The 57671-nt window shown below is 40.2% G+C and carries 64 protein-coding genes and 2 pseudogenes (1 of these 66 only partly in view); 5 read left to right on the top strand and 61 right to left on the bottom strand.

Annotation, left to right across the window (positions count from 1 at the left end):
• A protein-coding gene (locus tag ACFFGV_RS06200; protein ID WP_377345733.1) for a DUF2515 family protein crosses the window boundary here: on the bottom strand, window positions 1-699 show its 5' portion. 261 nt of this gene lie to the left of the window's left edge; the window shows 699 of its 960 coding nt (coding positions 1-699); its start codon is at window positions 697-699; its stop codon lies off the left edge, out of view.
• Between the two features lie 122 nt (window positions 700-821).
• Between ACFFGV_RS06200 and recU the strand changes: the two genes are divergently transcribed.
• Complete coding sequence (gene recU / locus ACFFGV_RS06195) at window positions 822-1412, top strand: Holliday junction resolvase RecU (protein WP_377345732.1); 591 nt, start codon at window positions 822-824, stop codon at window positions 1410-1412.
• An 18-nt stretch (window positions 1413-1430) separates the two neighbouring features.
• Window positions 1431-4118 carry a PBP1A family penicillin-binding protein gene (locus tag ACFFGV_RS06190; RefSeq protein WP_377345731.1) on the top strand — a complete coding sequence of 896 codons (2688 nt, stop codon included), beginning with the start codon at window positions 1431-1433 and terminating at the stop codon, window positions 4116-4118.
• 37 nt (window positions 4119-4155) lie between these two features.
• On the opposite strand, the gene ACFFGV_RS06185 is transcribed toward ACFFGV_RS06190, so the two are convergent.
• From ACFFGV_RS06185 to ACFFGV_RS06100, 18 genes are all read right to left on the bottom strand, one after another.
• On the bottom strand, window positions 4156-4509 hold the full coding sequence (locus tag ACFFGV_RS06185; protein ID WP_377345730.1) for a YpoC family protein: 354 nt from the start codon (window positions 4507-4509) through the stop codon (window positions 4156-4158).
• Entirely contained in the window at window positions 4502-5161 is a 660-nt protein-coding gene (gene nth, locus ACFFGV_RS06180) for an endonuclease III (protein WP_377345729.1), read from the bottom strand. The genes ACFFGV_RS06185 and nth overlap by 8 nt, the downstream gene beginning before the upstream one ends.
• A 13-nt stretch (window positions 5162-5174) precedes the next feature.
• Window positions 5175-5873 (bottom strand): DnaD domain-containing protein, encoded by a 699-nt coding sequence (locus tag ACFFGV_RS06175; RefSeq protein WP_377345728.1) that lies wholly within the window; start codon window positions 5871-5873, stop codon window positions 5175-5177.
• Window positions 5874-6001: 128 nt separating this feature from the next.
• Window positions 6002-7294, bottom strand: a complete 1293-nt coding sequence (gene asnS, locus ACFFGV_RS06170) for an asparagine--tRNA ligase (RefSeq protein WP_377345727.1) — start codon at window positions 7292-7294, stop codon at window positions 6002-6004.
• 24 nt (window positions 7295-7318) lie between these two features.
• Complete coding sequence (locus ACFFGV_RS06165; protein WP_377345726.1) at window positions 7319-8503, bottom strand: pyridoxal phosphate-dependent aminotransferase; 1185 nt, start codon at window positions 8501-8503, stop codon at window positions 7319-7321.
• A gap of 23 nt (window positions 8504-8526) precedes the next feature.
• A complete protein-coding gene (locus ACFFGV_RS06160; RefSeq protein ID WP_377345725.1) occupies window positions 8527-9051 on the bottom strand; it encodes a cell wall elongation regulator TseB-like domain-containing protein in 525 nt (174 codons plus the stop codon).
• Window positions 9014-9184, bottom strand: coding sequence for a YpmA family protein (locus tag ACFFGV_RS06155; RefSeq protein WP_377345724.1), 171 nt, complete (start codon window positions 9182-9184; stop codon window positions 9014-9016). The genes ACFFGV_RS06160 and ACFFGV_RS06155 overlap by 38 nt, the downstream gene beginning before the upstream one ends.
• A gap of 288 nt (window positions 9185-9472) precedes the next feature.
• A complete protein-coding gene (locus ACFFGV_RS06150) occupies window positions 9473-10276 on the bottom strand; it encodes a ComEC/Rec2 family competence protein (RefSeq protein ID WP_377345723.1) in 804 nt (267 codons plus the stop codon).
• Window positions 10277-10343: 67 nt separating this feature from the next.
• Window positions 10344-13151, bottom strand: coding sequence for an ATP-dependent DNA helicase DinG, 3'-5' exoribonuclease type (locus tag ACFFGV_RS06145; RefSeq protein WP_377345722.1), 2808 nt, complete (start codon window positions 13149-13151; stop codon window positions 10344-10346).
• A 67-nt stretch (window positions 13152-13218) separates the two neighbouring features.
• Window positions 13219-13602 (bottom strand): aspartate 1-decarboxylase, encoded by a 384-nt coding sequence (gene panD / locus ACFFGV_RS06140; protein ID WP_377345721.1) that lies wholly within the window; start codon window positions 13600-13602, stop codon window positions 13219-13221.
• A gap of 33 nt (window positions 13603-13635) precedes the next feature.
• On the bottom strand, window positions 13636-14487 hold the full coding sequence (panC, locus tag ACFFGV_RS06135; protein WP_377345720.1) for a pantoate--beta-alanine ligase: 852 nt from the start codon (window positions 14485-14487) through the stop codon (window positions 13636-13638).
• Window positions 14474-15322, bottom strand: coding sequence for a 3-methyl-2-oxobutanoate hydroxymethyltransferase (gene panB / locus ACFFGV_RS06130; RefSeq protein ID WP_377345719.1), 849 nt, complete (start codon window positions 15320-15322; stop codon window positions 14474-14476). The genes panC and panB overlap by 14 nt, the downstream gene beginning before the upstream one ends.
• On the bottom strand, window positions 15319-16311 hold the full coding sequence (locus ACFFGV_RS06125) for a biotin--[acetyl-CoA-carboxylase] ligase (protein WP_377345718.1): 993 nt from the start codon (window positions 16309-16311) through the stop codon (window positions 15319-15321). Before ACFFGV_RS06125 ends, panB begins: the two co-directional genes overlap by 4 nt.
• Window positions 16287-17492 (bottom strand): CCA tRNA nucleotidyltransferase, encoded by a 1206-nt coding sequence (locus ACFFGV_RS06120; RefSeq protein ID WP_377345717.1) that lies wholly within the window; start codon window positions 17490-17492, stop codon window positions 16287-16289. The genes ACFFGV_RS06125 and ACFFGV_RS06120 overlap by 25 nt, the downstream gene beginning before the upstream one ends.
• A complete protein-coding gene (gene bshA, locus ACFFGV_RS06115) occupies window positions 17485-18636 on the bottom strand; it encodes an N-acetyl-alpha-D-glucosaminyl L-malate synthase BshA (RefSeq protein ID WP_377345715.1) in 1152 nt (383 codons plus the stop codon). Before bshA ends, ACFFGV_RS06120 begins: the two co-directional genes overlap by 8 nt.
• The gene (gene mgsA, locus ACFFGV_RS06110) at window positions 18629-19054 is read right to left on the bottom strand and encodes a methylglyoxal synthase (protein ID WP_377345714.1); all 426 of its coding nucleotides are present in this window, start codon (window positions 19052-19054) and stop codon (window positions 18629-18631) included. Before mgsA ends, bshA begins: the two co-directional genes overlap by 8 nt.
• A 13-nt stretch (window positions 19055-19067) precedes the next feature.
• Window positions 19068-19868: a 4-hydroxy-tetrahydrodipicolinate reductase gene (dapB, locus tag ACFFGV_RS06105; RefSeq protein ID WP_377345713.1), complete on the bottom strand. Its 801-nt coding sequence runs from the start codon at window positions 19866-19868 to the stop codon at window positions 19068-19070.
• Window positions 19861-20178, bottom strand: coding sequence for a nucleotide pyrophosphohydrolase (locus tag ACFFGV_RS06100; RefSeq protein ID WP_377345879.1), 318 nt, complete (start codon window positions 20176-20178; stop codon window positions 19861-19863). Before ACFFGV_RS06100 ends, dapB begins: the two co-directional genes overlap by 8 nt.
• Before the next feature lie 215 nt (window positions 20179-20393).
• On the opposite strand from ACFFGV_RS06100, the gene ACFFGV_RS06095 reads away from it, so the two are divergent.
• Entirely contained in the window at window positions 20394-21260 is an 867-nt protein-coding gene (locus ACFFGV_RS06095) for a YitT family protein (RefSeq protein ID WP_377345712.1), read from the top strand.
• A 130-nt stretch (window positions 21261-21390) separates the two neighbouring features.
• On the top strand, window positions 21391-21990 hold the full coding sequence (locus tag ACFFGV_RS06090) for a hypothetical protein (RefSeq protein ID WP_377345711.1): 600 nt from the start codon (window positions 21391-21393) through the stop codon (window positions 21988-21990).
• A 65-nt stretch (window positions 21991-22055) separates the two neighbouring features.
• Here ACFFGV_RS06090 and ACFFGV_RS06085 read toward each other — a convergent pair whose 3' ends face one another.
• The 34 genes and pseudogenes from ACFFGV_RS06085 to ACFFGV_RS05920 form a co-directional block, all read right to left on the bottom strand.
• Complete coding sequence (locus tag ACFFGV_RS06085) at window positions 22056-22283, bottom strand: hypothetical protein (protein WP_377345710.1); 228 nt, start codon at window positions 22281-22283, stop codon at window positions 22056-22058.
• A 157-nt stretch (window positions 22284-22440) separates the two neighbouring features.
• The gene (locus ACFFGV_RS06080) at window positions 22441-23127 is read right to left on the bottom strand and encodes a zinc metallopeptidase (protein ID WP_377345709.1); all 687 of its coding nucleotides are present in this window, start codon (window positions 23125-23127) and stop codon (window positions 22441-22443) included.
• 73 nt (window positions 23128-23200) lie between these two features.
• Window positions 23201-23998, bottom strand: coding sequence for a sporulation protein YpjB (locus ACFFGV_RS06075; RefSeq protein ID WP_377345708.1), 798 nt, complete (start codon window positions 23996-23998; stop codon window positions 23201-23203).
• A gap of 69 nt (window positions 23999-24067) precedes the next feature.
• On the bottom strand, window positions 24068-24661 hold the full coding sequence (gene lhaT / locus ACFFGV_RS06070) for a lipoprotein heptaprenylglyceryl N-acetyltransferase LhaT (protein WP_377345707.1): 594 nt from the start codon (window positions 24659-24661) through the stop codon (window positions 24068-24070).
• An 89-nt stretch (window positions 24662-24750) separates the two neighbouring features.
• Window positions 24751-24969, bottom strand: a pseudogene (locus ACFFGV_RS06065) (c-type cytochrome); the annotation flags it as partial.
• A 183-nt stretch (window positions 24970-25152) separates the two neighbouring features.
• A pseudogene (locus ACFFGV_RS06060) lies at window positions 25153-25893 on the bottom strand (menaquinol-cytochrome c reductase cytochrome b/c subunit); the annotation flags it as partial.
• A gap of 55 nt (window positions 25894-25948) precedes the next feature.
• The gene (qcrB, locus tag ACFFGV_RS06055; RefSeq protein WP_377345706.1) at window positions 25949-26623 is read right to left on the bottom strand and encodes a menaquinol-cytochrome c reductase cytochrome b subunit; all 675 of its coding nucleotides are present in this window, start codon (window positions 26621-26623) and stop codon (window positions 25949-25951) included.
• A 3-nt stretch (window positions 26624-26626) separates the two neighbouring features.
• A complete protein-coding gene (locus ACFFGV_RS06050; protein ID WP_377345705.1) occupies window positions 26627-27133 on the bottom strand; it encodes a Rieske (2Fe-2S) protein in 507 nt (168 codons plus the stop codon).
• A 138-nt stretch (window positions 27134-27271) separates the two neighbouring features.
• Window positions 27272-27739: a DUF2487 family protein gene (locus ACFFGV_RS06045; protein WP_377345704.1), complete on the bottom strand. Its 468-nt coding sequence runs from the start codon at window positions 27737-27739 to the stop codon at window positions 27272-27274.
• Between the two features lie 314 nt (window positions 27740-28053).
• Window positions 28054-28614, bottom strand: a complete 561-nt coding sequence (locus ACFFGV_RS06040; RefSeq protein WP_377345703.1) for a ReoY family proteolytic degradation factor — start codon at window positions 28612-28614, stop codon at window positions 28054-28056.
• A 33-nt stretch (window positions 28615-28647) separates the two neighbouring features.
• On the bottom strand, window positions 28648-29910 hold the full coding sequence (locus ACFFGV_RS06035) for a tetratricopeptide repeat protein (protein WP_377345702.1): 1263 nt from the start codon (window positions 29908-29910) through the stop codon (window positions 28648-28650).
• A 16-nt stretch (window positions 29911-29926) separates the two neighbouring features.
• The gene (locus ACFFGV_RS06030) at window positions 29927-30808 is read right to left on the bottom strand and encodes a hypothetical protein (RefSeq protein WP_377345700.1); all 882 of its coding nucleotides are present in this window, start codon (window positions 30806-30808) and stop codon (window positions 29927-29929) included.
• A 70-nt stretch (window positions 30809-30878) separates the two neighbouring features.
• On the bottom strand, window positions 30879-32165 hold the full coding sequence (gene aroA / locus ACFFGV_RS06025; protein ID WP_377345878.1) for a 3-phosphoshikimate 1-carboxyvinyltransferase: 1287 nt from the start codon (window positions 32163-32165) through the stop codon (window positions 30879-30881).
• A gap of 31 nt (window positions 32166-32196) precedes the next feature.
• A complete protein-coding gene (locus ACFFGV_RS06020; RefSeq protein ID WP_377345699.1) occupies window positions 32197-33300 on the bottom strand; it encodes a prephenate dehydrogenase in 1104 nt (367 codons plus the stop codon).
• A gap of 1 nt (window position 33301) precedes the next feature.
• On the bottom strand, window positions 33302-34399 hold the full coding sequence (gene hisC, locus ACFFGV_RS06015) for a histidinol-phosphate transaminase (RefSeq protein WP_377345698.1): 1098 nt from the start codon (window positions 34397-34399) through the stop codon (window positions 33302-33304).
• A gap of 2 nt (window positions 34400-34401) precedes the next feature.
• A complete protein-coding gene (aroH, locus tag ACFFGV_RS06010; protein ID WP_377345697.1) occupies window positions 34402-34779 on the bottom strand; it encodes a chorismate mutase in 378 nt (125 codons plus the stop codon).
• Window positions 34776-35861, bottom strand: a complete 1086-nt coding sequence (gene aroB / locus ACFFGV_RS06005) for a 3-dehydroquinate synthase (RefSeq protein WP_377345696.1) — start codon at window positions 35859-35861, stop codon at window positions 34776-34778. The genes aroH and aroB overlap by 4 nt, the downstream gene beginning before the upstream one ends.
• Window positions 35861-37027 (bottom strand): chorismate synthase, encoded by a 1167-nt coding sequence (gene aroC / locus ACFFGV_RS06000; protein WP_377345695.1) that lies wholly within the window; start codon window positions 37025-37027, stop codon window positions 35861-35863. The genes aroB and aroC overlap by 1 nt, the downstream gene beginning before the upstream one ends.
• A 140-nt stretch (window positions 37028-37167) precedes the next feature.
• Window positions 37168-37947, bottom strand: coding sequence for a CheR family methyltransferase (locus tag ACFFGV_RS05995; RefSeq protein ID WP_377345694.1), 780 nt, complete (start codon window positions 37945-37947; stop codon window positions 37168-37170).
• 157 nt (window positions 37948-38104) lie between these two features.
• Complete coding sequence (gene ndk, locus ACFFGV_RS05990; protein WP_377345693.1) at window positions 38105-38551, bottom strand: nucleoside-diphosphate kinase; 447 nt, start codon at window positions 38549-38551, stop codon at window positions 38105-38107.
• Between the two features lie 93 nt (window positions 38552-38644).
• The gene (gene hepT / locus ACFFGV_RS05985) at window positions 38645-39616 is read right to left on the bottom strand and encodes a heptaprenyl diphosphate synthase component II (RefSeq protein ID WP_377345692.1); all 972 of its coding nucleotides are present in this window, start codon (window positions 39614-39616) and stop codon (window positions 38645-38647) included.
• 31 nt (window positions 39617-39647) lie between these two features.
• The gene (locus ACFFGV_RS05980; protein ID WP_377345691.1) at window positions 39648-40361 is read right to left on the bottom strand and encodes a demethylmenaquinone methyltransferase; all 714 of its coding nucleotides are present in this window, start codon (window positions 40359-40361) and stop codon (window positions 39648-39650) included.
• Window positions 40362-40363: 2 nt separating this feature from the next.
• Complete coding sequence (locus tag ACFFGV_RS05975) at window positions 40364-41170, bottom strand: heptaprenyl diphosphate synthase component 1 (RefSeq protein ID WP_377345877.1); 807 nt, start codon at window positions 41168-41170, stop codon at window positions 40364-40366.
• 168 nt (window positions 41171-41338) lie between these two features.
• On the bottom strand, window positions 41339-41569 hold the full coding sequence (gene mtrB, locus ACFFGV_RS05970; protein ID WP_377345690.1) for a trp RNA-binding attenuation protein MtrB: 231 nt from the start codon (window positions 41567-41569) through the stop codon (window positions 41339-41341).
• 201 nt (window positions 41570-41770) lie between these two features.
• Window positions 41771-42043: a non-specific DNA-binding protein Hbs gene (hbs, locus tag ACFFGV_RS05965; protein WP_377345689.1), complete on the bottom strand. Its 273-nt coding sequence runs from the start codon at window positions 42041-42043 to the stop codon at window positions 41771-41773.
• 473 nt (window positions 42044-42516) lie between these two features.
• Window positions 42517-43995, bottom strand: a complete 1479-nt coding sequence (gene spoIVA / locus ACFFGV_RS05960; protein WP_377345688.1) for a stage IV sporulation protein A — start codon at window positions 43993-43995, stop codon at window positions 42517-42519.
• Between the two features lie 450 nt (window positions 43996-44445).
• Window positions 44446-45183 carry a YphF family lipoprotein gene (locus ACFFGV_RS05955; protein WP_377345687.1) on the bottom strand — a complete coding sequence of 246 codons (738 nt, stop codon included), beginning with the start codon at window positions 45181-45183 and terminating at the stop codon, window positions 44446-44448.
• Between the two features lie 20 nt (window positions 45184-45203).
• Window positions 45204-45401, bottom strand: a complete 198-nt coding sequence (locus ACFFGV_RS05950) for a DUF2768 domain-containing protein (protein WP_377345686.1) — start codon at window positions 45399-45401, stop codon at window positions 45204-45206.
• Between the two features lie 410 nt (window positions 45402-45811).
• On the bottom strand, window positions 45812-46066 hold the full coding sequence (locus ACFFGV_RS05945; RefSeq protein WP_377345685.1) for a stage VI sporulation protein F: 255 nt from the start codon (window positions 46064-46066) through the stop codon (window positions 45812-45814).
• Between the two features lie 74 nt (window positions 46067-46140).
• The gene (locus tag ACFFGV_RS05940) at window positions 46141-47181 is read right to left on the bottom strand and encodes an NAD(P)H-dependent glycerol-3-phosphate dehydrogenase (protein ID WP_377345684.1); all 1041 of its coding nucleotides are present in this window, start codon (window positions 47179-47181) and stop codon (window positions 46141-46143) included.
• Between the two features lie 12 nt (window positions 47182-47193).
• Window positions 47194-48504, bottom strand: coding sequence for a ribosome biogenesis GTPase Der (gene der / locus ACFFGV_RS05935; protein ID WP_377345682.1), 1311 nt, complete (start codon window positions 48502-48504; stop codon window positions 47194-47196).
• 179 nt (window positions 48505-48683) lie between these two features.
• A complete protein-coding gene (locus tag ACFFGV_RS05930) occupies window positions 48684-48869 on the bottom strand; it encodes a capping complex subunit for YIEGIA (RefSeq protein WP_377345681.1) in 186 nt (61 codons plus the stop codon).
• Window positions 48866-49762: a YIEGIA family protein gene (locus ACFFGV_RS05925; RefSeq protein WP_377345679.1), complete on the bottom strand. Its 897-nt coding sequence runs from the start codon at window positions 49760-49762 to the stop codon at window positions 48866-48868. The genes ACFFGV_RS05930 and ACFFGV_RS05925 overlap by 4 nt, the downstream gene beginning before the upstream one ends.
• Complete coding sequence (locus ACFFGV_RS05920; protein ID WP_377345678.1) at window positions 49759-50361, bottom strand: YphA family membrane protein; 603 nt, start codon at window positions 50359-50361, stop codon at window positions 49759-49761. The genes ACFFGV_RS05925 and ACFFGV_RS05920 overlap by 4 nt, the downstream gene beginning before the upstream one ends.
• 106 nt (window positions 50362-50467) lie before the next feature.
• On the opposite strand from ACFFGV_RS05920, the gene ACFFGV_RS05915 reads away from it, so the two are divergent.
• Window positions 50468-50602 (top strand): YpzI family protein, encoded by a 135-nt coding sequence (locus ACFFGV_RS05915; protein WP_377345676.1) that lies wholly within the window; start codon window positions 50468-50470, stop codon window positions 50600-50602.
• Between the two features lie 105 nt (window positions 50603-50707).
• Here ACFFGV_RS05915 and fni read toward each other — a convergent pair whose 3' ends face one another.
• The 8 genes from fni to sleB all read right to left on the bottom strand — a co-directional run bounded on the left by fni (window position 50708) and on the right by sleB (window position 57655).
• The gene (fni, locus tag ACFFGV_RS05910) at window positions 50708-51748 is read right to left on the bottom strand and encodes a type 2 isopentenyl-diphosphate Delta-isomerase (RefSeq protein ID WP_377345675.1); all 1041 of its coding nucleotides are present in this window, start codon (window positions 51746-51748) and stop codon (window positions 50708-50710) included.
• Between the two features lie 9 nt (window positions 51749-51757).
• On the bottom strand, window positions 51758-52900 hold the full coding sequence (gene rpsA / locus ACFFGV_RS05905; protein WP_377345674.1) for a 30S ribosomal protein S1: 1143 nt from the start codon (window positions 52898-52900) through the stop codon (window positions 51758-51760).
• Between the two features lie 101 nt (window positions 52901-53001).
• Window positions 53002-53583 (bottom strand): lysophospholipid acyltransferase family protein, encoded by a 582-nt coding sequence (locus tag ACFFGV_RS05900; RefSeq protein ID WP_377345673.1) that lies wholly within the window; start codon window positions 53581-53583, stop codon window positions 53002-53004.
• A gap of 10 nt (window positions 53584-53593) precedes the next feature.
• Entirely contained in the window at window positions 53594-54268 is a 675-nt protein-coding gene (gene cmk / locus ACFFGV_RS05895; RefSeq protein WP_377345672.1) for a (d)CMP kinase, read from the bottom strand.
• A 168-nt stretch (window positions 54269-54436) separates the two neighbouring features.
• A complete protein-coding gene (locus tag ACFFGV_RS05890; RefSeq protein ID WP_377345876.1) occupies window positions 54437-54628 on the bottom strand; it encodes a DUF5359 family protein in 192 nt (63 codons plus the stop codon).
• Window positions 54629-54689: 61 nt separating this feature from the next.
• Entirely contained in the window at window positions 54690-55361 is a 672-nt protein-coding gene (locus tag ACFFGV_RS05885; protein WP_377345670.1) for a flagellar brake protein, read from the bottom strand.
• Window positions 55362-55444: 83 nt separating this feature from the next.
• Entirely contained in the window at window positions 55445-56782 is a 1338-nt protein-coding gene (ypeB, locus tag ACFFGV_RS05880; RefSeq protein WP_377345669.1) for a germination protein YpeB, read from the bottom strand.
• An 18-nt stretch (window positions 56783-56800) separates the two neighbouring features.
• Window positions 56801-57655: a spore cortex-lytic enzyme gene (gene sleB, locus ACFFGV_RS05875; RefSeq protein ID WP_377345668.1), complete on the bottom strand. Its 855-nt coding sequence runs from the start codon at window positions 57653-57655 to the stop codon at window positions 56801-56803.
• Window positions 57656-57671: the final 16 nt, after the last annotated feature.

Below are 57671 nucleotides of genomic sequence, written 5' to 3'. Positions count from 1 at the left end.
CTCTGTCCAAAGGGCAAAATCTAAAAATCGTCCACTATATTCAGGATGAAACAGTAAGGCCGACAATTGCTTGCCAAGCTTAATTCGCTTGGACACATTCGAAAAATCGTGGACATAAGCTCCATAGACTTCTCCCGTCAAGGTAGGGAACAATACAGCACTCATGTTGAAAAAATCCTGAACAAGATAAGGAGCCTTGTGAAAAACAGTCTTTGAGTAAAACGACTGACGTATGACCGGTTTTTGGATAACATTTTGTTCATTAATAATTAATGCCGTAACAAGTCTTCTATAGTCAGAGTGATACCAAAAGTTTTCCCACTCCTTGATCATAAAGCTCGATACAGAAAAATGTCGTAACAAATGAAACATCGGTTGGTTTTCTGCTTTACAAAATGCATAAAGCAATAGTTGAGGATACGCATCAGAAAAAATTAACCAGTTGGCTCGCTCATATGTCATAAAAATGTTCTTTTTAGCAGCGTCATTTAAGAGAGTACAAAGGGGCGGAGTCTGTAAATCTGTCATATTCCAGCCTGCATTACGAGAGACCATACTGGCTAGGAAGGACCAATGAATTTCTTTATTATGCATATAAAAGGTTTGATAGGCTTTCGTTCGAGATATATTATCTTTGTTGTTATGCTTTGTTTGTAGAGCAATATCTTCCAGCATAGCATCCATCGTATTTTGGTTCATTATCATTCACCTCCCTAGTAGCATGTTCTGAAATAAGACAAATAAGTGGATTTTTTTATTTTTCTTCTCATAATTAATAAATTTTTGATATGATACTTACATGCGTAGGGAGGCTTGTCTATATGAAATATCCAAACGGACAAAGGAAAACGCATGCTCCTATTCAGCGGAGCAGACAAAAGAAAGCGGACTTTTCCAATAGAGGAATGACACTGGAGGAGGACATAAATCAAACCAATCAGGCTTATCTAAGAGAAGGGAAAGCAGTAATTCATAAAAAGCCAACACCTGTACAAATTGTTGATGTCGATTTCCCGAAAAGAAGTGCAGCCGTTATTAGGGAGGCATACTTTAAACAAGCTTCTACTACCGACTATAATGGAATTTATAAAGGAAGCTATATTGATTTTGAAGCGAAGGAAACAAAGAATAAAACCTCCTTCCCCCTATCTAATATTCATGATCACCAAGTACAGCATATGAAGCAGATAGTGGAACATGGTGGTATTTGCTTCATACTAATTCGTTTCTCTTTGTTGGAAGAAACTTTTTTCTTCGCAGCTGAGAAACTTTTTCCTTACTGGGAACGTCAAACTAAAGGCGGAAGAAAATCTATCCCCTATAAGGATATACAACAAGAAGGACATTTTATCCCCTTTAAGTTTCACATAAGAGTAGATTACTTATCCGTAATTGATGAAATGTACCTTTAGAATGGAGGACGATGAGACATGGCAGATGAAAGCCAATCTCGTGCTGCTAGAAGAAAACAGCAGAAAAGCTCAAAAAAACAAAAAAACACGTCCGTTATGAGACGGATTCTAATGACGATTTTTATTATTGGTATTATTGGTGCTATTGGAGCAGGTGGCGTATTCGCCTATTACGTATCTGGAGCACCGGCATTAAAGGAAGCGAAATTATCTGATCCCTTATCTGCAAAAATATATGACATGGATGACAATTTGTTTGCGGACTTAGGCTCCGAAAAGCGAACGAAAATTGCTTATGAGGATGTTCCTGCTCTGCTAGAGGATGCTGTCATCGCTACAGAGGACGCAAGATTTCGTGATCACATGGGCATTGATTTCCAGCGAATAATGGCTGCATTATGGGCTAATGTTACGCAAGGTTTTGGAGCTCAAGGTGCTAGTACCATTACCCAGCAGGTAGTGAAGAACGCGTTTTTAAGTCCTGAAAAATCCTTAGAACGTAAAGTACAAGAGCAATGGCTTGCCTTGCGTCTAGAACAGCAATATTCGAAAGATCAAATCTTAACTATGTATTTAAACAAGATTTACTATGGGAATGGCGCCTATGGTGTTGCAAAAGCAGCAGAAGTGTATTTCAATAAAGATCTTAAGGATTTAACACTAGCTGAGGCTGCCCTATTAGCTGGTTTACCACAGCGCCCATCTGGCTATGACCCTTTTGAGCACCCTGATTTAGCACAGGAACGAAAAAATACAGTGCTCGACCTCATGGTACAGCATGAAAAAATCAGTGAAGAGGAAGCAAAAGAAGCTAGACAAGTTTCGGTTGAATCCATGCTTGAAAAAGCTGATCGTGACTCTGACATACCATACGATGCCTTCTTGGAACAGGTTATAGATGAGGTTCAGGAAAAGATGGATGGCGCAGATATCTATAAAGATGGACTCAAAGTCTATACGACGCTCGATCCAAATGCTCAACAAAAAGTAGAATCACTGCTTGGATCTGAAAGTTCCATTAACTTCCCTGACGATCAATTCCAGACAGGCTTGACCGTCCTTGATACTCAATCAGGTGCTATTCGCGCTATCGGCGGCGGTCGTAACAAGGAGAACATTAGCGACTCCTTTAACTATGCTATTCAAGGAGATGGATTTCAGCCAGGGTCTACATTTAAACCAGTTACAGCATATGGCCCAGCGATTGAGAACATGCAGTGGTCCACCTATCATCAATTGGATGATGAACCATATAACTATCAAACAGATCCAAATAACCAAGAGGTAACTAACTTTGATAACAATTATTTAGGGCAAATGTCGATAAGAGAAGCTCTCGTGCGATCTAGAAACGTACCTGCAGTAAAAACAATAAATGAAGTAGGCATTGGAAACGCACAGTCCTTTGCAGAAGGTTTAGGTATTGACTTTGAACAGAAGACAATGGTTGAATCCAATGCCATCGGCGGCGGAGAATATGTTACGCCCCTAGAGCTTGCAGGTGCTTATAGTGCATTCGGTAACGGTGGTGTATTCAATGAACCATATGCAGTGCGTAAAGTGGAGTTCCAAGGGGATAAAGCTCCAGTGGAATTTAAAGCAAAATCCAATGCTGCAATGAACGAATACACAGCTTATATGATAACTGATATGCTGAAGGGTGTTGTAAGCTCTAACATAGGTACAGGACGAGCAGCTAATGTGTCTGGCCTTCCTCTAGCTGGTAAAACTGGTACAACCAATAAGGATGACGGTCGAACTACAGATTCCTGGTTTACTGGATATACAACAAACTATACGATTTCCGTATGGTCTGGCTATTCTGGTGTAGAAGGTGCAGATATTACAACGCAACAAGCGAAGCAAATACCACAAGTAATATTCAGTCAGGTGATGGGACATATCTCCCAAGGGAAGAATACAGCAGATTTCCAAAAGCCTTCGTCCGTAGTGGAAGTTTCCATTGAAGAAGGAACAACTCCTGCTAAGCTGCCAAGCGAATATACACCATCATCCAAAATCATAACGGAACTGTTTGTAAAGGGCACAGAACCTTCTAAAACGTCACAGGCATTCGATAAACTGGATCCAGTTCAGAACCTTTCTAGTGAATATGATGAGGAGAAAGGTGCATTAACGCTTAGCTGGGATTATAAAGAAGGCGAGAAGGTTGTCTTTACTGTAAATGGTGGTATCCAAGGACAGGAAAAGCAGACACTGCTTCCTAATACGAAAGACAAAAAGGTACAGATTACTGATTTAAAACCAGGAAATACCTATACCTTTGACGTTATTGCTATCAGTGAGAACAGTAGTGAAAACAGGTCCGATCCTGCAAGTGTGCAAGTAAATATTCCAGAAGAAGAAAACCCGGATGATATTCTGGATGGTGTGGGAGAAGACGAAGAAGGAAATGACGAAGAAAATCAAGAGGATGGTGATCAAGAAGATAATCCATCAGAGGATGAGAGTGATGGAGATAACGGCGAGGAAAACAACGGTAACGGCTCAAACGATAATGGGCAATCCGGCAATGGGAATGATGGAGGTCAAAACCAAGGGAATGGAGATTCCGATCAAGAATCTGGTGACTCAAACTCTGATGGTGACTCTAATCAACAGCCTCCTTCCGACAATGGCAACAACCAAGGAGGAAATGGCAGCGATAATGAATCCGAGAATGAACAAGAGGATGAGGCTGCCTGATTCTCCATAACTGAACGATCAAAAAGGATCAATCCATTCATTTGGATTGATCCTTTTGCTTTACTATACCTGCACGAGCATATATTTTTTCAAGCTCCTTATATAGTTGATCTAGTTGAATAAAAGCTTGATAATGAGCAGGGTATTGCTCTATAAATTCCAGTCTATCTTGCACATTCCAAGGTACAAAGGTAAAGCTGTCCTTATCAGAATAAAAACGCTTTTGTTCATAGCTTACATCGTTCACCAAACATATTGCTTCCTTAGCATATTCAACTTGTAGTAACATTTCCTGCTGTATGCCACTTTTATCTTTGTCCTTCCTTTTTACGTGAAGACCTTCTTTGACTTGTTTCCAATTTTGGATGATTTCCTTTCCCTTTTCATGCATGGGCTGTCTTTCTCTTCATCCGTTTTTGCCCTTCTCGACATAAATAAAGCAAGGGACATTCCTCACAATTTGGAATCTGGGCCTTACAATGATACCTTCCAAAGAAAATCATTCTATGGTGAGTTGCGCTCCACTCTTCTCTTGGTACTCTTTTCATGAGTGTTTTTTCCACTTCTAAGACGGAATCCTTCCATCGGCAAATACCAAGCCTTTTCGAGACTCTCTCAACATGGGTATCTACCGCTATGGCAGGCTCACCAAATGCTACTGCACTGACGACATTGGCGGTTTTTCGCCCCACCCCAGCTAATTTTTGAAGTTCCTCTTTTGTGGATGGAACAACTCCGTCATATTCATCTATTAGCATTTGACTTAGCTTACGGATATTTTTAGATTTGTTACGATATAAGCCAATGGACTTGATGTCCTGCTGTAATTCTTCAATAGGAACATTAACATAATCCTCAGGTGTTTTATATTTTTGAAACAATTGTCTCGTTACTTTGTTCACTAAGACATCCGTACATTGAGCAGATAATACTACAGCCACGAGTAATTCAAATGCATTTTTATGCTCTAGCTCACAATCCGCATCAGGAAACATCTCCTGAAATGTATTTAATACCTCCCGCATTTGCGTGCTATTTAACATCCCATTCTCTCCCTTACTCTTCTTCATCCAACCAATTATAATAAATAGACGACTGACTAGCATGATGCGTTTGATCTGTCGATGTGTTTGTACCGTTTCCTTGCTTGCTTCGAAAGGATTTACTGATCTCTCTTGCCTGCTGGACTGTTTGTATGCCCTTCTTTTTCCACTCTCTTAAGATTCGGTCGATATACTTGAAATTCATCTTCCCCATTAAGACCGCTTCTCGTAAAGCTGCCTTGATTAGAGCTGGTTCTTGGTGATCTTCATCGATCCAAAGATTAATGGTTTCAATTTCAAAAGGAGATAATGGCCTTCCAAACTCCTGTTCAAAAAGGACAAACATATTCGGCTGCTCCTCTTTCTCTTCCTTGGAGGAGGCATATTCCGTATCCTCAGACATGAGAGCTTCCCATAAACCTTCAAGGGTATATAATTCGTTGATTACATTTTGATCAGATGTCTCTTGTTCAATAGAAAGATATCCTTTCTGGATAAGCTTTCTTAGCACTTGAGAGCACTGTTGTTCTGAGATGGATAAGTAATGGGTTAATTCTCCTGGCGTTGGGAAATCATTTCCTTCCGTTTGAAAACGGTGAAGATGGAGAATGACCATCACATCAACTTCCGTTAACGATAAAGACTGATAACGTAACAATAGTGATTTAGGGAACGTCATCTGATCCTTCATTAATTGACTAATTTTATTCATGGAGTAATACACCAACCTTTACTGTCTTAACACGAGCATTCATCCCATGATTATAACATGAGATACCATACCCAAAACGATAAAATAGAATGAAAAAGCCCCCAATTTTTGGGAGCTTTTCTAGTTTATTAAGGGTACAGACGGTTTAATAAACGAGGGAATGGGATGGTCTCACGGACATGCTCTACTCCAGCTATCCATGCCACCGTTCTTTCTAAGCCTAAACCAAATCCAGAGTGAGGAACAGTACCATATTGACGCAGCTCTAAGTACCATTTATAGGCATCGTCTGTTAAATCATGCTCTTCGTACCGTTGTTTCATTAGGTCAAGATCATTAATACGCTCCGAACCACCGATAATTTCTCCATAGCCTTCCGGTGCAATTAAATCAGCACATAAAGCAACATCAGGATTGTTCGGATCAGGCTTCATGTAAAACGCCTTAATATCCAGTGGATAGTGAGTAATGAACACAGGTTTATCATAGCTTTCCGCGATAGCAGTTTCGTGAGGAGCTCCGAAGTCCTCCCCCCACTCGATATCATCAAAACCTTTTTCCTTTAACAAAGTAACAGCATCATCATACGTAATACGCGGGAATGGTGCAGTTATATTCTCCAATTTACTTACATCACGCTCGAGTGTTTGCAGTTCAATAGCACAATTCTTAAGAACAGACTGAACAACATGAGATACATACTGCTCCTGTACCTCTAAGCTATCTTCATGGTCCATAAATGCCATTTCCGGCTCAATCATCCAAAATTCGATTAAATGACGGCGTGTTTTGGACTTTTCTGCACGGAAGGTAGGACCAAAGGAAAATACTTTACCAAATGCCATCGCAGCTGCTTCCATGTACAGCTGGCCGCTTTGGGAAAGGTAAGCATCCTCTTCAAAATATTTTGTATGGAAAAGCTCTGTCGATCCTTCTGCAGAAGATCCCGTTAAAATAGGGGGATCTATTTTTGTATAGCCATTTGTGTTAAAGAATTCGTAAGTGGATCGAATTATTTCATTACGAACCTTCATAATAGCATGCTGCTTCTTAGAACGAAGCCATAAATGACGGTGATCCATCAGGAATTCGGTACCATGCTCCTTAGGAGTAATGGGATAATCTTCAGCTTGTTGAATGACCTCTAGCGAAGAAACCTGCAACTCATATCCTAGAGGTGATCTGGAATCCTCCACGATTTTGCCTGACACATATAAAGAGGACTCTTGCGTAATATTTTTAGCCAGGTTAAATGTCTCTTCATCCACATCGGACTTAACGACAACTCCCTGGATAAATCCTGTACCATCTCTTAGCTGTAGGAAAGCAATTTTTCCACTGGAGCGTTTATTAGCCAGCCATGCTCCAATAGTTACTTCCTCCTCAAGGTGCTTGTGTACTTGTGATATTGTTGTTTTCATAAAAAATTCCCTCCAACTTCGATGTTACGATTGATGCTTCTGTACAAATCTGTTTATTCTTGTTGCGGCTTCTTCTAATTGATCTAAAGAGGTGGCATAGGACAGACGGACATTATCAGGCGAACCAAAACCAGAACCTGGTACTAAGGCCACTTTTTCCTCTTCCAATATTGCTTTCACCCAATCATCAACAGAATCAAAGCCATTAGCCTGAACCGCTTCCCGTACGTTAGGAAACAGATAAAACGCACCTTTCGGCTTTTCACAATACACACCTGGAATAGCAGTAATCCATTCGTATAATCTTTCCAGACGTTCTGCAAATGCTTCCTTCATCTCTTCTACTTTTTCTTGAGAGGACGTATAAGCTGCTAATGCTGCATATTGTGATATGGTTGTAGGATTCGATGTAGAATGAGAAGCAAGGTTTGTCATCGCTTTGATAACTTTCTCATTCCCGAGCGCATAACCGATTCTCCAGCCGGTCATAGCATGGGATTTCGATACCCCGTTAATAACAATTGTAATATTTTTTAACTCATTAGAAATTTGAGCAATAGATGTGTGCTGCTCGTCACCATAAATGAGCTGTTCATATATCTCATCAGAGACAATCATTACATTATGACGTAAGCAAACCGCTCCAATGGCAGCTAATTCCTCCTTAGAATACAGCATGCCAGTAGGATTAGATGGAGAATTAATAATGATCGCCTTCGTCCGGTCTGTAATACTTGCTTCCAGCTGATCGGGAGTTAGTTTGAAATTCGTTTCTTCATTCGTTGTAATGAATACTGGTGTTCCCTCTGCAAGCTTAATTTGTTCAGGATAACTAACCCAATACGGAGCAGGTACAATCACTTCTTCACCAGGGTCTAGAAGTGTTTGGAATAAGGTATATAATGCATGCTTCGCCCCAGTGGTAACGATAACCTGGTTCGTTTCGTATGTTAGATCGTTATCCTGTTTATATTTATGTACTATCGCCTCTTTAAGAGCTGGAACGCCCCCAGACGGAGTATATTTGGTGTAGCCTTTATCCATTGCTTCTTTTGCAGCCTCTAGAATGTGTGCTGGTGTATTAAAATCAGGTTCGCCAGCACCCAGGCCGATTACATCATGTCCTTCTGCCTTTAAAGCATTGGCCATGGCTGTAATAGCTAATGTGCTTGAAGGGGTAAGTGTTTGTACTCGTTTTGCTAGCTCCATCGTTTAAATCCTCCCAAAATGTATTACCGCCTAAAGTAAAATGTGTCCACCTTAGAGCCACTTTTCATATTAAATGTTTGAATTGCATACCGTTCATTGCTATCTGTAAATGTTACTTCCCATAGAGGTATGCTGCCATCATGAGCGGGAATAATATCTATCAGCTCACATGCATTACACGTAGATTGCCATTGCTGCTTCATGGAATCCTCTGTCAGAACGTCACTTAACGCTACATAAGAAATGTTCGCTTGCTCTGTATCTTTTGGTATAAACGCATAGCCTTTCTTACCCTCTTTGGTCACACCTGCTACTATATCATATCGAATTGGTCCGTGATAACGGGAAACATGATGTACACTACTAAGTTCAGTCTGATTCAAAGCCTGTTGTTCAGACTGATTATAAGTATCTGTTTTTTCGCCCATGATTTGAATATACATACCTGAAAAGAAAAGAACTGCAATAAAAGCAATTATACCCAATCCCCAAAGTGCATACGTTATTTTACTACGTTCTGTAGATGGTGAATACCGCTGTGTTTTCATCATTCTCATCCAATGCTAGACCAAACATAAGGTCATCCTGTTTTAGTGTACGGTTTAAGGAGTCGACTATTTTGTATAAATCGTTCGATTTCTCTATCCGTACCGTTGATACTACTTCCATTTTTTGTTTCATTGTGAACCCTCCTGCTTTCACCACGTTCTTTCCAATATTGCCTAACATATTTCTTTCAAGAGTACACAAAATAACAGTACACCAAAGAGAAATACCTCTTTATTATAACAGTTATCACACGACAATTTGATGGTTATACATCAAATTTCAAAAATTCTTCCTAACCCATCCTTTACCTACGTGAATTGTTCATGTAGGTTTTTTTTGTGCTACCACAGTACCAATCCGCTACTATTTGGAAATATGGAAAGAAATATATACAAGACCGTAAAAGCCTTGTATATATTTCTATTTAGGATAAAGCTCATAATCAGCATTAGAAAAATGAACAGAGGTTGTGCCGACTTTTCTTAATACATATACGTCAATCCATGATTCCTCTAGCCTCTCGAGCAGCCCTTCGTTGGGCAATACTCCGTGTAATGGATATATAAACGCAATATGAGGATCGATTTTTTCTAAGAAGCTTGTCGTAGGAGACTTCGTTTTGGCATAGCCCCCTATTTTTAAAATCTCTGCATGAAGTGCACTATCCTTCATTAGTTGCCGTTCTAGAGAAAGGTCCCCGCTCCCTAAAAATAGCAACGAGGTGTCTTCGTAAGTAAAGTACAAGGATAAGGAACCGTCTGAGGTAGCAGCAACTGGTTTTACCGTTACTTTTTTGGAAAGGGCGTGTGTTTCGTTAATTTTCCATTCCTTTGCTTTAGTTCGGTAAGATTGTTTAATACACTCTTGTTTAGATGTAGCACCATAATATATTTCCTCCACATGATATCGTTTTACTATTCGGTTTATGTTTCCACATTCGGTTCTATTGTGACTAGTAATCATAAGGTGATCTATCTGATTAACGCCGAAATGATGAAGTTGTGTCATTAAATCCTGCTGACTTTTTGGGGACGCTGTATTTACCAAATACGTCTTTCCTTCCCCTGTTTGTATTAACATTGCTTCACCGTCTGGCAGCGAAAAAAAAGTAAATAATGCATCGTGATGATCAAGCTTCAGTGCGGATGGGGAATCAGCGTGGATATAGTCCGCATGAGCGTAGAATAACATACATAGTGCACAATACAATACGAGTCGCTTCAAAACCATCACATCCTAACCAGCATGAAATAAGCGTCCGTTATTAGGATGTGTAGTTATTGAAAACTTATCATAGCCATCGCTCTGCTTTTTTCATAAGCTGATGGGTGGAATCATAATGAATGTCGATTTCTGGAATCGATTGGGTGAAATACTTGCCATACTTGGCTTTCATAATTCGATCATCACACACCATGACTATCCCTTTATCTGTTGTAGATCGAATTAATCTGCCGAACCCTTGTTTAAAACGGATAACTGCATTAGGTAAGGATAGTTCCATAAATGGGTTTTTACCTTGATCTTTTATCGATTCTGCTTTTGCTTCGTACACAGGATGGTTCGGTGGCTGAAACGGCAGACGTACGATGACAAGAGAGGTTAAGTCATCTCCCGGAATGTCTACTCCCTCCCAAAAGGAACTTGTCCCAAATAATATTGCCTGATCAAATGCTTGAAAATTTTTCTTCAGCCTTGATCTGCTTCCGCTGGAAATGCCCTGAGCGATTAGCATAAATTCTTCTACATCCATTAATTCTTTCATAATACCGTGGGCTTTCTTCAACATTTCATAGGAAGTAAACAATACAAGCATTCTTCCCTTTGAGATACTTGCTAACGAGTAAATAGCCTCACACGTTGCATAAATAAACTCATCCTGGCTTCCATATTTCATACCAGGAAAATCATTAGGTACTAATAATTGGACCTGGTCCTTATACTGAAAAGGCGAAGGTATTTGCTTTTGGATGGTCTTATCTTTGTCTAATCCAAGCCGCTTCATCATAAAGGAGAAGGATTGTTTCATTGTAAGCGTGGCACTGGTTAAGATTACTGAATCTTTCTTATCAAAAAAGTATTCCTTTAATAATGAGCCAACTTCTATTGGTTCACTATAAATATAAACAGAGTTCTTGGCACCATAGGCTTCTATCTCAATCCACTTTACTAACTGTGATTCATCTGATAATAAGAGCTGATCCAATGCATCAATTGTCAGCTCTAAACGCTCCACGTACATCTTAATATCCTCTCTCCATCTGGAGGCCTCTTCTGATGTCTCGGCTGCTTGAATCCAATGGCTGCACTTTATTAGGAATGTAATAGTATCCCTAATAATAAACGAAACTCGATGAGCCATTTCCCGAACTGTACTCCACACCTTTGAGGATTCTTTGTCAGGATGGTACCTATATTGAAATCGTCCGACATCATTTAAGGAGATATTGGCCTCTCGCTGTTTTGATACATACGTAAATAAGTATCGAAACAGTTCATCTGCCTCTTCTTTAATCGATTGGGTTGTTACTTCCCACATCTCCATTTGCTGCTTAAGAGCAAGTTCGGGGTATGCACTAAGTAAATTATGCATCCAGTCCCCGGCCTTATTTCCTCCCATCTCATTGAGAAGATATTGAATTGAAATGTAATCCAATTTTAATCCAAAATGCTTACCAGCAGCTGCTTCGAAGTGATGTGCCTCATCAATAATAACCTTCGGGTAAGAGGAAACTAAGCCATAGTCATGAATAATGTCTGTGCATAAAAGCGAGTGATTTGTTATAACAAGATGGGCCTGCTGTGCTTTCTTTTTTGCCCGTTGATAAAAGGACCTGGAATACCACGGTGATCTTGGGTCTAAGTAGCCCTCCGCTTCAGCGGATACCTTTCTCCAAAAAATTGCTCCGCTGGATGGCAGTTGAATATCATCAATATCCCCTGTAGTTGTTTCCGTTAGCCATACAAGAATCATGGACTTCGTTAAAATGACATCATAGTTATTAGCTACTGAAGAATGTAATTCATATTCAAATTTTTTCAGCGACAAATAATGCTGCTTTCCTTTTAATAAGGCGGACTGAAATGGAAATGGGATGGAGTTTTCTAACATCGGGATATCCTTCTCCAGCAGCTGTGCCTGCAGCTGAGTGGTATGCGTACTAATCATAATTCTGGATTGCTGCTCCACAGCTTCATAAATGGCTGGAACTAGATAGGCAAGCGTCTTCCCTGTACCTGTTTCCGCTTCTATCATTGCTTTGGACTTTGATTGAAACGCATCATAAATAGTAATTGCCATTTCCCTTTGACCATCACGTTCTTCAAAATTATGTAGTGTCCCCTCTAACCATCCATCTTTATGAAACACATGATCAAGAAACGGTTCAAACCCTTCCGTCTCGACAGAAGGCTGCTCCTCCTCCTTGGTACTGCTTTTTTTTATGGCAATTCCCCGGAAGAGCTCTAAGTCGTCTCTTTCATCTTTCTCAAATGTTTTGCAATGTAATAGCTGATTTAATACCTCACTCATGTCGCTTTTCCATTTACGTTCTAGCTTTGCCAGCTGCTCCAGCGTTTCATAGGGTAACTGTTCCGCCTTATGAAGGAGCTGAATGAGAATTTGGGAGGTAACATAAGCGTCAGCTAAAGCACGGTGTGGTTCTCCATGATTGACCTGTAAAAATTCCGAAAGCTGGGACAATTTATATCCATCCGCTTGGGGAATGAAAATGCGCGCCAGTTCCACTGTATCCATTACAGGTACGCTTAGCCCATGCCCTACTGCATCGATTAGTGCATGATTTAAAAAACCAAGATCAAATTCGACGTGATGAGCTACAAAATAAGCTCCTTGACATCGCAACAAAATGTCATCGACAATCTCGTCAAAAAGAGGTGCATCCAATACATCTTCATCCCGGATTCCAGTTAATTGGGTTATAAAACTAGGTATTGGTTGTTCAGGATTCACAAACGACTTGTATTGATCAACCACCTTACCGTCTTCCACAGTAACCATGCCTACTTCAATAATCTTATCGCCTTTTTTAGGAGAATGGCCTGTCGTTTCCAGATCTACTACTACATATTTTGCCACGGTGTTTCACCTCTTTTCGCTTCTGCTTTCTAATTATCACAAAGAAAGCTCCCAAAGAATATGGGAGCTACATTTCTGTCAATGGAGGTTCTTGTTCAATGATTTCTTCAATTTCGTTTTTTTCATTCATCAAAGCTACTCTAGGCTTAAAGGAGACAAGTTCCTTCTCCTCAACCATTGCATACGAAACGATAATGACTACATCGTCTGGCTGAACCAAACGCGCAGCCGCTCCATTTAAACAAACTACTCCACTATGATGCTCTCCTGGAATGACATAGGTTTCCAACCGAGCTCCATTATTATTATTAACGATCTGCACTTTTTCATGAGGCAGAATACCAACCTCTTCCAAAATATGCGAATCTATTGTAATACTGCCAACGTAATTCAGATTTGCTTCTGTAACGCGGGCACGATGAATCTTTGCTTTCATCATGGTGCGAAACATAACCCTTCCCCCTATTAATCCCCTATAGTCTATTCATGATCGTACTTCAAAAATGATATTATCAATCAAGCGCGCTTTACTAAAATAGACTGCAGCAGCTATAATAATTTGACCACTGTACTCCTCCACCCTTTCCAACTGAGGGTAGGATAGAATATCAACATAATCTATTTTACCACGGGTGTGTGAAGTAATAAAACGAGAAACTTCGTCCTTCACCTGTCGGGAGGATACATGCTCCTCCTGCAGTCGTCTTTTCCCATAATGCAATGCTTCATATATGTAAGGTGCTTCCTCACGTTCTTCCTTTGATAGATATACATTCCGACTGCTTTTAGCAAGTCCATCCTTTTCTCTCACCGTATTTAATGCTCTCAGTTCTATCGGGAAATTATAATCTTCTATAAGAGCATCCACCACGGCTACTTGCTGGGCATCCTTATTACCGAAATAAGCCTTATTAGGCTGAACAAGGTGAAATAATTTAGCTAAAACGGTTACTACTCCATCAAAGTGCCCTTCCCTGCTACGACCACATAACACATCAGCACGACGTTCCACCTTCATGACAATCGATAAAGAGGAAGGATACATATCATGAACATGTGGGAAAAAGAGTACATCTACTCCCCTCTCCCGCGCCTTTCTTATGTCTTCCTCTTCGTCCCTTGGATACTGTTCAAAATCTTCATTGGGTCCGAATTGCAGTGGGTTAACAAATATACTTGCCACTAGCAGATCATTTTCCTCTCGTGCTGCATCCATAAGCTGCAGATGACCTTCATGTAAATAACCCATCGTTGGGACAAAGCCGATGCTTAGACCTTGTTTTTTCTGTTCTTGAACGTAGTGCTGCATCTCAGAAAGAGAATTAATGATCCTCATGAGATGTCCCTCCATATAATGTGGTTAACACGTCATCCTTCATATGAAAGCTATGTTCATCTGTTGGGAATGTAGCTTTCTTAACCTCTTCTACATAGCTGTGAAGAGCACTATGAATCGTATCGTTTACATTGGTGTAGGTTTGGACGAATTTAGGCACACGACTAACCCCGTATTGAATAATGTCATGATAGACGAGTACTTGTCCATCGCAATGGTTTCCTGCTCCAATACCGATTACAGGGATATCTAATTGCTCTGTAACAAGACGAGCCAATTCCTTTGGAACACATTCGAGCACAAGTGCCATAGCACCCGCCAGCTGTACTTTTTTCGCATCCTCTACTAATTGCTTGGCGGCTTCTGCATCTTTTCCTTGTACTTTATAACCACCTAGAACATTCACAGATTGTGGCGTTAAGCCTAAATGAGCAACTACAGGGATGCCCCCTCTTGTGAGACGATTAATCGTATCCGTAACCTCACCTGCCCCTTCTAACTTTAATGCGTGGGCACCAGTTTCCTGCATAATCCGTGTTGCCTGATGTAAGGTGTCGCTCGTTGAAATATGATAGGACATAAATGGCATATCAATAACGATGAAAGTATTCGCTGCCCCTCTCGTAACCGCTTTCCCGTGATGGATCATATCGTCAACTGTCACAGGAAGGGTAGAATCATATCCGAGAACCACCATGCCAAGTGAGTCGCCAACGAGAATCATATCAACACCTGCCTGCTCGGCAATCTGAGCTGCAGGAAAATCATATGCTGTCACCATAGCTATCTTTTCCTGCTCTTCTTTCATTTTTTTTAAAGAAAAACTCGTTTTCATTGCACATAATCCTTTCCCCATTGAATTTCTGCTGAGTAAAGTTTCTGTTCCTGCCCTTTATCATCTAATACTCGAAGTGCTCCATCGTCTTCGATTCCCATAATTCTGCCATTCCATTCCTTTTGATACGTTTGAATCGGGACCATTTCGCCTAGTCTGTATCCAAATGCTTCCCAACGTAATTTGATTGGCCTGAAACCTTCTTCATTAAACTCATTATACCGCTTTTCAAACGTTTGCAAAATCTCTTTAATAAGACCTGTCAGCTCCAATGATTCGCCAGTCTCAATTTTCAGAGAACTGGCTTTTCGCTGTATATCTTCTGGGAATGAGCTCGATGGTTGATTCACATTAATCCCCATGCCGAGCACGATATAATTGACTCGATCCTCTTCTGCTTGAAGCTCTGTTAATATCCCAGCCAGTTTCTTTCCATTTGTTAATAAATCATTCGGCCATTTGATTTGCGGTTTGATCCCTACATATGTTTTAAACACTTCAGCTAACACAGTAGCAGCCAGTAACGTAATTTGAGGGGATCGGTGCGGCTCAAAGGTTGGTCGTAAAATAATACTCATCCATATGCCTTCCCCTTTATAGGAATGCCAGGATCTATTTAATCGCCCTCTCCCTTTAGTTTGTTCATCGGCAATAATCACTGTCCCATGCTCCGCTCCAGCTTGCGCTTCCTGGTGAGCAATTAGTTGAGTGGAAGTAACGGAAGCTTTATGAATAAGGCGTTGTCCTAACCAGCTAGTACTCAATCCCCACTGTACAGTATTCATACTAACTTTATCTGGATAGGAAACTATGCGATAGCCTTTTCTTGGAGCAGCTTCAATTACATATCCATCCTTCTCAAGCTCCTTCATATGTTTCCACACTGCCGGTCTACTAATGTCAAGTTGTTCCGACAGCTTCTGACCTGATACAAAATTGTCCTCTTCCTTGGCTAAGAGCTCGATTAACTTTCCTCTCGTTGACTCCATTCCAACACCTTCTCCTTCATAGCTTCCCTGTCATTCGGTAATTCTTCCGTAACCACAGCATGTTCCAAACGGTGTAAGAATCGCTTCATCCAAGGTCCCGGTGGAGTCGGATGAAACCATTCCTTTAACTCTAATCCCGATATAGCCAGCTGCTGCTTACTATATATTGGTAATCGAGTGTATATCCTCATGGTATTTTCATACTTCCACTCCTCCCCTTCTAACGAAAGGAGATGGGCTATCCGTTCAAAGGCTGCTAAGTTTTCTTCATGTAATTGGTACACTAACCAAGCCATCGACGCCTTATCATACTGATGTATCATATCAGCCAGGAGGGCTGCTTTTCGTTTTTGCTGATTGGACAATTTCCATTCCTTAGCCCATTGGTCAATAGAAAGAGTGGGGTATAGTATGTGAAAAACTGCTATAGCTTCTGATAAATCATCAAGAGGAATCCAGGAGAGCTCCTTACATTTCTGCATCATCGAAGGGTCATTCTTGAATACTGGTAAATAGTGACCAATTTTTGAATCCACCAATAAGTTCCACGCTTGATGTGCGAACGTTCCTTGAACTAGCTTTTCAAGCTCTACTGCATTTCGTTCAACAGCAATATGGGTTAACAGGGATGCATTTTGCTGAATAGCATGCCACGTTTCCTCTGAAAGATGAAAGCCTAACTGACTTACAAACCGTAAAGCCCTCATCATCCTTAACGGGTCCTCAGAGAAACGAGTATGAGCATTTCCAACTGTTTTAATGGTATGTAACGAAATAGCTTCTCTCCCATTGAATGGGTCAATTAGATTTCCCTCTATATTCATAGCAATAGCATTCATTGTAAAATCTCTTCTGCTTAAATCATCTCTAATGTCCTTCACAAATTGTACTTCGTCAGGATGTCGATAGTCGTTGTACTCTGCTTCTACTCGGTAGGTAGTCACTTCATAGGACTGTTTGTCATACCGAACCATAACAGTGCCATGATCTATACCGATGGGAATTACTTTAGTAAAAATAGCTTGAACCTCTTCGGGTCGAGCAGATGTGGCAATATCCACATCTCCAATGGGACGATTTAAGAGAGAATCTCTTACAGCTCCTCCTACAAAGAACGCTTCGTATCCATGAGCTTGTAACGTCTGAATTACAGGCTTTGCTTCCTCAAAAGCGTTATTCATAGCTATTGCCTCTTTGGTCTAATAAATCCTCATAGATTTGCTCATACTGCTTCACAATATGTTCTGAATGAAATTCGTTACTTACTCGTTCCATTCCTTTTCGGGAAAATTTACTTTTTATCGTGCTATCGGATAATATATGCATCGCCTTCTCGGCAACATCTTCAATATCACCTGGCTCACAAATATATCCTGTTTCCCCGTCCTGGATAACCTCTGGAATTCCTCCTATGTTTGACCCAATACAAGGCACTCCACAAGCCATCGCTTCTAAGAGGACTAGCCCAAAGCTCTCCTTTTCTGACAAGAGCAGCTTTAAGTCAGCTATGGATAACAATTCTGAAACATTTTCCTGTTTACCTAAAAACAATACCTTACCTCTTAGACCTAACTCATTAACCAATTGACATACCTGACTATATTCCGGACCATCTCCAACGAGCAACAGCTTCGCATTTCGATGCTGTACTATTCTATGGAAAGCGTGAATTACATCAGGTACTCGCTTCACTTTTCGGAAGTTAGAGATATGAATCAATACATCTTCCTCTTCTTCTATTCCATATTCTTGCTTTAACACTGTCTTTTCCTGTGGTTTATATTCCCGCTCATCGACAAAATTATATACCACATCCATATTTTTGTTCATTTGAAGCATATCTTTCGTTTGAGCAACAAGGCTATGGGATACAGCGGTCACGCGATCTGAATGCTCAATCCCAAATCGAATCATATTTGTGAAACTTGGATCCACACCCAGCACGGTAATGTCCGTCCCATGAAGCGTTGTAACAATTTTCACATCATGATGGACCATTTGTTTAGCTAAAATGGCACAAATAGCATGAGGCATAGCGTAATGCACATGAAGGATATCAATCTTCTCTCGATTAATAACCTCTGCCATTTTATTTGCCAAAGCTAAATCATACGGTGGATACTGAAATACAGCATAGTGATTCATTTCTACCTCATGATAAAAAATATTAGGATAAATACGCTTTAAGCGGAATGGAACACTTGAGGTAATAAAATGTATTTCATACCCTTTCTCCGCTAATAATTTCGCCAATTCTGTGGCAACTACACCCGACCCTCCGACTGTAGGGTAGCAGGTGATGCCTATTTTTGTTCTATTATTCATTCTGTTCTCCTTGCTGTTTGTTCTCTTGTACTAATTCTCTCCAATGCAAATCTCCACGTTCAATAGCATGAATGAGGATTTCAGCTCCAGCTAAATTGGTTGCCAGCGGGATTTGATACACATCGCATAAACGAAGCAAAGCACTTATGTCTGGTTCGTGAGGCTGTGCGGTCAAAGGATCACGCAAGAATAAGACGACATCAATTCTATTTTCCGCGATATACGCTCCTATCTGCTGGTCTCCTCCTAATGGTCCTGATTGAAAGCGATGTACCGAAATGCCTGTAGCATCCTGTATCCTTGTGCCCGTTGTACCAGTAGCAAATAGGGTATGGTGCTCTAACACGCTTTTGTAGGCAGTAGCAAATTGAACCATATCCTCTTTCTTTTTATCATGTGCAATCATCGCTATATTCATAGTGGATCCCCTCTTATTCTAAAAGATTTTCTAATCCATACACGAGCACATCTAACGTTAGAATTTTTTCTACGGAAAGCTTCACACCTGTCATAAATGACTCTCTATTGATGGAATCATGCTTAATGGTGAGTGTCTCTCCAGTTGAGCCGAATACAACCTCCTGATGGGCTACTAATCCTGGTAATCGCATGCTGTGGATTCTCATCCCATCCATGTCGGCACCTCTGGCACCAGTTAACGCTTCTGTTTCCTCCGGGTGTCCTTGTTGTTTAGGTTCTCTCACTTCTTCAATTAATTGAGCTGTTTTGACAGCTGTACCACTTGGGGCATCTAACTTCTGATCATGGTGCTTCTCGATTATTTCCACATCTGGGAAGTATTTGGCGGCCCATTTGGCAAATTGCATCATCAATACAGCACCAATTGCGAAATTAGGAGCAATAATAACACCAAGCTGTTTCTCTTCTGCCATTGCTTCAAGCTCTGATAACTGCTCGGTCGTAAATCCTGTTGTGCCTACCACCGGACGCAGACCATACTGTAGGGCAAGCTTTGTATGCTTATAGCCAAATTCAGGCGTCGTTAAATCAATGAGCACCTGTGCCTCTACCTCTTGAAAGCAAGTTTCCACATCTTCATAGATTGGAGCGTCTATTTCTGGCAGCTCTTCTATATCCTTTACAGATGTGCCTCCGTTTTTACGGTCCACACAGGCAGCTAATTCAAAACTCGGTTCTTGATGAATCATATGTAATGCTTCTTTTCCCATTTTCCCTCTTGGTCCTGCAACGATAATCTTTGTATTACTCATGAGAATCCTCCTCTTTTCTTGTCCAACGATCTTTGTCTCTTGATTCGAATTTATCCATTACCATCTGGAAGGATTCATCTACCTCAATATTTAACGAATTCGCAAAACACATCATTACGAATAATACATCACCAAATTCTTCTTCCAATGCTTTTTCCTGTTCTGAAGACTTCTTTGGCTTTTCTCCATAGTAATGGTTCACTTCTCTTGCAAGCTCCCCCACTTCCTCTGTCATTCTAGCTAGCATGCTTAAGGGGGAGAAATACCCTTCTTTAAATTGTGATATATAAGCATCTACACGCTGTTGCATTTGTCTTGTAGTTATACTCTGATTTTCCACGGGGATGTAACCTCTCTTTCTCTATACAGTACCATTTATGCAATTATCATATAATCTCTCTTCATGTTAGCTAATTGCAGCTCATTTGACAAATTTTTTGGTGCATAAAGTATTGTTTGCTCCCTCTCAGGGCAATTGTCTATAATATATGAGGTACAGACCTTTGTAGAAAGGAGGACCTTATCATGTTTGGAATTAAAATAAAAAATATTTTGTTCATCCTGCTCGGTTCCGCTATATTTGGCTTTGGGATTGTCCATTTCAACATTCAAAACAACCTAGCAGAAGGTGGATTTACTGGTATCATCCTTATCCTTGATCAATTTGGCTTAAACATTTCTATCATGAATCTTGTGCTCAATATCCCAGTATTTATTCTTGGATGGAGACTTCTTGGAAGAACGACGCTTATCTATTCCATAATCGGAACTGTGGCAGTTTCTTTCTTTCTATGGCTATTCCAAGTATATATGATAGATATTAACTTAAAAAATGATTTAACATTGGCTGCTTTATTTGCCGGTGTGTTTATTGGATTGGGCCTTGGTATCATCTTCCGAAGCGGAGGAACTACTGGCGGGGTCGACATTATCGCAAGATTAGTTAACAAATATTTCGGTGTTAGTATGGGGAGAACCATGTTTCTCTTTGACGCAGCAGTTATCACTGCCGCTGTGTTAATCTACTTAGACCACATTGAAGGAATGTACACGCTTGTGGCTGTATTTGTAGGCGCTAGAGTTATTGACTTTATACAAGAAGGTGCTTATGCCGCTCGAGGAGCCATGATTATTTCTGGAGAAAGTCAAGCTATTTCCGCCAAAATTATGAAAGAAATGGATCGTGGTGTTACGGTTCTAGCGGGGAAAGGGAGTTTTACAGGGGAACGAAGAGACGTCTTATACTGTGTAGTTGGTAGAAATGAGATAATACGGATGAAGAATATCATCAACTCTATTGATCCACACGCTTTTGTTGCCGTTACTTCTGTACATGATGTACTAGGAGAAGGCTTTACATTAGATGAAAATAAAAATCCTATAGAAAGATAAAGCAACTGACACTAAAGTTTGGATATATTTAGTCGAAATCGTTGACAGCTTATGGAATTTGTTGTATTTTCACTTAAGTGGGATATTTCAAAAAATTTCCCATCTATTACATAGGAAAAGGGGTCTTATAATGAAAAAGCTACTGCTTATGCTTGGTCTTGCAACCGTTTTAGTTGCAGCAGGCTGCGCTAACGGGGAAGAAGGCGGAGACAGCCAGGAAGAAGAGAATCAAACGGAAGAAAATACGGAAACCGAAGAAAATAACAGCACTGAAGAATCAAGTTCAGAAGAGGGCGATTCCGCACAATCCGCATTAATGGACAGTCAGTTGTCCCTTATTGAAGCCGTACGTTCCCAAAACGCTAAAATCGTTGCAGTCCAAGGAAATATCGCAAAGCTTTCTGAGACAGAAGGGGAAGAAAAAGAGGAATTAAAAACAACGATTGAAGAAGGCGCGAAAGGGGCTCAAACTGCAGCAGATGAAGCCATTTCGAACCTGGATTCCCTAGAACCAGCCAGTGACCTTCCTGACGATCAAAAAGAAACGTTTAATAATGCAGTAAGTGATTTAAAGTCCTATTTCGAAGAAGCAAAATCAGCTCTTGACGCTCCGATGGAAGCTGATTTCAGCGCTGCTGATGAAAAATTCAGCGCCTTCTCTGATAAGATGACCCAATTGTATGACGGAACAGAGCTTGTTGCTCCTGATTTTGCCAAAGAACTTTCCTAATTGGCAGTTACTATTCCTGAACAATATGAAAGATACAAATCCCTGTCATGGATTTGTATCTTTTTTTACGAACTATTATTCCAGCTATATTTACGAAACAGATTAGTCAGGTACACAACAAAACCGAGTATAGCGATAAGTAGATTAGGAAAATAAGGATCTTTGTTTATTAATTGATACAAGTAGAGAGATCCAAAAAAGATAAAAAATGATACCCCTGTATAAACGCTTTTATTTTCTTTACTGGCTATACAAAGGATTGCCAGTAAATTCAGTGTCAATACCCATATCATCAATGTACCTCCTTCATTCTCCGTTTCCCTAACTCCTACCCTGGATTATATCTCTTCCTTTCTTTTTCAGTACTTACCTCCAACTTCCTAAAGGAATGAATAAAAAGAGCCCAGTATTGTTACTGAGCTCTTCCAGTTGATGAATTATTTAAATTGCTTAATCCTCATTCATTCCAACGAAGATTAGTACAAAGCGTAGTAGTTCTAGTAGTGCTACTAATGCTGCGGCAACGTAAGTCAGGGCAGCTGCGTTTAAGACTTTTTTCGTTTGACGTTCCTCATTGTTGTTTATAATACCAGAGGATACAAGCTGATTCATAGCTCGATTCGACGCATCGAACTCCACTGGAAGAGTAACAAATTGAAACAATACAGCAAACGCCATAAATACTATACCAAGAAGCAATAGGTTAGCGGATGAAAAAAGAATACCTGCAATGATGATAAAGATAGACATGTTAGAGCCTAAACTAGCTACGGGTACTAATGTAGAACGGAATTTTAGAAAGGCATATTCTTCAGCATCCTGAATTGCGTGTCCTACTTCGTGAGCTGCTACAGCCTGTGCTGCTGCGGAAGGCTCATGATAGTTCCCAGTGGAAAGTCGAACTACTTTCTTACGTGGGTCATAGTGATCGGAAAGCTTGCCTCTTACCTCTTCTACATTCACATGCTGCAACCCATTGTCATCTAAAATCTTTCTTGCTACTTGTGCTCCCGTCATATGGGAGTGATTATATACTTTGGAATATTTCTTATACGTACTCTTCACTTTGTATTGCGCCCATATTGGGATTAAAATAATGAAGGCTAAGTAAATGAGATACCCACCAAGGCCTGTCATGTGTTCATTCCTCCAAATGTGATTTAAACTTTGTATTCTATAAGGTCAATTTTAGTCAAAAAAAGTGATTTCGTCAACTATCATGCTCTCTTGTTTTTGCAGCAATTTGCTTTTCACCTTTATATTTTCTCCAACCCACATATAATAATGTAAGAAAGATTACTCCTCCAATTGTCCAAATAATCCAAAGAAAGTCAGCTGCATCCGTAAATAATTGTCCTTCTTCTGCTTCAATGGAAGCGAGCCTTTCTTGATACGTCCCTAAGAGAAGCGACCTTTCTTCTGAAGGTGTTTCTGCAATAGCATTTAGAATGGAGTGTTGTTGAGCTACTACTTCATTCGCCACATCACGGTCCAAAGAGATAAACATAGCTGGCAATATGCGTTCATAAAGCTGATATACATATCGAAGGGACTCGTTTGTCACACCAGACTTTGAAGCTGTCGCACTACCTATATAATGTTCCAGCTCCTCCTTCCATACTTCCCATAACTGTTCCTCGTCCTTATCCAAAGCATCAACATAAAGGACAACGGTTATAGCACGGTGAAATACTTCTTCTTCACTAGCGCTCTTATCCATCAAAGTAAAACGAGCCTCTCTTATTAGCTGATCTAAGGAATAAGGTCCTGCCTGAGTGGCTATTTCGGTTACTTCTGCAATGTTTTCTACATGAGAAAGAGACGCCTCTGCTGCATCTAGTCTTCCTTCCTCCACGTAGCGCAAAAACGTATATGCATGTTTTTGAATGGTTGCAAGGTCCGACTGACTAGACGGATTAGCAAACACATATCCAATTGGTCCTAACAAACAAATAGACATAATCAATAAGAGCAACGGCTTTTGATTTCGTCTCATCATGTATTTCATATCGTTCCCCTCTCACACAAACCTTGTGCTTACAATGTATGATGGAGAACAATAAAATAGTACAAGCAATTATAATTCATAGGACTTGACTAGACGATGCTTCACTGTAAGAAAATAGGCTAATATTAACGACATCACAGTAAGCCAAAAGGTCCCATAGCCTATTTCATTCATATACATGTTTAGAGGACCATAGGTTGGCATCATTTCGAATACATAATCAATAACATCATTATGGAAAGTCCAAATCCCAGCTACAACAAGATGCCTTATTTTTATTTTATAAAAAGGAGCGTACAATAATCCCTGGATCGCCATTGCGCCATGCGACACAATCAGCATATATCCTGTCCATGGTAGGTAGCCCGTTTCCACAAACAGCAGTATATTCATCAATACAGCCCATACCCCATATTTCCATAATGTTACGATTGCTAAGGCTTCTACGTAAGGAATATTTCTCTTAAATAAAAAGAAAGCAATAACAATACAAAAGAAAAGACTTGCTGTAGGACTATCCGGGACGAAGGGAATGAAAATGAGCGGTGTTTCAGCTAACTGATATTTATACCACCAATAGCCATATATCGTCCCTATTGTATTAATAATTAGTAATAGAGTGAGAAACGATCTGTTCTTTAGAATGTAGGTGTATAAATGCATTGCTATCCCTCTTCTTCCTTATCCAGTAGATATTCATGAGAAAAAAGAAGCTGGTCCAAAATGGAGCCAGCTTCTTAGCAGTTTTTTTATTATCCTTCGCTACCACCAGTAGGATTGTTCACAAAATCAGCAAGCTTCTTAACATCTTCCTCTGGTTGACCTTGCATAACGGCAGGCATGCTTCCTTGTCCGTTTTTCGCAATCTTGGCTATTTCATCAGCTGATAAATCAGAATTCTTTAAGTTAGGACCAGCTCCGCCTCCAAGTTCAGCTCCGTGACAGGATGCACAGTTCTGCTTGAAAATGGCATAGCCAGGAGCATCTGTGTTAATTGCAGCTGTTTCAGAGCCTTCAGACCCTTCTCCTTGAGAACTGTCGGAACCTTCTGAATCACCACCTGATTCTCCTTCAGATCCACCTTCAGAACCGCCCTCAGAACCTGATTCTCCTCCTTCTGAAGAGCCGCCTTCTCCACCACCTGCTGGATTCTTAACAAATTCAGCTAGTGTTTGGACGTCCTCTTCAGGCTGTCCTTTCATGACAGCAGGCATATTACCTTGTCCATTAACTGTAATTTCTTTAATTTCATCAACAGACAATTCCGTATTGGTTAGTGCAGGGCCTGCACCACCACCTAACTCTGCTCCGTGACAGGATGCACAGTTTTGTTTGAAAATGGCATAGCCAGGATCAGATGTATTAATCTCAACTTGTTCTGTAATCTGATTTTGCTTAGAACGTTGTTCCCAATTTACGTGATCTCCTGCTTCCCAAGTCAGGAACACAGTTGCCGCTAGACCAATTAACATGAATGCATTGGCTAATGGGCGTTGAAACGGTCTGCGTCCAGGACCTACATCCAAAAATGGAGCCAGCAATAGAGCACCAAATGCTAAACCTGGAATAACAAACGCACCGAGAACAATATATGGTCCACTGGCAAATTCATATTTTAAGAACTGGTAAAGGAATAAGAAATACCAGTCTGGTAATGGAATGTAGCTAGCATCAGTTGGATCTGCTACATTCTCTAGTGGCGATGGAGCCACTACTGTCAATGTTAGAAAACCAATTAGGAATACAGCACCTACTAACCATTCTTTTAATAGAAAGTTTGGCCAGAACGCTTCCGTTCTTCCAGGATACTCAGAATAGTCTTTCGGTATATTAGGTTTCTTTTCTGCCGGTACACGTGAGTCACCGACAAACTTCATACCCTTTCCCCTATGCACAGCGTTCCCTCCTTTACATCATTAGCTCTTCAATTCGCTCGATAGTCGTATGATTCTATAATGGTCCAGAAATACCTTGTTTACGGATCATAACAAAGTGTGCACCTAACAGAGCGAACAATGCTGCTGGTAGGAAGAAGACGTGAATCGCGAAGAAACGGGTCAACGTTTGTGCGCCTACAATGTCTGGATCCCCTGCCAGAAGTGTCTTCACTTCAGAACCAATAAATGGAGTCTGTTGGGCAATCTCTAAACCAACCTGGGTCGCAAAGAAAGCTTTATTATCCCAAGGCAGTAAATATCCTGTGAAGCCAAGCCCAAGCATAACAAAGAAAATTAGTACTCCAACTACCCAGTTCAACTCACGAGGTTTTTTATATGCACCTTGGAAGAATACCCGTAATGTATGTAGAAATATCATTACGATAACGAGACTTGCACCCCAGTGGTGCATTCCACGAACAATTTGTCCGTATGCTACTTCTTTTTGTAAGTAATAAACCGATTTCCAAGCATTCTCTATGTCTGGAACGTAATACATAGTTAGGAACATACCAGACAGCACCTGTATAACCGTTATGAAGAAGGTAAGACCTCCGAAACAATATACAAAGGCTGAGAAGTGGTGGGCTGGGTTTACGTGTTCTGGAACTTCGTGATCAGCAATATCGCGCCACAAAGGTGTAATATCAACACGCTCGTCCACCCAATCATATAGCTTTTGAAGCATGTACTACACCTCCGTATTTGGAACAGCTTCACCTAAGTAAAGTGATCCATCTTTAATTTTTGTCTTATACGTGTCTAAAGGAGCTAGTGGCGGTGTACCTGGAACGTTGTTACCATTCTTCTCATACAATCCACCGTGACAAGGGCAATAGAATTGATTCTCGTGCCCTTCTCCTCCTTCCCAGTTTACAACACAGCCCAAGTGTTTACAGATTGGTGACAGAGCAACAATGTCACCCTCGTCATTCTTATAAACCCAGGCAGTTTTGGAAACTTCAGAAGTGTACCAAGCATCTTCCTGTTCAAGTTTAAAGTTTACTCTAGTAGGTGTTGTGCTGTATTCACTCACATCTCCTACTTTAATAAACTCTCCCTCTTTCTTTGGTTGCAGAACTGGGTCAACAGCCATACGGACCATTGGTGCGAGCATACCTGCAGCCATGAATCCGCCTACACCTGTAAGTGTGTAGTTTAGAAATTGTCGACGGGATACTTGTTGTTTTTTACTCATTGTTTTCCCCCCTCTATCCATATGGTACAACGTTTACATTAACGTTCATGGTAAAATATCACACAGTTTACTAGGACATTACTATGATAGCGCAATCTCATAGCCCGGTCAATGATGAGTATGGAATCGCTTTAAGAATTATTCTTGCCAATAAGCTGTAATTAATTCTATGATTTGATTTATTTGAGATTGAATAAAGACTTGCGCTTCTTCACTCTGAATAGAATCTATATCTCCAGCAGGAATCCAAACTAAGGAGCCATTCAATTTTCGCTCTTTCTTCTTCCATTTAGGATCTGTGGTAAACAATAGTACATGTTCTATCCCTTGAGCTTCAGCCTCTTCTATCCACCTATTAAGTCTATCTATTTCACAGTCTACATTGGCATTGGGAGAATACGTATAGGAAGGTGATAATAGAATTCTACCCTTAAACTGTTTCTCAATCTCGTTCATAAATACGCTCAGCATCTCCGATTGGATTGTCATAGTAGCCAGCTGCTCATCCTTCACCTGTAGCGTAGCCGGGAGCATGGGTATCATTATCGTATCTACATATTCTTTAGCTTGAGTGTACATCCTGATGTCTTCTAGTTTCCATTGCATAAACTCTAATCTCCTAACTTATGTACAAAGGATGCTGTTTAATATTTTACTACACCTTATCATAATGAGAAATACACTGCATGGAAAAATGTGTCCATTTTGTTAAAAAATTTACTACGGCGTTTCAACTATTCCATAGCATACCGTGAATGGAAACAACCTCTCTGGCTTTAGAATCACTCAGCAGGGTTTCCAACACTCTCAAACGAGGGCCATTTTTAAACTAAATCAAGCTATATAAGAGTCCTTCTGACAATAAAATGGGTAAACATCTGTACCTATTATGTTTAAAAAAACAAAAAAACACCCCCTCCTCAAGCGTGGGGGGTGTATCGTTGTCTTACATCATTTAGCTGTTTGGTCAGTCGCTGGAATTCCATTTGATTTCCTGAATCAAGGGCAGCATCAATTTTATGCATGAGTTGCTCCGTTTGGTAGTTGGAAATGGATGTTTGTAAAACCTTCTCAGCGATTTCCTGGTCTTTTTCTGTAATGAAATAGTCGCTTGGTATATAAGGGTTTTCCTCCAGTACTGCTGCATATTGAGAAGACTGATGACCATTTTTGAAGTTCAGCTGGATATATACAGGTTCTTTTCGATTCAACCTGATATCATGGAATGATTTCTCAGCATCTGTTGTCATTATTTGATCCTTATAAAACCTGAAAGGTACTTCCTCTACACAGTGGGTGGAAATAACAATCCCTCTTGGACAGAATCGCGCCTCCTCAACAAAGTGCACATTCTCCATGATAGAATCGTGATTAATTAGGTAATTCAATATCCAAACACTTTCTCGGCGCTTCAATTGATAATGATTGAGAAACCAGCGGACAAACTCTTTCTTATCTTCAACCGATACAGGCGTTTTCATTTCCAGGACCTCCTTTGCTGGAAAAAGGAATAATCATTCACCTTCGTTTGCTTCAAAACGGGACATAAACTCTCTGACATCTTCATCAGTTGGTTCAATCTCCAAATACCTACTAAATACCGTATGCGCTTCGTTTACTTTCCCTTCTTCTACAAGAAAGTATCCATATTCCTTCAAGAAGTCGCTATCATCTTTAAATGCATTATATGCTTCCTCATAACCATTTAATGCTTCATTAAAGTATTCTAATTCATTGTTTGCTCGTGCAAGCTCCCATTGATACATAGGCTCAATTTCGTTCATTTCCATAATATGCTCCAAGACATCCTTAATGGCCTCATAGTCACCGTCTTCCTTCAATCTTTCCACTAAGAATACAACGGATTCTCTGTGCCCAGGGTCTAAGCTAATAGCTTGTCTGATCAGCTGGTAACCCTCTAGCTTATTCTCCATACGGAACGCTAATTTACCAGCCTGTAGATATAAGTCTTTGTTAAACTCATCCTTTTTCAGACCCTTTTGCGCTGTTTCGTATGCTTCCTCAATAAGCCCATCTAGTTCTTGCGCTTCTGCTAAGAGAGGATAAGCGGACTGATAGAATGGATCTTCCTCTATTAATTTCTTCCATACTCTCATGGCGATATCATTACGATTTGATCGGTATGCTGTAAACCCATATCGGAACAATACATCAGGGCTTGTATCTGTAGTAGCCTGAAAATAATCTAGGGACTGCTCATAATCCCCAAGCATTGCATATGCCTCTGCGAGACGAAGAGGAATTTCAGTTTCCCCTATTTGAGAGTTTCGTCTAATTGAACGCTCATAATATGGAATCGATTTTTGATATTCTCCTTGGGAAAATGCTAACTCTCCCAATCCAAAGTCAATGACAGGTTCGTTAGGAGCAAGATCTTTCGCTGCCAGCAACTTCTGTTCTGCTACTTCAAATAAGCCTTGAGACTGGTATAAATCGGCAAGCTGTACTAACGCCCCCAGATACTCTTCACTTTCCTCCGTTATTTCATTTAGTAAATCAATAGCGTATTCATCCTGCTCCTGATCTACATATATTTCTGCTAACATAATGGTCAATTCATGTTCTTCAGGATACTTTTGCTTAAGGTCTTGTAGTATCTCCTGAGCATCGTCTGTCATTCCCCACTGTAGGAACATCTCTGCTATCGTGTATTTCTCCTCGTCATTAGCACGGGATAATTCGGTCCTTAGTGTATCTATTGCTTTATCTGATTTGCCTTCATTCATAAATTGAATGGCTTCTTCAATGCCTTGCATGCTGACACCCTTTCCGTTATTGCGTAAAGTGGTTCGGTATGGAAATGGTTTGATATTTTCCGTATCCGTTATAATCATCTAGCTCTAAGTGAGCACGAATGACTTGTCCCCGTATGACTGTAACATATGGGATAGCTTTATGATAAAACATTTGTTCATTACCTTCAATTTGTTCTTGTTGCTCATAGGCTGGATAAATATTGTAATCTGCATCTCCCTGGTATATAAATTCGCCCTTTGTTGGAAAAATTCCTGTCGCTTTTAAATTTTCTAGCGAAAGAGGCTCTTCTGTGATGGGGGATGGCAATGTCCTTACTTGATGTTCCTCCATTAAAGTAAGCCACTCTTTGTAACTGAACGAAGATGAATCATTAAATGAGAAAACAGGGACTATTGGAATAAAGGAAGGGTGCTGCGCTTGCGCAATCCATTGCCATTCTTTCTCTAGGAGTTGTTTCTTATCGGTAACCTCGACGATAATAAACGGAATTTTATGTCGTCCGAAGAAGAGGACCATGCTTGTGCTTAATTTGGTAAGGGAAACTCGAGGGACTGCCATATAATCCAAGGCTATGCCATCTAGCTGTTCTAAGTGGGAATAAAATGTTTGCTGGAGATTTTTTTCGGTAATGATAGGGACTTGCACAATTAAAGTAGTGCAGCCACGATACAAATACCTTCTGACTATGGGTATAAAGTATTCTGTCCGATATAAAGGAAATTCCACATCAACATATACTTTTCCAGGGCTAACCCAAAAAGGTACTGTATTTAATTCCATTGTAGTAGTAAGCTGCGAGAAAGGATTACACCACTTCTCCCCTTCCACCCCAATATGCAATGGCAGCCAAGTACGTTTTACCAGACTTCGATGGGAATGAATATAGTAAGCCTTCATACCATTGTCCCCTTCTTGAACTTATTTGTACAAGGTATGAAGGCTTCTATTATTATATGTGTAAAAAATATTATCCTTTTAGTAGAGAATCCATATGTTCAAAGAAATTAGGATACGAAATGTTGATAGCATCTGCTTCCTGAAGGTGAATGTCATCCTCTGTCAACAAAGAAGCAACTGCAATCATCATACCAATTCGATGATCCTTAAACGAATGGTAGGTTCCCCCTTGTAAAGGTTTAGTACTACCGTGAATCACCATTCCATCCTCTGTGCCCTCTATTTCGACACCCATTTGCTGTAGTGTATCGACTACCGCTTGAATGCGATCTGTTTCTTTATATCTCAATTCTTGGGCATCTGTTATAACTGTCTTTCCCTTTGCTTGAGAAGCAACTAATGCAAGAATAGGTAATTCGTCAATTAATCGTGGGATATCCTCTCCAGATATTGAAATAGCCGATAGGTTACTACCTTTCACAGTTACATCTCCAATAGGTTCATCCCCAATATGGCGTGTTACCTGAATACTAATAGAAGCTCCCATACGTTCCAGCATATCGAGGACTCCTGTTCTTGTAGGGTTTAGCCCAATATCCTTTACGACAATGTCGCTGCCTTCTTTCATAGCGGCAGCACATAAGAAGAAGGCGGCTGAGGATATATCACCAGGCACCTCTACATCCATAGCATATAAGGTTTGTTTTCCGTCAAGGGAAATAGTGTTATGCTCTTTCTTCACTTTCACTCCGTACCCTTTCAGCATTCGTTCTGTATGGTCTCTAGTTGGGACTGGTTCTGTCACTTTCGTCGTACCATCTGCAAATAAACCTCCAAGTAAAATAGCTGATTTTACTTGTGCACTATTTATTGGCAAGGTGTAATCCAATGGAGTCAATTCCTGCCCTCTGACACTCAATGGCAGCAGGCGCCCTTCTTGATTTCCATCAAACCGCGCACCCATTTTAGATAGAGGAACAGTTACGCGATCCATTGGACGTACGGATAAGGAGGTATCGCCGTATAAGCAATAATGGTTTGGTGTTCCAGCCAGAATACCTAGTATGAGTCGTGCAGTTGTCCCCGAATTGCCTAAATTAATAGGCTCCATTGATTCCTTCAAACCATACAGCCCTTCTCCATGCACGGTAACAGTTGAATGATCTCTTTGAATGCTAATTCCCATCTTGCGAAATGCATCAATTGTTGATAAACAATCCTCACCCGTTAAAAAGTTGGTAATTGTGGATGTGCCTTCCGCAAGAGCTGATAGCATAATAGACCTATGAGAAATAGATTTATCTCCAGGTACCGTAATCGTCCCCGAAAGAGGGCTCACTCTTTTCAGAATGTGCATATCACTCATTTACATTCGCCTACCTTCATGATTAATTTGCAATTGTTGTTTCATATCCATTTCTACTAAGCACAAGCTGTGTCCGCTTTTGATCCCTTTCTGTTTGAAAGCTTAAGCGAAGAGCCCCCGTAATTCCCTCTCGAATCTCTAAAATTTCAATATTTACAATACTTATACTGGATTGAGCAAGAATATGGGTTACCTCTGAAATGGCTCCAGGCTGGTCTTGAATATCCACATACACATCATAAAAGGATGGGATAGCACCCTTTTTCTTAATCGGCAGTCCATCTCTAAATTGCTTTGCATCATTTAAATATGTATGAAGCGCTACATCATCCTCAGCTTCTAGCAATTCTTTAAGGTGCTGCATCTCATCAATCCAGTCCGTTAGAAGAGGAACGACTGTTTCTTTGTTTTGGAGTAATATGTCATTCCACATACTAGGATGGCTAGAGGCAATTCTCGTAACATCCCGAAATCCTCCTGCAGCAAGCTCATGCATGAATGGATACGTATTATGCCAATTTCTTGCCTGGTGGACTAAGGAAGAGGCGATAAGATGAGGGAAATGAGAGATAACCCCCATCATCTTATCATGCTCCTCCTCATTAACCGTTACCATGTAGCTGTAGGTGTATTCTAGTAACTCTTTCAGTAAAGCAACATCTTGCTCTCTGCTCAATCTACCAGGCACGAGTAGGTAGAATGCATTTTCGAACAAATGAGCCCTCGCTGCTTCCACTCCATGCTTATGGGAGCCTGCCATAGGATGACCGCCAACAAAACGTATATGAGGATTGGACAAGTGATTTGCAGCTTCCATAATTGGTTTCTTTACAGAACTAACGTCTGTAACCAAAACGGAAGAGGGTAATTCCATTTGATCAAGCTCATTTAACAGCTGAATACAAACAGAAACAGGTGTAGCCAATACAATAACATCAGCCTGGCTTGCACCCTCCTGAAAGCTTTGAACCTTTTCATGAATGATGCCATTTTGAACCGCAAATTCCATTGAATGTTCGTTTTGATCGAAACCCAAAACCTGTACATGGTTATTTTTCATTAAAGATAATGCAACGGAGCCCCCTATTAAGCCGAGCCCCGTTACTAGAATCGTTTTCTTCATCATCTTATACCTGCTTACTTTCTACTAACTTATTATTCATAATAGCCATAATTTCATCCATTTGTTCTTCACTGCCTATCGTCAAGCGAATAGAATTAGGAATACCTAACGCTTCACCAGATCGTACAATAAACCCATTCTGTAGAAGATACTCCGTCATTTCATCTCCTGTAACAGGTAGGTGAACTAACAAAAAGTTGGTTTCCGAAGGGTAATAGTCTAATCCCTTCTCTTTACAGAAGGCCACTAATTTATCTTTCGTATGTTTTGTTCTTGTATTGGTCTTCTCAATGAAAGCATCATCCTCTAGTGCATAGATAGCAGCCTTTTGTGCTAAAGCATTTGTATTAAATGGTTCCCTGGCAGGCTCAAGACTTGCGATTAGGGCTTCACTAGCAATCCCATATCCAATTCTAAGCGCAGCTAATCCATACGCCTTAGAGAAAGTTCTTGTAATAATCATATTCGGATACTTTGATAAATCAGCCAGTGCATCAGGGAAATCGATGTCTGTTACATACTCTACGTATGCTTCATCCATAACGACTAATACATCCTCAGGACATTTAGCCATAAAGTCATTAAATTGGTGCTGATTAATCATCGTTCCTGTTGGATTGTTCGGATTACATATCCATACAACTCTCGTTAACTCATCCACTTGATTCAGCATCTCTTGAAGATCATGCGTTCCATCGACAAGCGGTACTTCCCGTACCTCAGCACCTTCGATTAGAGCGTTGTGACGATATTGCGGAAAGGTAGGCGTAGCCATTACTGTATTGGTGCCTGGCTCTAAATACGCACGACAAATAATTTGCATTATTTCGTCCGAACCGTTACCGAAGATCAGTTGCTTTTCGTGTACATCGAGCCTGGAAGATAAGACGTTTCTTAATTCCCGAGAATAGCCATCAGGGTATATCTCCAAATGCTCAATAGACTGCTGTAGACCTTCCTTCACTCTGTCTGAAAAACCAAAAGGATTTTCGTTAGAAGCAAGTTTCGTAATCTTCTCTAAGCCATACGCTTCCTTTACCTCTTCAATTGTCTTGCCTGGAACATAAGGTGATAACCCATTTAATACCTGTTTCGTTCTCATACTTATTCCTCCTCTTCTCCTCTAATTAAATCTGGTCTAAGCTGTACGGCTTCATAATGATACGCATGATACATTGCCTCTTGCTGCTGGTCTGTATTTAGGTGAATCATGATTCGAATACACTTAGCTAAACTGTTAGGAACAGCTAGTTCCCTCATACACATAACTGGTACATACGTCCATCCATCTATTTCTCTCAAAGCTTTGGCTGGAAACGTGTCGTCTAAATCTTCAGTCATTGAGATAAAAACGGAGGCCACCTGATTTGCTTCTATTGCATTTTCTGTAATAAGGTCATTCAATAACTCTTTGGTGCGTTGAACGATTTCATCCCCTGTATTAGATGAAACGGTTGTTGCGCCTCGGACTCCACGTATCAAAAATTCTTCACCTCGTTTCGATAGGCTTGAAGTTCGTTTTGTAGTGTATCTATTTGAAATGGAAATACCATCGGTTTCCCAATTTCCTCTAACAATACCATTCGAATTTGTTCATCTTCGTTCTTCTTATCTGATTTCATTCTTTCTATTAAGGAAGGAATATAATAATTTTCCAACACAGTGGTTGGATAGTTTTGTTTAGTTAGCCAGTTTCTATATTCTGATATCGGGAAGGAAGCATTTGATACGTATTTCTGACTAAGGAATAATGCAAAATCCATTCCAATCGCCACAGCCTCCCCATGAGACAAATGAGTGTAGCCTGCTTCAGCTTCTAAAGCATGACCTAATGTATGTCCCAGGTTCAAATACCTTCTAATTCCTTGTTCTTTTTCATCCTTTTGGACATACTTCGCTTTAATTTGTATGCCTTTTTTTAGAAGTGTTATCAGCGTTTCATTTGTTACCTTTTGGAAGTGTGGAAGCTGAAGACATTGCTTTAGCATATCTTTATCTGCCAAGAAAGCATGTTTCATTACTTCCGCCATTCCTGAACGCCATTCTACTGGAGGTAGGGATAATAGAGTTTGTGTATCATACACTACTGCCTTTGGCTGATGGAAATTACCTATCATATTCTTACCGAGCGGGTGATTTACTGCTACTTTTCCTCCAACACTACTATCGTGGGCGAGAATAGTAGTCGGAATTTGTACATAGTCAATTCCCCGCATAAAGGTAGAAGCAACAAAGCCAGCCAAATCTCCAACAACCCCGCCTCCTAGCGCTAGTATCACACTCCGACGATTCAATCCATTTTCAATCGCCTTAGTATGACATTCAAAGAAAAGGTCCAATTGCTTTGATTTTTCTCCCGCTGGAACCGCGAAAGAGAAGACATCACGGTTGGGAGATATTGCATCCTCCAAATCCTTTAGGTACAGCTCTTCTACTGTACAATCCGTAATAACCATTATCTTATCGTAGCTTTCTGGAAGTAATTGTTCTATCTGATGACGGATACCTTCCCCAATAAAGACCGGGTAATGGGAATCTTCAGTGCTAATGGTAAGGTGTTCCATTAGAAACACCTGATTTCTTCTTTATATTCTTCTATACTTTGCTTTAGTTTTGGAAATTGATCAGAAGGAAACTGCTCTGTAATAGCCTTCGCAAGCTCCCAAGCGACCACATGTTCCATCACGACGGCCGCAGCAGGAACAGCACATGAATCCGAACGCTCAATACTTGCTTTGAAAGGTTCTTTTGAGTCAATATCCACACTTTGCAGCGGTTTGTACAGGGTAGGGATTGGTTTCATAACGCCTTTCACAATAATTGGCATTCCAGTGGTCATACCACCCTCAAATCCGCCTAGATTATTCGATTTTCGGTAGTAGCCATTCTTTTCGTTATAAGCAATTTCGTCATGTACTTCACTACCTTTTAAGTTTGCTGCCTCAAATCCAACACCGAACTCAGCACCCTTAAAGGCATTAATGCTCATAACACTGCCGCCAATTCTAGCGTCTAGTTTGCGATCATAGTGGACATATGAGCCAACTCCAGCTGGCATTCCTTCCACCATAACTTCTACCACACCGCCAATAGAATCTCCTTCTTTTTTCGCATCATCTATGGCTTGCATCATCGTTTGTTCCGCTTCTTTATCAAGCGTACGTACCGGTGATTGCTCTGATTGTTCTTTCCTTTGCGCAAAGGATAAGGCTTGGTCATAGGACGCTGTAATACCACCAATGGTATTGACGTACCCAATTACATTAATCCCTAGCTCTTCAAGCAGCTGTTTAGCTACTGCTCCAGCAGCTACCCTTGCAGCAGTTTCCCGTGCTGAAGAACGTTCTAAAACGTTACGAATATCTCTGTGGCCATATTTCAATGCTCCATTTAAATCCGCGTGACCAGGTCTTGGGCGACTTATGGTGCGTCGAACCTCTTCATCCTCACCGATTGGATCTTCCCCCATGATATTCCTCCAATGAGTGAAATCATCATTGTGAAGAATAAGAGAAACAGGTGATCCAAGTGTATAGCCATGTCGGACTCCGCCTGTAATCTCAATAAGATCCTTCTCTATTTGCATGCGACGTCCTCTGCCATATCCCCCTTGTCTTCTAATTAGGGATTCGTCTATTTTTTCTCGATGTAGCGGCATTCTAGCTGGTAAACCTTCTACTATAGTTGTTAATTGTTTTCCATGTGATTCTCCGGCTGTTAGATAGCGCATGTTTTCAACCTCCGTATATGTATGCAATTTTGTATTAATATATCATATCCTCGTAAACCTGTCTGTTTCAAGTTAAAAAAATGAGAAGAAATAAAGTACTGCTATTGATATGAAAAAAGAGAGACCAGCTATTGGCTCTCTTAAGAATCCTGTTTTTCATAGAAGAACGTATCTGCAACCTTAAATGAATAGTGCTGAGGATTAAATATTTGTTCCGTGCTGCCAACGAATAATATACCATTCGCCTTTAATGCATCACTAAACTGTTGGTACACTTTGGCCTTCGCATCTTCTGTAAAGTAGATAAGAACGTTACGACAAATAATTAAGTCAAAGTGTTTTTCGTATGTATCGGCTAATAAATTATGTTTTTTAAACGTCACCGTTCGTTTTATATCATCTGAAACTCGGTAATACGTACCTTCTTGACGAAAATAGTGCTGCTTATCATGGTCTGGAACCTCTTTTAAGGAGCGCTCCGGATAGAGTCCCTCTCTTGCTCGCTTCAAGGCATTTTCATCAATATCGGTTGCCAGCACATTGATTTGACTGGTCGGAAAGAAATGATGCAGCACCATTGATAACGTATAAGGTTCTTCTCCCGTGGAGCAGGCAGCACTCCAAACTTTGATGCTTCTTTTATCCTTTACAAGGTCAGGAAGAATGTTCTTCTCCAGCACTTCCCACCGTTTATAATTACGATAAAATTCTGACACATTTATGGTCATTCGATCTAAAAACTCAAAATATAAATCACGATTTCTAGCAAGTGCCTGATAATAATCGTCAAACGATGCATACCCTCGCTTATCACGCAGGGACGTTAATCTTCTTTTCATTTGCCCTTCTTTATATAAGGCAAGGTCAATTCCCGTTTTTCTCTTCACTTGATGTACAAAGCTTTGATAATCCATACTCATCAGCTATGTGCGCACCCTTTCCCGTGTACCATTCCCAATAATTTTATGGTAATCCAACTCTCTGCTTCTGTAAAGTGTTAATGTATACAAATCTTATGACAAGCAGTGAGGGTTTGTATAAAAAAAGGATCAGCATAATTGCTGATCCTCGCTTTCTTTAATACAACCAAGAATGATCATTTTTGTCATAGCTTAGTACTTCTTCTTGTTGGAAGAAAAGTCCGATTTCCCTTTCGGCACTTTCTGGGGAATCAGATCCATGAACTACGTTTTTACCTACGGTTAACCCATAGTCACCGCGAATTGTACCAGGCATAGCTTCAGAAGGATTGGTTTTCCCCATCATTTGTCTTGCATTTGCGATAACGTTGTCGCCTTCCCACACCATCGCGAACACAGGTCCACTTGTGATGAAATCTACCAATTCACCGAAGAAAGGTTTTTCCTTATGTTCACCGTAATGTTCTTCAGCAAGTGCAGTAGGAATGCTCATTAGCTTGGCACCAGCCAGCTTAAAGCCTTTTCTTTCGAATCTTGCAACAATGTCGCCTACTAAATTTCGTTGTACTCCATCAGGTTTTACCATAACAAACGTTTTTTCCATCTTTTCCACCTCAATAGTATGTAGATTGTGAAAGCGTTTAAATATGTTACCAAAGAAAATTCTATCAAAATATCAAAAAAGTAGCAAACGGTTTTATGATTTCCGTTTGCCTATATATTTTGCTATATTTTTTAAGGTTTGTTTTTCTTTTTGTGATGGTAAAACTTCAAGAGCTTTGAATGCCTTCTCTAGATAGCGATCACTTAACGCTAAAGAGGCTTCAATAGCACCCGTCTGTTTGATACGGTTAATGATAATATCCATCGTTTCTTTTAATGGGGTCTCATGCTCTAGCGCCGCTAACTGCTCCTCTAATAAATACTTGTCCTCCCGCATTGCATACAAGACCGGAAGGGTAATATTCCCTTGCATCACATCACTACCGGCTGGCTTCCCTAATTCCTCTTCTGTAGCTGTAAAATCCAGAACATCATCAATGATTTGATAACTCATTCCTACATAGTAACCATACTTAAACAAAGCACGTTCTATCTCAGGTGATACATTAGCAGCTACAGCACCTAATCTACAGCTGACCGCTATCAATAAGGCCGTCTTCCTCTGGATCCGCCTTAAATAGGTACGCAAGTTCTGATCCCAATTGAACTTATCCTTTATTTGCTCGATTTCCCCAATACATAGCTCTACAATAGTTTCAGATAAGATTTGGTGTGCTCTTGGTTTTTCTAAATTAGATAAGTATTCTAATGCTCTTGCAAATATGTAATCACCAGTGTACATTGCAATACGATTATCCCATTTTGATTTAATCGTCGGCTGGCCTCTTCTAATTTCTGCATCATCAATTACGTCATCATGGACGAGGGAGGCCATGTGGATAAGTTCAAGGGAAACGGCGGCATGCTTCATCCGATCAATATCATAATCTCCAAACTTTCCTGACAATAAAACAAAAACAGGACGAATACGCTTTCCCCCTGCTTGCAGCAATTGAGTGGAAGCTTCCCTTAACACAGGGTGTTCAGCCTGAATTGTTTCGTTGAGTGCCTGCTCTATTTTGTTAATATCATTTTTTAAAAACGGATACATCATTGCTAGTTTCATTCGGGTCACCTTTTAATAAATTTATCACTCATTATTGCTCAGGTTTTTCACCCATATGCATTGCGGCTACGCCACCTGTATAGCTTTTCACCTCTACCTGCTGTAAGCCGGCTTCCATAAACATTTCCGTTAGTTTATCTCTTGAGGGGAAATCTTTTGCTGATTCATATAACCAGGCGTATTCATCATAGCTTTTAGCAAATAATCTACCAAAAGCAGGCATTATAAATCGAAAATAAAAGTAATACGCTTGTCGAAACCCGAGAGCAGTAGGCTGTGAGGTTTCCAGGCAAACTACTTTTCCTCCTGGTTTTACGACCCTAGCCATTTCTTTCAACACCTGCATATAATCAGGGACATTTCGCAGTCCGAAGCCAATGGTTACAAAATCGAAGGAATGATCGTCATAGGGAAGCTGCATCGCATCACCGTGCACAAATTCCGTATTCGCTAATCGCAATTCTTGTTTCTTCTTTCTCCCTACTGAAAGCATATTCTGGCTAAAGTCCAGCCCTACTACCTGCCCCTGGCTGCCTACTGCATCTGATAACGCTAATGTCCAATCCCCGGTTCCGCAGCAGACGTCCAAGGCAGAATCCCCTGTCGTTACTTGCATACGTTTCATTACATCTTTACGCCACGCCTTATGACGCTGAAAGGAAATGATGGAGTTCATCACATCATATCGGTTATATATTTTTTCGAAAACGTGATGTACTCGTTCAGATTTAGATTGTTGAACCATACTTAACCTTCTTCCACTACTTGTTGTTGATTCATGTAAAAAGAATGATAGAGATGTTGTTGTAAGTATTCCCGTAACACACTAAAATTCTGAGGCAGCTGCTTCACGGATTCTTCCACACGTAGAAGGTGCTTTCGAATCATCTTGTCCAGGGCTCTAAGCACTTGTCCCCCATTCACTTGTACATAGGAACTCTTCATTAAGACTTCAATTATCGGAGCGGTTTCCCTTAAATGATACCGCTTATTCTCATAGTCCAATCGCATAGCTAACAGCCAGTCTCCCAGCACATCATCTATACCTGGCTTTTTCATAAATTCAGCTACTCTTTGGATAAGCAGAGACTCTACTTTTTTAAGCCCTTCCATGACCTCTGTAAATGTGTTGAAATCATGGTTGTAAATCTTCATCTTTAATTCATTTATTTCTTTAATAGCCGAAGCCAATGTCTGAATCATTGGAATGTCTTCAAGCTTGGATAGAAGATAATAATATAAGCCACTATAGTAGTCCCCGGCAAGAACGGTTAATTGCCTTTTCTTCTCCGCCTCTGGCTCTTCCTGCTCTCCAGAAATCGTAACCAGTTCATGAGTGTCCAGCGCGATTTGTACTAACATGGTTGTTATAATATACTGCTTTTGCTTTTCTTCTGGAAACTCGGATTGTTTCAGAAGTGCCGCTAAAAACATTAGCTTGTCTTCACTAATGACTGGATTAGGTATGAATTTGGCTAAATAAGGATGTCGAATTTGGTCTTCTATGGAAGCTTTTAATTCTTCAATATTCATATGGTTATATGTCAAAGCCATCACCTTAAGCCTTTCCGAGCCGTATAACGGCTAACTCACTCACCATTATAGCATACGACTTGCTTATGAAACATTTATTGATATGTATAGGTTGCCCATTTGACCCATTTTCTAATATTGTATATGGAATATATATCATTAATAGATAAAAAAGAAAAAGCAGAGAGATTACTCTGCCTCATCGGTATACATTTCCCCGTGACTTGTTTGGATTAATGCTTTTCCTCTTACTTTCACAGCAGAAGTATGTTCTGTAAACTGAGCAATCATTACTTCTCCAGTGTCTAGCTTCTCTGAGTGGTGGAAACGAGTATCAGTACCCCTCGTCAACCCAATAACATTTACCCCATCTTGCAAAGCTTTAATCACGAAAAAATCTCCACTTTTACCGTTACTCATGAAGATCCCCCTATTATTTTGCTTATTTTACTATCTCGTACATTTAAGCCTATGTCAATTCATAACAAGCCTTGTGAAGCAATTCAGCCGTTATGAACTTACATAAGGTGAAATGTAGCTTTCTCCTACCTCTTGATTGGAAAAGAAGGCTGACCCATGAAATGGAGTCAGCCTTGGGGGTTAGCCCGCTATGTAAAACAATTATTTTACAGAGTCTTTAAGGGCTTTACCTGGTTTAAATGCTGGCACTTTGCTAGCAGAGATTTCAATCTCTTCACCAGTTTGTGGGTTACGGCCTTTACGAGCAGCACGCTCACGTACTTCGAAGTTACCGAAACCAATCAGTTGTACTTTATCACCTTGTTGTAGTGATTCAGAGATAGATTCGAATACTGCATCTACTGCTTGTGTAGCATCTTTTTTAGAAAGATCACTTTTCTCTGCAACTGCATTGATTAGATCTGTCTTATTCATGCTATTCACCTCCTCCCAGGGACGGTTGTTCCATGATAGAACAAATTATAAGATTACCTACATTTGTTCACATTTTCATGTCAAAATATACATCAAATCACCAAGAAAACTTGATGACAAGCCTTATATTAAACGATGATCGTGGAGAATTCAATAATAACAGTGAAGATTCTTTGCTCAAAATGCGGTAACAGCGGGTTTTGAGCATCCTTTCAGAGCTCATTCCCCTAAGGCAACCGTCCTCTACAATGGTTGATTTGGCGGGCTTTAGAGCATTTTTCCAGCTCTTTCTACTTTGGGAAAACGATGGACGTTACAGGAAGCAAAATTTTTTTTGTAAATTATACGTAAAAACCCTTATTTCACGCGACTTCATCGTGAAATAAGGGTGATGGAAAGACATTAGATGGAATAAAAACGATATTTTTTCCAGACAAATACTATGTTCAAAAAGAAGAGCGGTGGGCCATCCTTTATAAAATGATGGCAATTAATCCTCCGCTGCCTTCGTTAATAATTCGTTCTAATGTGTCCTTCAGCTTATACCTGGCATTCTCTGGCATTAACGATAATTTAGCGCTTATCCCCTCACGTACAATGGAGCTTAAAGAGCGTCCGAAGATGTCTGAATTCCAAATAGAAAGTGGATCCTCTTCAAAATCTTGCATGAGGTATCTTACCAGTTCCTCACTTTGCTTCTCTGTTCCGATAATAGGAGCAAATTCAGATTCGACGTCTACTTTTACCATATGAATAGAAGGTGCAACAGCTTTTAATCGGACACCAAACCTAGAGCCTTGACGAATAATCTCTGGTTCATCGAGGAACATATCCTCTAGAGCAGGCGCCGCTATGCCATACCCAGTTTGTTTCACCATTTGCAGTGCATCAGAAATTTGATCATATTCTCTCTTCGCATGGGCGAAATCCTGCATTAATTGTAATAGATGATCTTTTCCTCTTATTTCTTCGCCGACAATTTCCTTCAATATTTGGTCATACAAGTAATCAGGGGCTTGCAGGTCAATTTCTGCTACTCCCTCTCCCATTTCCATACCTGCAAGTTGAGCCCGGTCTATATAATCATAGTCAGAAAACTGTCCGACAACGCGATCTACGTCTCTCAGACGTTTAATGTCCTTCACTGTGTCCTGGATTGCATCCTGGTAATTCTTGCGTAACCAGTGTCCTTCCTTCAGAACCATAACCCAGCTTGGTAGATTCACATTCACCTCAAGAACTGGAAATTCATACAACGCTTCTCGAAGGACATTGTACACATCACTCTCGCGCATACTTTCTACACTCATGGAAATGACAGGAATATCGTATTTCTCTTGAAGCTCCTGACGAAGTAATTCTGTTTCCTGACTGTGTGGGCGTACAGAGTTTATAATCATAATATATGGCTTGCCGACTTCTTTTAATTCTTCTACTACTCTTTCCTCTGCATCCACATAGTCATGTCTAGGTATTTCCCCTATCGTCCCATCTGTCGTAACCACTACACCAATCGTTGAGTGTTCTGTAATGACTTTTCTTGTTCCAATTTCTGCAGCATCATGAAACGGAATAGGCTCTTCATACCAAGGTGTATTAATCATACGAGGACCATCTTCATCCTCATACCCTTTCGCCCCATTCACTGTATAACCAACGCAGTCCACCACGCGGAAATTTACATCGAGACCTTCATCCACATGAACCTCTACAGCTTGATTTGGAACAAATTTTGGTTCCGTTGTCATTATGGTTCTTCCTGCTGCACTTTGCGGGAGTTCATCTTGAGCACGAGCTCTTTCCCCTTCGTCTTGGATGTTTGGTAATACCACTAGCTCCATGAACTTCTTAATAAATGTTGATTTTCCTGTTCGAACTGCTCCTACAACACCTAAATAAATATCTCCATCAGTTCTTTTTGAGATATCTTTGAAAATATCAACTCTTTCCAAGTGATCCCCTCCCGATCCTTAACTTCACCTGAATATACAAGACCCCATCGTTTTCAAATCCCTGACACTACAATTTATGACGTTGTCCTAGTGAATTATGACTTTATTTTATGAAAAGTAGGCTCTCTGTTTGATGAAGAATGAAATATAGAAAAAAGATACTAAGAGTTCCTCATAAACTACTTATGATAAAAAGCAGAAAAAAATGCTTCATTCCCTTAAATTGTTTGTCTCAAAGCTATTAACTTGCATACTATCTAATCGACGAGGTAAGGCTATTTGCTTCATGCCTCATCCAATAGTAAGGAAGCTATAGAGAACGGACGGGAAATACAGTGCTGCATAAACGATAGAACTTGCCCGACAACATGAGTAGGAATTCAGTACACAAAAGAAACTTAGAGTTTTCATGCACTCTAAGTTTCTCTAGTAGACGATATGGTATTGTACTCAGTTTCCTTCTTTCTCTTGAAGCCCTACAGAGAAGACAGGTTCTCCATCCTTCACTGTATATGGTAGGGAATGAGCTGGAACGATAGGGGAATTTTCTGCTAGTACATAGCGTATATCATCACCACTTGTATAAGAATGATCATACTGTTGTAAGTATTGATTCAAATCGGGACGATAATCTATATATAATTCTCCATTTCCATCTATTACGATTGGAAGATGATTTTGAGTATATGGACTCTTAATTTGAGGAGGTTCATCATACCCAAGTTCTTGATGATTGATGGAATACACATTTTCCCCAATCACTTCTCCAAATGGCGGGTATCGATGCTCATTCCGATAGGCAATTAACCGCATATTCACCTCTCTAAGCTTTTGTGTAACTCTTAAATCCATCACTTTTACGGTTGGGTTTTCTTCGGCATGGATGAGGACGTATTGATAAACCCCACCCTGTTCAAAAGAATTGCCAGGGGCTTCGGAAAGTATGTTCTCTTCCTTCAGTCTGCTAAAATCAACTGGATATTTTTGAAGCACTGGTGTATCTTGTTCCCTATTCTGTATAGGTAATTGATACGGATGCTTTTCTATAAATTGTTCAATTGCTGTCTGTATTGATTGCAATTGAACATCATTCGGCACTTGATTCTTGGACAGCTTCTCATCTGGATACAAACACCCTGAGAGAAAAAAAGCAGCAAGAATTAATGCCAAAATAGGCTTACGCGCCATGGGCAATTCCTCCATTTATCTTAAGATGTAGGTCCGCTAAAGACAATATAGAATATAATAATGCCGCCTGCAATTAAGAATATGTATGCGAGAAATGCGGCTATTCCTGCAAAAATCCCCTTCAGCTTATATCTGCTCAACAAAATTAAACCAACCGCTAAAAACATAAAGATGATTCCCGCAAAGGAAATATACATCTTCAACATACTTGTAGACATGTTGCCAACTCCTTTTGCCATTCACAATGATGATAGCTACATTATAGCACGAAGAAGTACCTCATCCCTTCCACGGATGCGACCATCGTCATTAGTGTCATAGATTCGTATTTTAATAGAGAGTTACCTTCCGTACCGATTAAGGGCTTACACGTCCTCTTAATCCAATTTCCATTGTAGCATGTCAGGAAAATTTTATAATAGGTTGTCCACCCGTTCAAGGCATAAACAAACGAAGCGCTACAAAAGAAATATCATAGTAGATACAAAGAAAAACCGAGGTGGTAGGGGCTTAACTCACCTCGGTTGACTAAATAGTACCCTGATAAAACAACTCTTGCGTGTTTTGCTGCTGCGATTTATTGTATGCATTCCTTGATACATCCGTATCCTCAAATGCCTATAAATGGTTATTTTTTGAACATTTTATTTAACTGACTCATATCCATATTATTTTCCGTAATCGCTTTGACGATTTTATCTTCCTTTTCCTTCGAAACAGGCTTACCAGCCAGTTTCGACAAGCGTTTCACCAGGTCTCTTACTGTTTGTTCATCTTTAAAGTTTGCGTTTTTAACAGAATCTGCAACTTTAAATATTTCATCCGGAGTTATATTTGCCTTCTTGTTTAGATGATCGAATGCCTTCTTTTGAAATCCGCTCACAGGTTTTCCTCCTTAATAATAAACTTTCAAGGATAGTATATGCGGAGTAACCTATTGCGTGAGCATTTACTGCATTACGAGGAATACTGGTCCCCTAAAATATTTGCAAGGTCTTCCATTTCATGACGTCTGCCCCTTGTCATCAACTGGTCAACTACTTCCTTAGGAGCAGCACCGTGGAACAGCAGTTGTTCGATTCCTTGTGTAATGGGCATTTCAATCTGTTGAGATTGGGATAGCTTATATGCTGCATTGGTCGTTCGAACGCCTTCGACAACCATACCCATGTGCTCCAAGACATCATGGAGGTCATAGCCTTTTCCAAGCATATTACCTGCTCTCCAATTCCTGCTATGCTGACTTGTACAGGTAACTATTAAATCTCCAACTCCTGTCAGACCAGCAAACGTAAGTGGATTTGCTCCCATAGAAGTGCCGAGGCGAGCAATTTCTGCTAATCCTCTAGTAATTAAAGCAGATTTTGCGTTATCACCATAACCAAGACCATCAGATATACCAGCACCTAATGCAATGATATTTTTCAGCGCACCACCCAGCTCAACACCGACCACATCTGGATTAGTGTACACTCGAAAATGTTCGTTGATAAATAGATCTTGTGCTATTTCTGCTTCTTTCATCGTATGGGAGGAAACGGTTACGGTTGTAGGTTGACGCAATCCAACCTCTTCAGCGTGGCTTGGACCACTTAGTACAACGATATCCTCATAAATATCGTCAGGCAGTTCTTCTTCCATCATCTCTGACACTCGCTTTAAAGAGTCCGGATCAATGCCTTTTGTAGCGTGAATGATTGTCACTTTATGAGATAATACCGACTTCATCTGTTGACACACTTCTCTAATGGCTTTCGTTGGAACCACAACTACAACAGCTGTAACATCTTGAAGTGCTGCTTCCATATCATTGTACGCTACAATGTTGGAAGGCAAGGAAACTTCCTGTAAATACTTTTCATTGTGGTGGGTTTCATTTATTTGCTGAGCCTGATCTTTTCGATGTGTCCATAATCGTACATCGTGATAATTATCAGCCAATACAACAGATAAGGCTGTTCCCCAGCTACCTGCACCAAGTACTGCTACGTTTGCCATAGAATCTCTCCCTTATTTACGCTGGCGAGCATAAATTTTGATTGGTGTCCCTTCAAAACCAAATGCCTCGCGTATTCGGTTCTCTAAAAATCGTTCATAGGAAAAGTGTAATAACTCAGGGTCATTAACAAATACAACAAAGGTAGGTGGCGCCACACCAATTTGTGTCATATAGAAAATCTTTAACTTCTTCCCTTTCAAAGAAGGCACAGGTTTCATGGCAAGGGCATCCATTAAAACTTCGTTCAGAACACTTGATTGAACTCGTTTCGTATGGTTCTCACTCGCCGTTAAAATTTCCGGAACAAGCGTATGCATTCGTTTCTTTGTCTTTGCTGAAAGATAAACGATTGGAGCGTAGTCTAAGAATTGGAATTGCTGCCTTACTTTCTCTTCAAATTCCTTCATTGTTTTCTCGGTTCGATCAATTGCATCCCATTTATTGACTACGATCACGACCGCACGCCCTGCCTCATGTGCATATCCGGCTATCTTTTTATCCTGTTCAATGATTCCTTCTTCAGCATCAATGACAACAAGGACTACATCTGACCGTTCTATCGCTTTCAATGCTCGCATGACACTATATCTTTCTAGAGTCTCATACACTTTTCCTCTTTTTCTCATTCCTGCTGTATCAATTATCACATAATCTCGTTCATCTTTTGTGAACGATGTATCAATGGCATCTCTCGTCGTTCCTTCGATATCACTAACGATTACCCGCTCTTCTCCTAAAATGGAGTTTACTAATGATGATTTTCCAACATTAGGACGGCCGATTAAACTAAAGTGAATGGTATCGTCCTCTTCTAGAGCGTCAGCACGCTCAGGGAAATGCTTCACAACCTCATCGAGCATATCTCCAAGACCAAGACCATGAGTACCCGAAATCGGAAATGGCTCGCCAAAACCTAAAGCATAGAACTCGTATATTTGGTCACGCATATCAGGATTATCTACTTTATTTACTGCAAGAACAACAGGTTTATTGGATTTATAAAGTATTTTGGCTACTTCTTCATCAGCACCTGTAATTCCTTCTCTTCCATTCACCATAAAGATAATAACATCCGCTTCATTTATTGCTACATCGGCTTGAGCGCGCATTTGAACCAATAACGGTTCATCCCCGAGCTCAATGCCTCCTGTATCAATAATATTAAACGCTGTATTTAACCATTCTGCCTCAGCATAAATGCGATCTCTTGTCACACCAGGGGTATCTTCTACAATGGAGATTCGTTCGCCTACAAGTCGGTTGAAAATGGTTGATTTCCCTACATTGGGTCTTCCGACTACAGCAACTACAGATTTACGCATGAAAGGTTCCCCCTAACTAATTGTCCAGTATTTTTTCTTCATATCTTATATTGTTGGCATGCCTAATCAAGGAAAAACCCCTCTTGTCAAGTAAGAAGGGTTTACTCTTAACTTTTTCATTTTAGCAAAACTGCCCATAACAAACAACGCTTTTCTCAAGCTTCACACTAAATATCATGCTAATGCTTCACAATTATATACAGTTCATCACTAAGGGCATGGCTTATTCCATCTAAAATCGCCTCCAGGTTGGCAGCAATTTGATTCATTTCTTCCTTCGTTTCACAAATAAAGATAGGTGCACCACCTTCTACGTTATGTCGGTTCATAGTAATGGCAGCAAGAACAGCCTTTTCGATGTTCAAGACATATGACCCTCCTCTTTATTTGGCTTGGATTCACTCGGCATCCTTATTGCATTCTCTAATACTGGGACAGCTCCTATAATTCTAATAGCTCGGTCCACATCTCTTTCCTGCGGTAGAATAAATACTCCAATTCGCCCATCATCTAAATCTCGTTTAATTAAAGGAACGAGTGCTGGGGTACCACTATCTCTAAAAACACCCATGGAAACGGAAACATCATGCAGAATAGCCTGACGCTGTCCTAAATTAGCTATCGTAGACCTGACATTAAAGTTCTTAGGGGAAACAACAAATCCCATACCATATTCCATGATTTCTTTTTGCCGTTCTGGTAAACCGATATTCATTATATATATGTTATCTACGTATAACCCTGCCCCATCAAAATGGGGCTTTACATATTCTATATCCACAATATCCTTCAGTGTATTACCGGTCATGAACTTACGAACAAAGTAGTAAGAAACTAATGCTACAGCAATCGCTGCCCAAATATTCCAAATTAAATAAAACATCGTAGCAAGAAAAGAGGAAAATATAACTAAATAATTTCTACCTTCAAACGCTATAGCTATCCCTTCAATGTAGGTATTTCCTCTAGGAACCAATTCGTATGCATCCAATTCGGTCAGCGTATTTCTCTCCATATTACGCACTTCCCGAAATTGGGAAGCTGCAATCGTTAAAAAAGTTACAGCAGTGAACTCCATTTCCATAATGGCTGGTACAGCAATTGCTCCTAAAAAAGCAGCAATAAACCCTAGGGACAAATGAATAACTTTCCCATGAAGATATGTAGGATATTGACGATAATCTGTTTTTAACATAATTAATCTTGCTATTACGCCAACAGCAACCCCAAATAATATTGGGTACACATACTCGTTCAAGGCTTAACCCCCACTTTTCTTTTGATTCGATGGGATACCATTCCCTCTAAACTCTCAATTATAAATGACCCTGTAGCCGCTATTGTGAAAAAGAGCAAAACAACGGCATATATGTCTAAGAACATTGGGTTTCCAATGATTTTCTCATAACCAAGTTCGTTTATGTACGTAGTAAACAGCGTTTCCCCAAACACAGCGCCTATTCCCCATATCCCAATTCTTGTCATCGTAAAGCGGGACATAAAATACACTAAAGCAAATGCAAGAAAGGATAACATCCATAGCCTGGGCCCAATAATCCAAATAGGACTAACAGACTCAAAGAATAATGCACCGCAATACGCAATTGCAACTGCCAACGACATACAAGCAGACACTATTTGTTTTTGAGACCTCGCCAATATAAGAAAGGAATAGCCAAATATAATGAGTGCAGACCCATTTATTGTATATTTTCCAACAGGAACGTCCAATCCAAAAGCGAGAATAGAAATCAATAGGAAAGCACTAATACTCAGCCTTTTCTTAGTACGTTGTACAAAGAAAGTATAAATTACCCATAATAGCCAATGAATATATAGAAAAATAACTCCATCCATGTTCCTCTCTCCTTATACTACTAACCATTATGGGCAAAGTAACAAATAATAATCATATAAAGATTAGCTTTTCCATCACAAAATAATACTAGGAGGGATTGTTAGCATGGGAAAAGACCGCCAACAAAAAAAACTAAAGCAAGAAAGAAGAGTAGAAAGTGACAGAAACACAGAAACACATCCTAAAGGGAGTTCGTACACAGAAGATACAAACAATAGCAACAACCGATTAAGCAAGTAATAGAGTACGCATTAAAAAGCCCTGAAGCATAAATGCTTCAGGGCTCTTTGCGTAGGATTAACGCTAGTTAAAGAGGATGAATAATACTATTCATCACCAATATTATTAAAAAGATGGCAGCCTTTGCTCTAGCCAAGATTTCGTTCTACCTGTAAAGATGTGAGGTTTCCCATCCAGCATATAGGTATCTTTAGCACCAAGTACCATCATAGCGATTTGGAATTCGTGATGTATATGATCAATTTCGGCAATGAGTGTTTCGATGTCATCCTTCATCAGGATGCGAAGCAAATGACCAGCCATGCCAAATCCTTTAGCACCTAACACAAATGCTTTAGCTCCATCTAATCCGTTCCGCATGCCTCCAGATGCTAACACATGGGCCTCTGGAAAAACAGACTTTACTTCTTTAACTGAAATAGCCGTTGGGATTCCCCATTGATTAAATGATTCAAACGGCTGCTTCCGACGTTTATTCTCCACCTTGGAAAAATTAGTACCGCCTTGACCTGCCACATCAATATAGGATACACCTACGTTCTTCAACTGCCTTGCAGTTTCCATTGAAATGCCAAATCCTACTTCCTTAATGATTACAGGAATCTCCATATTTTCTACGATTTCTTCAATCTGACGCAAGCGTCCACTAAAATCCCGATCTCCCTCTGGCATAATTAGTTCTTGCAAGACATTGAGATGGATTTGCAAGGCATCAGCCTTCAGCATGTCCACAGCCTCTTTGGCTTGATCCAGTGTAGCTTCACTGCCAATGTTGGCAAATATAATACCGTCGGGGTTCTCTTCTCGGACAATTTCATAGCTTCTTCTTTCTTTAGCATCTTTTAAAGCAGACATTTGTGAACCGACTGCTAAAGCAATGCCAGTCTCCTTTGCTGCAATAGCCAGTTCGCGATTGATGGATTCTGTCTTTTCTCCACCTCCACCAGTCATTGCGTTGACAAAAAGAGGCGAACTTAAAGTAAGTTCGCCTAATTGAGTCTGCAAAGAGATGTCATCCCAATGGATATCGGTTAAGCTTTGATGAATAATTTCCATCTCGTCAAAGCTATTCATCCCTAAATCCTCACGGGATAATGCATGTCTAATATGTTCTAGCTTTCGTTTTGAACGACTCAATTGTATCACCAAATATTATTATTTTAATTTGTTCAGCTTATCTCCAATAACATCACCTAAAGAAAATCCACCTTCGTCATCATTGCCTCTAGTGTATTGCTCAACTTCAGCACGGCTTTGATCTTCTTCTAATTCTTTAATGCTTAAGGAAATTCGCTTCTCATCTTCATTAACGTCCAATACTTTAACTTTCACTGTTTGGTTCTCTTCTAGTACTTCTTGCGGGGAACCAATATGACGCTTAGATATTTGAGAAATATGAACAAGTCCTTCCACACCAGGAAGAAGTTCGATGAAAGCACCAAAGTTTACAAGACGTCTCACTGTGCCTTCTAGGACATCACCTTGGCGAATTTTATCCTCAATCTGATCCCAAGGACCAGGCAATGTATCTTTCAAGGAAAGAGAAATACGTTCGTTGTCACGATCCACAGAAAGGACCTTGACATTTATATGCTGTCCTTCTTCTACTACATCTGCAGCCTTTTCTACATGCTCATGAGCCAATTGCGAAATATGAACAAGTCCGTCCATACCTCCGATGTCTACAAACGCACCAAAGTCCGTAATACGTTGTACAACACCCTCTAATACTTGTCCTGGCTCTAAGCCTTGTAATAGGGATTGCTTACGTGCTTCGTTTTCATCCTCTACTACTGCACTATGAGAAAGAATGACACGGTTCTGTTCTCGGTCTAGTTCAACTACTTTCAGCTTTAATGTTTTACCTTTGTAGTCGTTAAAGTCTTCTACATAATAAGTTTCTACTAATGAAGCAGGGATGAATCCACGAAGTCCTACATCTACAACAAGACCGCCTTTAACAATATCATTCACTTCGGCCTCAAATACTTCGCCTACTTCAAGTTTATGCTCAAGGTCTTCCCATGCTGTTTCTGCATCTACAGCGCGTTTGGATAGTACGATTTCTTCATCGTCCATCTTTTTCACCTTCAGTTGAAGCTCGTCCCCTTCATTAACAATGTCTGATGCTTTTTCCACGTGAAGGTTTGATAACTCGCTAATCGGAACAATGCCTTCCACCTTGTAACCGATATCGACAAGCACTTGCTTTTCTTCTACTTTCACTACTTTCCCAGTAAGTACATCCCCTACGGAAACGTTTGGCATTTCTGACATTTCTTGATTCATTTCATCCATTTACAAGACCTCCTTCAGTTCCACCACAACCAGCCATAAATTTATCCTTTGTTCTAACTTCTAATATTTATGGCTATTTGTCAAGCAACAAAATGTAAAGATTACTGATTTTCATCTAATAGAAATTGTATCTCTTTCATGATAACATCTGTTACTTCTTGGGAGGAAGCCTTACGCTCTCTTAAATCTTTCATTTCTATAGGAGCTCCATACACAACGCGCAAAGGTTCCTTAGATTTGTACGTACCAATAATCGCACAAGGTACAACGGATGCTTCTGATCGCAAGGCGAAAAAGCCTGCCCCTGCCAGCCCTTTTCCTAATTTTCCATCTTTGCTTCTAGTACCTTCCGGGAATAAGCCGAGCGTTTCATTATCATTTAGCACGTCTAATGCTCTCCGTAAGGCCTGGCGGTCTTTCATCCCACGCTTTACCGGGAAGGCATGAACTCTACGTAATAGCCCTCCAAGAAATTTATTCTTAAACAGCTCTTCTTTAGCCATAAAATACACATCTCTCTTCATGGTAATCCCCACTACCACTGGGTCCATATTAGAAATGTGATTAGAACAAACTATAAGTGGACCATTAGCTGGGATATTCTCTTTACCTTCCACTTTTATTTTATACTTTGGATAGAAGATAGCTGCACAGACTGATCTGGCAAAATGATATAGCCCCATCGACTCACCCTCACTTTTCTTTCTGTTCTACTGCTTGTAATATTTTATCAGCGACTTGTTCAATACTTAAGGCGGTGGTATCAATTTCTATCGCGTCATCTGCTTTTAAAAGCGGAGACACTTCCCGTTCCGAATCAATCTTATCTCTCTTTCGTATATCTTCTTTTATTTGTTCTAAATCGGAAGCAAAGCCTTGCTCTACATTTTCTTTATGTCTTCTTTCTGCTCTCTCCTCAACAGAGGCCATGAGAAATATCTTCACTTCCGCATCAGGTATAACGTGTGTACCGATATCACGCCCATCCATTACGACTCCTCTTTTAGCAGCAAGATCTTGCTGCTGTTTTACCATCTCTTTTCGCACTTTCCTGTGTTCAGCTACATAGGAAACTTGTTTTGTTACTTCATGGCTACGAATAGCATGGGAAACATCCTGCCCATCTAGAAAAACTAGCTGTCCATGCTCTGATTGCTGAAGCTCTATAGTGGTATTTTCTAAAAGTGCTGTTACCGCTTCTTCTTCCTTAACATTTACTCCTTGTTGGAGTGCCTTGTAAGTTAAAGCTCTATACATAGCTCCTGTATCAATATAAACATAGGATAATGTATTGGCTACTATTTTCGCTACTGTACTTTTACCAGCGGCTGCTGGTCCATCGATTGCAATTGCTAACTCTTGTTTCAACTTAAATCCCTCTTTTATTGTTCAATATTTACTCACTTATTACCTTCCGAAACCGTCAAGCTAATATTAAGTTTATTCAAAAAAATTGTAAAGACAATGGAAGGTTCCCTGTTCACAAAACGAAACAAGCAGGCTAGTCTGCTTGTTTCGTTTACGCTCTTCTATGCTTCAAAATGATAACACATCCGGAATAAACCGGTCTATTGTTTCTATGATATTTCCGTTTACATTTTTCTGTACACCAAGGTACTCATACAATGGCTGCACATACAAGGCAGCATCGGTATGCAAAAGCATCCATTGCGTTACCATTAACAGGAAGGCATGAAACCCTATAAGAATCACAAGCCATCGTTCCATTCGTTTCACTGAGCATCTACCTTTTTTATAGCTAGTATAGCCCTTGGAATTTTATCTATTCTTATAGTACTCCTCGTTGTCTAAGCAATAATTGCTGCTGGAAGCAATAACGGATAATGGATTGCCTGTCCCGTTCTTCCATTGCCTTAAATTCTACTGAGATTTTGTCTGTATCTCTCTCTTTTTCTTTCCACACTCGTATCACTTTGGCATCCGTCTTAATATATTCGGTATCTCCAGACATAATGGGAAGAACGAGCCAGGTTTCTACAATCTGATTGTCCTTGAGACCATGGTTAATAGGTGGGATTATGGCGGCTCCTCCACCACTGATATCTGCCGTTGTTCCTGTAAAGGGAAGAAATTGCTGATCTTTACTATGAATGCTAATGTCTACAGCTGTTTCTACACGAACATATTTCCTTCTTTGCACGCGCAACACTTCATCTTTTACAGGCAATGGAAGAACAAGTACAGGAATAGTTAATTTCTTTCTTCCTCTTATCTCTGTTTCAAATTCATATACGGATTGGTCCTGGGCAATGTAGGTTACTTTAAATTGAGTTCCTTCCATAAAAAAACCTACCCGATTCGTGTTCTTGTTAACTGGGTAATCAATATATAAAGCACTATCGTCTCTTTCCACAATTTTCGAACGATAGATATCAACAGGAACATCTTCCTCTTTCCCATGCTTCAGTTCTAAAGTAATAGTTGCACCAATATGTAACAAACTTCCCCACTCCCTTGCGTATATATGCATATACCTTATTATGTCAAAAAACAAGGAAAAGAGAAAGACATTTTTGTCTCTCTCTAGGAATTTTGTCCGAATTTCATTTCCGAACTCTTGAGCCTTTCGACCCTTTCTTCTGTTCCGTCCTCAGCATTGATAAATATCCTGTAGGTCGTATTATCTATAGTCCCTAAATATTCATAACATAATACTTCTTCGTTCATATCGTTTTCTATTATTGCCATATGCTGTTCCTGAATCTTCACATCCGGGTTCACGTAATCTCTTGCGTCTTTTTCGCTAATTCCAGTTGGAGGGATAACTCTCTTCTCGTGGTTCATTAAGAAATCACGAGCCGATAAGCCTAAAATGTCTCCATTATCAAGAGCTACTTTTACTTGAATGGAATCAGGGTACACGCGAACATTGTCCTGTACAAACATAAAGCTATAAATTCCTATCTTATCGTATTGGCTGCTTTGAAAGGATTGCATACCCTCATACTCATATTTTTCCAAGAATGCCTTAGCTTTTTGCAAACCCTCGTGTAAGCCGATTTTTCTTTCCTTCACTTTTCGGTCAACCATTATATCAATAGGGTGACCACCTTTTACCGTAAGATCCATGTACCCATTTTTACCATCCCCATTATAAGACATCGTGTACGTAGGGATTTCTGCACCTTTACCGCTTTTCGTCAAGGTTACTTTGGCCCCTTCAGGGACTTCAAAAATGTCTTTAGATTTCTTCCTTGCTTCTTCTTCGTTGAGCTCATTTCCTTTTACAAAACGAAATTCGTGATTTTTTTGAGAACTAGTAAAGGTCGGCCCTAAATTCCCTTCGGAATATCCTTCTACATTCTTCTCTACCGTTTTAAATCCATCAATAATTTTATTGTCGCCTTTATCCTCACTTGCAAGGGCTAGCTGAACATCCATCCATCGTAGATTATCATTTAACACCATGTATTGAACTTTCCTCAATTCATTCTTGATGCTACCTGATTGTTCATATAGCTTTTGTAGTGTAGACACTTCTTCATCTGATAATGGCTTTTTGCTTAAATCCCTAACAGCCGTTTTATAGCTGAATTCTCCTATACTAGACAGAAAATCTTCTGTCTTATTAAAGGGCATCAAGGAAAGAGGGAGCTGCCCTACATCGTTATGAGCTTCTGAGGTAAGTCTCCAAATTTCAACTAATTGGGGCGATAGCTGCTTTTGAGAATTCATTGCTAAAACTGTCCCCATTTTATCGTGGAGCAGTTCCATTTGATAAGATAAATCATGAAATGCTCTTTGATAAGAGTTCTCTGCCTGGACGAGAATAGCATTCTTTTCCTGGTGTTCTTGATAACCCCATGCAGCAGTACCTGTAATACCTAACGCTAATACAGCGATTAGTATCCAACGAAACATGCCTTCACTTCCTTTCTCTTACTTGGCAAATATATGCTTCCCAATCTTTTTAATTTGAGGTCTGCTCCAAATCCAGTCTGATGTAGCGGTATTTGGATTAAAGTAATAGATAGCATTTCCAGATGGATCCCACCCATTGAGAGCATCCAGTACTGCTTCCTTAGCCTTTTCATTTGGTGTAAGCCAAATTTGTCCATCTGCAACAGCCGTAAAAGCTCTTGGTTCGAAAATGACTCCAGACACTGAATTTGGAAAGCTTGTATTCTCGACTCGATTCAGGATAACTGCCGCAACTGCTACTTGACCAACATACGGCTCTCCACGAGCTTCGCCATACACAGCGTTCGCCATCAGCTGTATATCGTTCTGGGAATATCCTGAAGGAACGTTGACTGCTGTCGCTCCTCCTCCAGCTCCTCCCTGATTTTCTTGCCCTCCTTGCTGAGGCTTTTGCTGCGCTTTATTCTGCTGTCCTCCACCCTTTGATTGAGTTTCCTTGGGAACTCCTCCATAATAAGTAAAGTCCTTGCCTGACCGTATTTGCTTCTTGATATATTGAGCGTCATACTTAGATGCTTTCACTAGCTTTTGCTTTGTTTCTTCGCCTAGCAAGCCATCAATTTCCATACCAAATTCGTATTGGAAATTCCGTAACGCCCAATAAGTACCCCAACCAAACACACCATCAATATCACTATTATAAAAACCTAGATACTGTAGTCTTGCCTGTAGCTCAATAACGTCATCACCAGTAGCACCATGCTGCACTACCTGATTACTAAATGCGTGCACTTCCTTATCATGAGTAGAAGGAATAGAAACACAGATAACCAGTATAAACATAACGATTGAAATGGATCGTATTAATCTCATTGCCGCTCCTCCTGCA

The sequence above is a fragment of the Pontibacillus salicampi genome, from assembly GCF_042434395.1.
Lineage (GTDB): Bacteria > Bacillota > Bacilli > Bacillales > BH030062 > Pontibacillus > Pontibacillus salicampi.
This window is presented reverse-complemented; position numbering and strand designations above follow the sequence as displayed.

Coding starts and splice junctions, on each gene's coding strand:
- recU (WP_377345732.1), top strand. CDS start 822: ATGAAATATCCAAACGGACAAAGGAAAACGCATGCTCCTATTCAGCGG.
- ACFFGV_RS06190 (WP_377345731.1), top strand. CDS start 1,431: ATGGCAGATGAAAGCCAATCTCGTGCTGCTAGAAGAAAACAGCAGAAA.
- ACFFGV_RS06185 (WP_377345730.1), bottom strand. CDS start 4,509: ATGCATGAAAAGGGAAAGGAAATCATCCAAAATTGGAAACAAGTCAAA.
- nth (WP_377345729.1), bottom strand. CDS start 5,161: ATGTTAAATAGCACGCAAATGCGGGAGGTATTAAATACATTTCAGGAG.
- ACFFGV_RS06175 (WP_377345728.1), bottom strand. CDS start 5,873: ATGAATAAAATTAGTCAATTAATGAAGGATCAGATGACGTTCCCTAAA.
- asnS (WP_377345727.1), bottom strand. CDS start 7,294: ATGAAAACAACAATATCACAAGTACACAAGCACCTTGAGGAGGAAGTA.
- ACFFGV_RS06165 (WP_377345726.1), bottom strand. CDS start 8,503: ATGGAGCTAGCAAAACGAGTACAAACACTTACCCCTTCAAGCACATTA.
- ACFFGV_RS06160 (WP_377345725.1), bottom strand. CDS start 9,051: ATGAAAACACAGCGGTATTCACCATCTACAGAACGTAGTAAAATAACG.
- ACFFGV_RS06155 (WP_377345724.1), bottom strand. CDS start 9,184: ATGAAACAAAAAATGGAAGTAGTATCAACGGTACGGATAGAGAAATCG.
- panD (WP_377345721.1), bottom strand. CDS start 13,602: ATGTTTCGCACCATGATGAAAGCAAAGATTCATCGTGCCCGCGTTACA.
- panC (WP_377345720.1), bottom strand. CDS start 14,487: ATGAGGATCATTAATTCTCTTTCTGAGATGCAGCACTACGTTCAAGAA.
- panB (WP_377345719.1), bottom strand. CDS start 15,322: ATGAAAACGAGTTTTTCTTTAAAAAAAATGAAAGAAGAGCAGGAAAAG.
- ACFFGV_RS06125 (WP_377345718.1), bottom strand. CDS start 16,311: ATGGAGTCAACGAGAGGAAAGTTAATCGAGCTCTTAGCCAAGGAAGAG.
- ACFFGV_RS06120 (WP_377345717.1), bottom strand. CDS start 17,492: ATGAATAACGCTTTTGAGGAAGCAAAGCCTGTAATTCAGACGTTACAA.
- bshA (WP_377345715.1), bottom strand. CDS start 18,636: ATGAATAATAGAACAAAAATAGGCATCACCTGCTACCCTACAGTCGGA.
- mgsA (WP_377345714.1), bottom strand. CDS start 19,054: ATGAATATAGCGATGATTGCACATGATAAAAAGAAAGAGGATATGGTT.
- dapB (WP_377345713.1), bottom strand. CDS start 19,868: ATGAGTAATACAAAGATTATCGTTGCAGGACCAAGAGGGAAAATGGGA.
- ACFFGV_RS06100 (WP_377345879.1), bottom strand. CDS start 20,178: ATGCAACAGCGTGTAGATGCTTATATATCACAATTTAAAGAAGGGTAT.
- ACFFGV_RS06095 (WP_377345712.1), top strand. CDS start 20,394: ATGTTTGGAATTAAAATAAAAAATATTTTGTTCATCCTGCTCGGTTCC.
- ACFFGV_RS06090 (WP_377345711.1), top strand. CDS start 21,391: ATGAAAAAGCTACTGCTTATGCTTGGTCTTGCAACCGTTTTAGTTGCA.
- ACFFGV_RS06085 (WP_377345710.1), bottom strand. CDS start 22,283: ATGATATGGGTATTGACACTGAATTTACTGGCAATCCTTTGTATAGCC.
- ACFFGV_RS06080 (WP_377345709.1), bottom strand. CDS start 23,127: ATGACAGGCCTTGGTGGGTATCTCATTTACTTAGCCTTCATTATTTTA.
- ACFFGV_RS06075 (WP_377345708.1), bottom strand. CDS start 23,998: ATGAAATACATGATGAGACGAAATCAAAAGCCGTTGCTCTTATTGATT.
- lhaT (WP_377345707.1), bottom strand. CDS start 24,661: ATGCATTTATACACCTACATTCTAAAGAACAGATCGTTTCTCACTCTA.
- qcrB (WP_377345706.1), bottom strand. CDS start 26,623: ATGCTTCAAAAGCTATATGATTGGGTGGACGAGCGTGTTGATATTACA.
- ACFFGV_RS06050 (WP_377345705.1), bottom strand. CDS start 27,133: ATGAGTAAAAAACAACAAGTATCCCGTCGACAATTTCTAAACTACACA.
- ACFFGV_RS06045 (WP_377345704.1), bottom strand. CDS start 27,739: ATGCAATGGAAACTAGAAGACATCAGGATGTACACTCAAGCTAAAGAA.
- ACFFGV_RS06040 (WP_377345703.1), bottom strand. CDS start 28,614: ATGAAAACGCCTGTATCGGTTGAAGATAAGAAAGAGTTTGTCCGCTGG.
- ACFFGV_RS06035 (WP_377345702.1), bottom strand. CDS start 29,910: ATGCAAGGCATTGAAGAAGCCATTCAATTTATGAATGAAGGCAAATCA.
- ACFFGV_RS06030 (WP_377345700.1), bottom strand. CDS start 30,808: ATGAAGGCTTACTATATTCATTCCCATCGAAGTCTGGTAAAACGTACT.
- aroA (WP_377345878.1), bottom strand. CDS start 32,165: ATGCACATTCTGAAAAGAGTGAGCCCTCTTTCGGGGACGATTACGGTA.
- ACFFGV_RS06020 (WP_377345699.1), bottom strand. CDS start 33,300: ATGATGAAGAAAACGATTCTAGTAACGGGGCTCGGCTTAATAGGGGGC.
- hisC (WP_377345698.1), bottom strand. CDS start 34,399: ATGAGAACGAAACAGGTATTAAATGGGTTATCACCTTATGTTCCAGGC.
- aroB (WP_377345696.1), bottom strand. CDS start 35,861: ATGGAACACCTTACCATTAGCACTGAAGATTCCCATTACCCGGTCTTT.
- aroC (WP_377345695.1), bottom strand. CDS start 37,027: ATGCGCTATCTAACAGCCGGAGAATCACATGGAAAACAATTAACAACT.
- ACFFGV_RS05995 (WP_377345694.1), bottom strand. CDS start 37,947: ATGAGTATGGATTATCAAAGCTTTGTACATCAAGTGAAGAGAAAAACG.
- ndk (WP_377345693.1), bottom strand. CDS start 38,551: ATGGAAAAAACGTTTGTTATGGTAAAACCTGATGGAGTACAACGAAAT.
- hepT (WP_377345692.1), bottom strand. CDS start 39,616: ATGAAACTAGCAATGATGTATCCGTTTTTAAAAAATGATATTAACAAA.
- ACFFGV_RS05980 (WP_377345691.1), bottom strand. CDS start 40,361: ATGGTTCAACAATCTAAATCTGAACGAGTACATCACGTTTTCGAAAAA.
- ACFFGV_RS05975 (WP_377345877.1), bottom strand. CDS start 41,170: ATGGCTTTGACATATAACCATATGAATATTGAAGAATTAAAAGCTTCC.
- mtrB (WP_377345690.1), bottom strand. CDS start 41,569: ATGAGTAACGGTAAAAGTGGAGATTTTTTCGTGATTAAAGCTTTGCAA.
- hbs (WP_377345689.1), bottom strand. CDS start 42,043: ATGAATAAGACAGATCTAATCAATGCAGTTGCAGAGAAAAGTGATCTT.
- ACFFGV_RS05955 (WP_377345687.1), bottom strand. CDS start 45,183: ATGGCGCGTAAGCCTATTTTGGCATTAATTCTTGCTGCTTTTTTTCTC.
- ACFFGV_RS05950 (WP_377345686.1), bottom strand. CDS start 45,401: ATGTCTACAAGTATGTTGAAGATGTATATTTCCTTTGCGGGAATCATC.
- ACFFGV_RS05940 (WP_377345684.1), bottom strand. CDS start 47,181: ATGGCAAACGTAGCAGTACTTGGTGCAGGTAGCTGGGGAACAGCCTTA.
- der (WP_377345682.1), bottom strand. CDS start 48,504: ATGCGTAAATCTGTAGTTGCTGTAGTCGGAAGACCCAATGTAGGGAAA.
- ACFFGV_RS05920 (WP_377345678.1), bottom strand. CDS start 50,361: ATGGATGGAGTTATTTTTCTATATATTCATTGGCTATTATGGGTAATT.
- ACFFGV_RS05915 (WP_377345676.1), top strand. CDS start 50,468: ATGGGAAAAGACCGCCAACAAAAAAAACTAAAGCAAGAAAGAAGAGTA.
- rpsA (WP_377345674.1), bottom strand. CDS start 52,900: ATGGATGAAATGAATCAAGAAATGTCAGAAATGCCAAACGTTTCCGTA.
- ACFFGV_RS05900 (WP_377345673.1), bottom strand. CDS start 53,583: ATGGGGCTATATCATTTTGCCAGATCAGTCTGTGCAGCTATCTTCTAT.
- ACFFGV_RS05890 (WP_377345876.1), bottom strand. CDS start 54,628: ATGGAACGATGGCTTGTGATTCTTATAGGGTTTCATGCCTTCCTGTTA.
- ypeB (WP_377345669.1), bottom strand. CDS start 56,782: ATGTTTCGTTGGATACTAATCGCTGTATTAGCGTTAGGTATTACAGGT.
- sleB (WP_377345668.1), bottom strand. CDS start 57,655: ATGAGATTAATACGATCCATTTCAATCGTTATGTTTATACTGGTTATC.